Annotated in this window: 40 protein-coding genes and 6 pseudogenes; 19 read left to right on the forward strand and 27 right to left on the reverse strand. The window is 71.2% G+C overall.

What is annotated here, in order from left to right; all coding sequences use genetic code 11:
• On the reverse strand, window positions 1-402 hold a 402-nt coding region (locus ASC99_RS27615; protein ID WP_057237047.1), incomplete at its 3' end, for an alpha/beta hydrolase.
• 80 nt (window positions 403-482) lie between these two features.
• Between ASC99_RS27615 and ASC99_RS27620 the strand changes: the two genes are divergently transcribed.
• Window positions 483-1,088 carry a bifunctional 2-polyprenyl-6-hydroxyphenol methylase/3-demethylubiquinol 3-O-methyltransferase UbiG gene (locus ASC99_RS27620; protein ID WP_235502557.1) on the forward strand — a complete coding sequence of 202 codons (606 nt, stop codon included), beginning with the start codon at window positions 483-485 and terminating at the stop codon, window positions 1,086-1,088.
• A gap of 24 nt (window positions 1,089-1,112) precedes the next feature.
• Here the strand turns inward: ASC99_RS27620 and ASC99_RS27625 are convergent, their stop codons facing one another.
• The 4 genes from ASC99_RS27625 to ASC99_RS27640 all read right to left on the reverse strand — a co-directional run bounded on the left by ASC99_RS27625 (window position 1,113) and on the right by ASC99_RS27640 (window position 7,888).
• The gene (locus ASC99_RS27625) at window positions 1,113-2,525 is read right to left on the reverse strand and encodes a leucyl aminopeptidase (protein WP_063857217.1); all 1,413 of its coding nucleotides are present in this window, start codon (window positions 2,523-2,525) and stop codon (window positions 1,113-1,115) included.
• Entirely contained in the window at window positions 2,522-5,053 is a 2,532-nt protein-coding gene (locus tag ASC99_RS27630; protein ID WP_057237053.1) for a hypothetical protein, read from the reverse strand. Before ASC99_RS27630 ends, ASC99_RS27625 begins: the two co-directional genes overlap by 4 nt.
• A gap of 470 nt (window positions 5,054-5,523) precedes the next feature.
• Window positions 5,524-6,639 carry an aminotransferase class V-fold PLP-dependent enzyme gene (locus ASC99_RS27635; RefSeq protein WP_057237056.1) on the reverse strand — a complete coding sequence of 372 codons (1,116 nt, stop codon included), beginning with the start codon at window positions 6,637-6,639 and terminating at the stop codon, window positions 5,524-5,526.
• Between the two features lie 10 nt (window positions 6,640-6,649).
• Window positions 6,650-7,888 (reverse strand): MFS transporter, encoded by a 1,239-nt coding sequence (locus tag ASC99_RS27640; protein ID WP_057237058.1) that lies wholly within the window; start codon window positions 7,886-7,888, stop codon window positions 6,650-6,652.
• A 232-nt stretch (window positions 7,889-8,120) separates the two neighbouring features.
• Between ASC99_RS27640 and ASC99_RS27645 the strand changes: the two genes are divergently transcribed.
• Window positions 8,121-9,323 (forward strand): PQQ-binding-like beta-propeller repeat protein, encoded by a 1,203-nt coding sequence (locus ASC99_RS27645; protein ID WP_057237060.1) that lies wholly within the window; start codon window positions 8,121-8,123, stop codon window positions 9,321-9,323.
• A gap of 7 nt (window positions 9,324-9,330) precedes the next feature.
• On the opposite strand, the gene ASC99_RS27650 is transcribed toward ASC99_RS27645, so the two are convergent.
• The 3 genes from ASC99_RS27650 to ASC99_RS27660 form a co-directional block, all read right to left on the reverse strand.
• Complete coding sequence (locus tag ASC99_RS27650) at window positions 9,331-9,789, reverse strand: (2Fe-2S)-binding protein (RefSeq protein WP_057237062.1); 459 nt, start codon at window positions 9,787-9,789, stop codon at window positions 9,331-9,333.
• Window positions 9,790-9,830: 41 nt separating this feature from the next.
• Window positions 9,831-12,038, reverse strand: coding sequence for a xanthine dehydrogenase family protein molybdopterin-binding subunit (locus tag ASC99_RS27655; protein WP_057237064.1), 2,208 nt, complete (start codon window positions 12,036-12,038; stop codon window positions 9,831-9,833).
• Between the two features lie 110 nt (window positions 12,039-12,148).
• On the reverse strand, window positions 12,149-13,084 hold the full coding sequence (locus ASC99_RS27660) for a polysaccharide deacetylase family protein (protein WP_082598687.1): 936 nt from the start codon (window positions 13,082-13,084) through the stop codon (window positions 12,149-12,151).
• A gap of 789 nt (window positions 13,085-13,873) precedes the next feature.
• Here ASC99_RS27660 and ASC99_RS41250 point away from each other — a divergent pair.
• From ASC99_RS41250 to ASC99_RS27685, 5 genes and pseudogenes are all read left to right on the forward strand, one after another.
• A pseudogene (locus ASC99_RS41250) lies at window positions 13,874-13,984 on the forward strand (hypothetical protein); the annotation flags it as partial.
• 493 nt (window positions 13,985-14,477) lie between these two features.
• Complete coding sequence (locus ASC99_RS38995; RefSeq protein WP_057237068.1) at window positions 14,478-14,801, forward strand: hypothetical protein; 324 nt, start codon at window positions 14,478-14,480, stop codon at window positions 14,799-14,801.
• A 42-nt stretch (window positions 14,802-14,843) separates the two neighbouring features.
• Window positions 14,844-15,494, forward strand: a complete 651-nt coding sequence (locus tag ASC99_RS27675) for a response regulator transcription factor (protein WP_057237070.1) — start codon at window positions 14,844-14,846, stop codon at window positions 15,492-15,494.
• 81 nt (window positions 15,495-15,575) lie between these two features.
• Window positions 15,576-16,172: a GrpB family protein gene (locus tag ASC99_RS27680; RefSeq protein WP_057237072.1), complete on the forward strand. Its 597-nt coding sequence runs from the start codon at window positions 15,576-15,578 to the stop codon at window positions 16,170-16,172.
• Window positions 16,173-16,214: 42 nt separating this feature from the next.
• Window positions 16,215-17,732: a hypothetical protein gene (locus ASC99_RS27685; protein ID WP_082598688.1), complete on the forward strand. Its 1,518-nt coding sequence runs from the start codon at window positions 16,215-16,217 to the stop codon at window positions 17,730-17,732.
• 11 nt (window positions 17,733-17,743) lie between these two features.
• Here the strand turns inward: ASC99_RS27685 and ASC99_RS27690 are convergent, their stop codons facing one another.
• From ASC99_RS27690 to ASC99_RS27700, 3 genes are all read right to left on the reverse strand, one after another.
• Window positions 17,744-18,100, reverse strand: a complete 357-nt coding sequence (locus ASC99_RS27690) for a hypothetical protein (RefSeq protein ID WP_235583153.1) — start codon at window positions 18,098-18,100, stop codon at window positions 17,744-17,746.
• Between the two features lie 122 nt (window positions 18,101-18,222).
• Complete coding sequence (locus tag ASC99_RS27695; protein ID WP_082598697.1) at window positions 18,223-18,660, reverse strand: hypothetical protein; 438 nt, start codon at window positions 18,658-18,660, stop codon at window positions 18,223-18,225.
• A gap of 66 nt (window positions 18,661-18,726) precedes the next feature.
• A complete protein-coding gene (locus tag ASC99_RS27700) occupies window positions 18,727-18,960 on the reverse strand; it encodes a hypothetical protein (RefSeq protein WP_057237074.1) in 234 nt (77 codons plus the stop codon).
• A gap of 564 nt (window positions 18,961-19,524) precedes the next feature.
• On the opposite strand from ASC99_RS27700, the pseudogene ASC99_RS27710 reads away from it, so the two are divergent.
• A pseudogene (locus ASC99_RS27710) lies at window positions 19,525-20,565 on the forward strand (transposase); the annotation flags it as partial.
• 525 nt (window positions 20,566-21,090) lie between these two features.
• Here the strand turns inward: ASC99_RS27710 and ASC99_RS27715 are convergent.
• Window positions 21,091-21,531, reverse strand: coding sequence for a MarR family winged helix-turn-helix transcriptional regulator (locus ASC99_RS27715; protein WP_057237077.1), 441 nt, complete (start codon window positions 21,529-21,531; stop codon window positions 21,091-21,093).
• Window positions 21,532-21,620: 89 nt separating this feature from the next.
• On the opposite strand from ASC99_RS27715, the gene ASC99_RS27720 reads away from it, so the two are divergent.
• Window positions 21,621-22,547 (forward strand): zinc-binding dehydrogenase, encoded by a 927-nt coding sequence (locus tag ASC99_RS27720; protein WP_057237079.1) that lies wholly within the window; start codon window positions 21,621-21,623, stop codon window positions 22,545-22,547.
• 21 nt (window positions 22,548-22,568) lie between these two features.
• Here the strand turns inward: ASC99_RS27720 and ASC99_RS27725 are convergent.
• The 7 genes and pseudogenes from ASC99_RS27725 to ASC99_RS27750 all read right to left on the reverse strand — a co-directional run.
• Window positions 22,569-22,901, reverse strand: a pseudogene (locus ASC99_RS27725) (transposase); the annotation flags it as partial.
• Between the two features lie 129 nt (window positions 22,902-23,030).
• A pseudogene (locus ASC99_RS27730) lies at window positions 23,031-23,721 on the reverse strand (SDR family NAD(P)-dependent oxidoreductase).
• Between the two features lie 239 nt (window positions 23,722-23,960).
• Window positions 23,961-24,216: pseudogene (locus tag ASC99_RS41255) on the reverse strand (transposase); the annotation flags it as partial.
• A gap of 26 nt (window positions 24,217-24,242) precedes the next feature.
• On the reverse strand, window positions 24,243-24,680 hold the full coding sequence (locus ASC99_RS27735; RefSeq protein WP_235502558.1) for a hypothetical protein: 438 nt from the start codon (window positions 24,678-24,680) through the stop codon (window positions 24,243-24,245).
• A gap of 125 nt (window positions 24,681-24,805) precedes the next feature.
• Window positions 24,806-26,062: an IS256 family transposase gene (locus ASC99_RS27740; RefSeq protein ID WP_157531789.1), complete on the reverse strand. Its 1,257-nt coding sequence runs from the start codon at window positions 26,060-26,062 to the stop codon at window positions 24,806-24,808.
• 649 nt (window positions 26,063-26,711) lie between these two features.
• Window positions 26,712-27,287: an HD family hydrolase gene (locus ASC99_RS27745; RefSeq protein ID WP_157531790.1), complete on the reverse strand. Its 576-nt coding sequence runs from the start codon at window positions 27,285-27,287 to the stop codon at window positions 26,712-26,714.
• A 21-nt stretch (window positions 27,288-27,308) separates the two neighbouring features.
• Entirely contained in the window at window positions 27,309-28,445 is a 1,137-nt protein-coding gene (locus ASC99_RS27750) for a DNA-binding transcriptional regulator (protein ID WP_057237084.1), read from the reverse strand.
• A 205-nt stretch (window positions 28,446-28,650) separates the two neighbouring features.
• On the opposite strand from ASC99_RS27750, the gene ASC99_RS27755 reads away from it, so the two are divergent.
• The 9 genes and pseudogenes from ASC99_RS27755 (at window position 28,651) to ASC99_RS27790 (ending at window position 37,991) form a co-directional block, all read left to right on the forward strand.
• Window positions 28,651-29,061 carry an ATP-binding protein gene (locus ASC99_RS27755; RefSeq protein ID WP_057237086.1) on the forward strand — a complete coding sequence of 137 codons (411 nt, stop codon included), beginning with the start codon at window positions 28,651-28,653 and terminating at the stop codon, window positions 29,059-29,061.
• Entirely contained in the window at window positions 29,058-29,537 is a 480-nt protein-coding gene (locus ASC99_RS39000; RefSeq protein WP_157531791.1) for a hypothetical protein, read from the forward strand. Before ASC99_RS27755 ends, ASC99_RS39000 begins: the two co-directional genes overlap by 4 nt.
• A gap of 595 nt (window positions 29,538-30,132) precedes the next feature.
• A complete protein-coding gene (fxlM, locus tag ASC99_RS27765; protein WP_057237090.1) occupies window positions 30,133-31,377 on the forward strand; it encodes a methyltransferase, FxLD system in 1,245 nt (414 codons plus the stop codon).
• A gap of 43 nt (window positions 31,378-31,420) precedes the next feature.
• Window positions 31,421-31,627, forward strand: a complete 207-nt coding sequence (locus ASC99_RS27770; protein WP_082598689.1) for an FxLD family lanthipeptide — start codon at window positions 31,421-31,423, stop codon at window positions 31,625-31,627.
• A 119-nt stretch (window positions 31,628-31,746) separates the two neighbouring features.
• Window positions 31,747-33,342 (forward strand): annotated as a pseudogene (locus ASC99_RS27775) (lantibiotic dehydratase family protein); the annotation flags it as partial.
• Window positions 33,343-33,394: 52 nt separating this feature from the next.
• The gene (locus ASC99_RS41260) at window positions 33,395-34,834 is read left to right on the forward strand and encodes a thiopeptide-type bacteriocin biosynthesis protein (RefSeq protein ID WP_255359280.1); all 1,440 of its coding nucleotides are present in this window, start codon (window positions 33,395-33,397) and stop codon (window positions 34,832-34,834) included.
• Window positions 34,835-35,122: 288 nt separating this feature from the next.
• Complete coding sequence (locus ASC99_RS27780; RefSeq protein ID WP_369825187.1) at window positions 35,123-36,058, forward strand: lanthionine synthetase C family protein; 936 nt, start codon at window positions 35,123-35,125, stop codon at window positions 36,056-36,058.
• Window positions 36,040-36,939 carry a thiopeptide-type bacteriocin biosynthesis protein gene (locus ASC99_RS27785; RefSeq protein WP_082598690.1) on the forward strand — a complete coding sequence of 300 codons (900 nt, stop codon included), beginning with the start codon at window positions 36,040-36,042 and terminating at the stop codon, window positions 36,937-36,939. The genes ASC99_RS27780 and ASC99_RS27785 overlap by 19 nt, the downstream gene beginning before the upstream one ends.
• A 44-nt stretch (window positions 36,940-36,983) precedes the next feature.
• The gene (locus ASC99_RS27790; protein WP_057237092.1) at window positions 36,984-37,991 is read left to right on the forward strand and encodes a hypothetical protein; all 1,008 of its coding nucleotides are present in this window, start codon (window positions 36,984-36,986) and stop codon (window positions 37,989-37,991) included.
• Window positions 37,992-38,055: 64 nt separating this feature from the next.
• Here ASC99_RS27790 and ASC99_RS39870 read toward each other — a convergent pair whose 3' ends face one another.
• A complete protein-coding gene (locus ASC99_RS39870; RefSeq protein ID WP_057237094.1) occupies window positions 38,056-38,277 on the reverse strand; it encodes a hypothetical protein in 222 nt (73 codons plus the stop codon).
• 242 nt (window positions 38,278-38,519) lie between these two features.
• On the opposite strand from ASC99_RS39870, the gene ASC99_RS27800 reads away from it, so the two are divergent.
• Window positions 38,520-39,236 (forward strand): DUF6333 family protein, encoded by a 717-nt coding sequence (locus ASC99_RS27800; protein ID WP_082598691.1) that lies wholly within the window; start codon window positions 38,520-38,522, stop codon window positions 39,234-39,236.
• Window positions 39,237-39,277: 41 nt separating this feature from the next.
• Here ASC99_RS27800 and ASC99_RS27805 read toward each other — a convergent pair whose 3' ends face one another.
• The 7 genes from ASC99_RS27805 to ASC99_RS27825 all read right to left on the reverse strand — a co-directional run bounded on the left by ASC99_RS27805 (window position 39,278) and on the right by ASC99_RS27825 (window position 44,413).
• Window positions 39,278-39,589: a hypothetical protein gene (locus ASC99_RS27805; protein WP_057237096.1), complete on the reverse strand. Its 312-nt coding sequence runs from the start codon at window positions 39,587-39,589 to the stop codon at window positions 39,278-39,280.
• Between the two features lie 50 nt (window positions 39,590-39,639).
• Window positions 39,640-40,629, reverse strand: a complete 990-nt coding sequence (locus tag ASC99_RS27810; protein WP_057237098.1) for a hypothetical protein — start codon at window positions 40,627-40,629, stop codon at window positions 39,640-39,642.
• Complete coding sequence (locus ASC99_RS27815) at window positions 40,626-41,891, reverse strand: MFS transporter (RefSeq protein ID WP_057237100.1); 1,266 nt, start codon at window positions 41,889-41,891, stop codon at window positions 40,626-40,628. The genes ASC99_RS27810 and ASC99_RS27815 overlap by 4 nt, the downstream gene beginning before the upstream one ends.
• Entirely contained in the window at window positions 41,891-42,661 is a 771-nt protein-coding gene (locus ASC99_RS41265) for a metallophosphoesterase (protein ID WP_162257932.1), read from the reverse strand. The genes ASC99_RS27815 and ASC99_RS41265 overlap by 1 nt, the downstream gene beginning before the upstream one ends.
• Window position 42,662: 1 nt before the next feature.
• Complete coding sequence (locus tag ASC99_RS41270; RefSeq protein ID WP_162257931.1) at window positions 42,663-43,235, reverse strand: discoidin domain-containing protein; 573 nt, start codon at window positions 43,233-43,235, stop codon at window positions 42,663-42,665.
• 238 nt (window positions 43,236-43,473) lie between these two features.
• Window positions 43,474-43,605 carry a hypothetical protein gene (locus ASC99_RS41770; protein ID WP_255359281.1) on the reverse strand — a complete coding sequence of 44 codons (132 nt, stop codon included), beginning with the start codon at window positions 43,603-43,605 and terminating at the stop codon, window positions 43,474-43,476.
• 58 nt (window positions 43,606-43,663) lie between these two features.
• On the reverse strand, window positions 43,664-44,413 hold the full coding sequence (locus ASC99_RS27825) for a hypothetical protein (RefSeq protein ID WP_057237102.1): 750 nt from the start codon (window positions 44,411-44,413) through the stop codon (window positions 43,664-43,666).
• Window positions 44,414-44,488 lie beyond the last annotated feature (75 nt).

The raw sequence follows: 44,488 nt of genomic DNA on the forward strand, positions 1-44,488 counted from the left end.
GGTCGTCGTCCGGTCGTCGTCCGAGGCGACCACGGTGGTGCGGAACGGCAGCGGGGCGAGCGGCACCGGGCGGAAGTTGACCAGCTCGGGCACCTCCGCCGTGTCGATGTCGGCGGGGGCGACCAGCAGCGCGCCCAGCACCTTCGCCGCAAGCTCGGGCCGGGCCGAGGCGGCCCAGTGCGCGACGGTGATGCAGCCCAGGCTGTGCGCGACCAGCACCACAGGAGCGTCGGCGTCCGCCACGGCGCGGTCGAGGGTGCCCACCCAGTCCGGCAGTTGCGGCTTGTCCCAGTCGGCATGCTCGACCCGCCAGAACCGGGCCGGGTCGGACCGCTCCCAGTAGCTCTGCCAGTGCTCGGCCTCGGAGTTCTGGTACCCGGGCAGGATCAGGTGGGTGCTCATCGGGGTCGGCCCTCTCTACGGCAGGGGTGTGGACGGGCACCGTCGGCCGTCCTGTCTGTCCGTGACCTTAGTCTGTGCGAGTGATCATTCCGGAGCCCCTTTCCAGTACCGCCGGCTACGGCGAAGCCGCAGAGATGCTCGTCGAGCAGTACGAGAGCGTCTCCTTCGCCGAGGTCCACCGCGACGTACTGCACCTGTTCCCCGCTCAGCCCAGTGCGATCCTCGACATCGGAGCCGGCAGTGGCCGTGATGCCGCCGCGCTGGCCGGCCAGGGGCACGTGGTGGTCGCTGCCGAGCCGACTGCGGAGCTCCGTGCTCTGGGCCAACAGATCCATGACGACCGGGACATCGAGTGGGTCGACGACTCGCTGCCCGAGATGAGGATACTGCGCAGTCGCGGTCAACGTTTCGACCTGATCCTGCTGACGGCCGTGTGGATGCACCTGGACGAACTGGAGCGGTCGTCGGCGATGAGGAGCATCGCCGACCTGCTCGCCGGCGAGGGGCGAGTAGTCCTCTCCCTGCGGCACGGCCCGGTCCCGGCCGGGCGGCGGATGTTCGACGTTTCGGCGCACGAGACGATCGAGCTCGCCCGTGGCCATGGTCTGAGCGTCGTGCACCACAGCGAGCGTGAGGACCCGCATGCTCGGCAAGGTGTGCGCTGGAGCTACTTGGGACTGCAGTAGGAGACTGCCGTCGGCTGACGAGGGTCAGCTGCCGTCGGCGAGCAGGTACTCGATCAGGGTGCGGACGCCGACGCCGGTGCCGCCGGGTGTCCACTCGGCGTCGTCGGTGTCGGAGAGGGCGGTGCCCTGGATGTCGAGGTGGGCCCAGGGGATGTCCGGGGGGACGAACTCGCGGAGGAAGAGGCCCGCGAGGAGGGCGGTTCCGTGGCGGACGCCGAGGGTGTAGTTGGCCAGGTCGGCGACGCGGGAGGCGAGTTGGGTGCGGTAGGAGTCGGGGAGTGGCAGTGGCCAGAGCTCCTCGCCCGCCCGGCGTCCGGCGCTGCGGAGGCCGTCGGTGAGGGCGTCGTCGGTGCCCAGTACGGCGGTGATGCGCCGGCCGAGGGCGACGGCGGCCGCGTCGGTGAGGGTGGCGAGGTCGATGATCGCGTCCGGGGTGGTCTCCCCGGCCAGGGTGAGGGCGTCGGCCAGGATCAGGCGGCCCTCGGCGTCGGCGTGCCGGACCTCGACGGTGGTGCCGCTGCGCATCCGGAGGACGTCACCGACCCGGATCGGGTTCCCGTTCGGCATGTTCTCGGTCAGCGGCAGCCAACCGTCCACCGCCACCGGGCAGTTCAGGGCGGTGAGGGTGGACATGGCGGCGAGTACGGCGGCCGCTCCCGCCATGTCGGCCTTCATGGCGGCGAGTTCGGCGTTCGGCTTGAGCGAGAGGCCGCCCGCGTCGTAGGTGACGCCCTTGCCGACCAGGGCGATCCGGCGGGCGGCCGGGTCGGCGGTGGGCCGGTAACTCAGGCGGACCAGCCGGGGCGGCAGCAGGGAGCCCCGGCTGACCCCGAGCAGGCCGCCGAGCCGCTCGTGGGCGATCCGGTCGCCATCCCAGACCTCGCACTCCAGGCCGGAGGAGGCGGCGATTTTGAGCGCCCGGTCGGCGAACTCCGGTGGGGTGAGCGCCTCGCCGGGCTCGTTGACCAGGTCGCGGGCCAGCAGGACGGCCTCGCCGATCCGCAGCCCGGCGGCGAGCGCCGTGCGGGCCTCGGGGATGTCCTCGGTGACCAGGTCGATCCGCTGGTCCGTCGCGGGCACAGGGGAGAAGTACCCGGCGAAGCGGTACCCGCCGAGCAGGTAGCCCTCGACCAGCGCCCGCAGTTCGGCGTCGGGGGCGCGGAGGGCCAGCCGCCGGTAGCCGGAGACGGCGCGGGCCAGCCGGGCGCCGGTGGTCCGGGCGGTGTCGCGTCCGTAGGCGGCCCGGGGGCCGCAGCCCAGCAGGACGGTGACCGGGGCGCCGGGCAGGTGCAGGGTCTGGCCCGGTGCGCCGGAGAAGCCGCTGCCCGCGCGGAAGGCGGGGGTCAGCTCGGCCGGCAGGTCATCGGACCAGACCGGGGTCACCACGGCCTCGACGTCGGTCGGCTGACGGTGCGTCAGTCGCCACTCGGCGCTCATGCGGTCCTGGCGGCGCGGCGGGCCGCGCCCCACGCCTCGAGATCCGCCAGGTACTGCGCGGCCAGCTCGCCCATGCCGTTGGCCGGGCCGACGGTGGCCCAGCCCCGGGCGGCGGAGATGGCGTACGGGTCGATCCGGAGCGCCTGGAGGTAGCAGTCCTCGGCGAGCAGCGGCTGCCCGGCCCGGGCGAAGCAGTCGCCCGCCGCCGCGTAGCCGAAGGCGGTGGAGACCGGCCCCAGCCGCGCCGTCCGCAGGTAACTGTGCGCCGCCGCCTCGGGGTTGTCGTCCTTCAGCAGTCCCTCCGCGACCTCGATGTGGGTCTTGGGCTCGTACGGGTCGAGGGCCAGTGCCTCGGCGACCAGCAGGTGCGCCCGCTCGTTCTCGCCGAAGGCGTAGAACTCCTTGGAGCGGCTCTCCACGCAGGCCCGCAGATTCTCTCGCCGCAGGAACTCCTGGTACTCGCCGACGGCCGGCACCGCCCGGGCCAGCTCCTCGGCCCGGTCCATGTCGGCGGCCAGCCGTGCGGCGTCCTGCTGCAGGAACGGTACGTAGCTGACGCTGCGGTAGAACCGGCTCTCCATCATCATCTTCTCGAACGGCGAGTACTGCGGATCGGCCAGCAACTCGGCCATCGCCTGCTCGCCGATCTCCCGCCAGCCGAGCGCGGTCTCGAGCGAACGGGTCTCCCGGGCCTCGTAGATGACCGAGAACACGGCGATCACGAACCGGAGGTGGGTCGGGCAGGCCAGGTGCTCGACGATCGCCCGCGAGTTGGCCGGGGCGACCACGGCGGCCCGGCCGACCGAGCCGACCCAGCGGACCACGTCCAGCCAGTGGTGCAGCCGCAGCTCGGCGGCAGTCTGCAGCTCGGCCGCCGGGGTGAAGGGAATCAACTCCTGTACCAGCTTGATGAATCCGAGCCGGTAGAGCACCACAGCGACCTGGTGCTGCCGCTCCGCGTCGTAGGTGGCGAACTTCTCGACCCAGCCGCAGAGGGTGTCCCAGGCGGGGGTGCGCAGGTGAGCGGGGAGTTCGGCGGGGTGCGCGACGGCGAACTCGGTCAGGCCCGACTCGCGGATCAGGTTGGTGCGGAAGGCGGGCGGCATCAGCCGCTGCCAGTTCACCTTCGGCGGGGTGCCCTGCTCGGCGAACTCGAAGGCCAGGGTGGGCAGTTTGGCGTAGAGACCGGGGGACTGCGACTCGCCGAGATTGAAGTACGCCGCGTGCATCCGGTAGTGCCAGTTATTGGCGTACGGGCGCTCCGGGTCGCGGTCGGCGGCCAACCGGACCACCTCGGCCAGTGGCTCGTCTCCCGCCGCCAGGCAGCTCGCCACCAGCCGGTCACGGGTCGCGGAGGCTCGCGGCGCGGCCCGGAATGCCCGCTCGGTGAGCACCCGGGCGAACTCGCCCTGCCCGGTCTGCTCGGCGCAGTCCGCCGCGTGCAGCAGCGCGAACCCGGTCCCGTACGGGCCGAGCCGGGCGGCGTGCAGGTAGCCCGTCAACGCCTGCTCGGGGCGGCCGGCGCGCTGGTGTGCCTGCGCGGTCTGCATCCGGAGCTTCACGCAGCTCGGGTCGATCGCCAACCCCTCGGCGAGGGCCCGCTGTTCGGCCTCGGTGTCACCGGTCCTGACGGCCATCTCGACCCGGCGGTCGATCAGCCGGCGCCTGGTCTCCAGCAGCACCAGGGCGTCGTCCTGGTCCGGCGCGGTCAGCTCGTCGACGGCCTGCTGAGCCGCCGTCAGCCGGGCCGTGGCGCCGGCGAAGTCCCGCTGGCGCTCGGCGTACATCACCTCCCGCAGGGCGAGGCGGGCCTCCGTGACGGTGCGTTGGAAGCCGGTCAACTCGCCTGCCAGGTCGGCGAGGAGAGCCCGGGCGCGATCGAGGTGGTGCGGCACGGCCGAGTCGTCGCCGCCGTGCCTGGCCAGCAGATAGCCCCAGCCCGCCACCGACTGCACGTGGGTGAGGGTGGGGGCCGGTTGGTCGACCAGCGGCAGGTAGGCGGCCGTGGTCCGTTCGGTCAGACCTTCGAGGCCGAACAGCGCGACGGCGCGGGCGGCCTGCAGCCCCGCCGTCACCGTGTCCTGGCAGGCCGCCGGGTCGAGATTCGCCGGTACCAGGTCCAGCACGGCGGGCAGCAGGCAGGCGGCGACCAGCCAGTGGGCCAGCCCGGCCCGGTCGACGGCGTCCAGGTCGGCGTGGTTGCGGTAGGCCTCCGCCATTCGCCGCCACGCGGGCGAGGCCAGCTCCTCGGGCAGCTCCGCCGGGTTCGAGGCCCGGTAGCGGTGCAGCCGGGACTCCTCGACCAGCAGCCGCCGGTAGCTCGCGGGCATCGTCATGCCGAAGCGCAGTGCGCCGGGCGTGCGGGTCTCGAACCGACGGGCCGCCAGGACCGCCGCCCTGGCCTGAATGACCGTCAGCGGGCTGTCGGCCCCGTCGAAGTACGGCCGGTGCACCTCGAAGGTCAGCCAGCTCGGGGCGTTCACCCCGACTGTGCCGTGACTGAACTGCCAGCGGTCCACGGTGCCCATCCCCATCGTTCTCGACGTGTTCTTCGGCGTGCCCTCGGAGAACTGAGATGCGCCCTGCGACCGGAGGCCACAGGGCGCAACACCAGTGGGACGGCTCAGGTGGCGTCGTCCATCAGACAGGTCCAGCAGTCAGCTGCACCCGTGGTGATCTCGACCTCGTCCGCAAGGGACTCCCAGGACTCGTACGACATTTCGTACTCCCTTCACCGAATGACCGGACACGTATATTCGTGCCGGTGCTGGTGAGGGGAAACTATGGCAGTCCGACGGGTGCGGTCAAGGGTGGTCGGGAGTATTTCGGCCGTAATTCGAAGGGCCTTGTCAGGTAATGAATTCGGCTGGCAGAAAATGCGCTCCAGCCCTGTGGCCATGGGGCCGCAGGGTTCGGCTGTGCCGGGTTGGACCGGGTGGCGAAGGCCGCCCGCCAAGGGTTGCCGGTCCGTGAAAGACGTTTCACGGACCGGCTGTTGTCATGGCTTCAGTTCGGAGATCCTGACCAGGAAGAGATCGACTTCTTCGTCCGTCGTCCAATAGTGCGGGGAGACCCGCACCAGGCCGGCCGGTACGGATACCTGGACCGCGGACCCGATCAGGGTGTCCACGAGTTCGGCGCTGTCCAGCTGCGGAGTGGAGAAACTGACGATTCCGGAGTTCGAGGACGGGCCGGGCGGGGTGGCGGGAGTAAAGCCGATATCGGAAATACCCGTCCTGATCCGATCGGCGAGGGTGAGCACCCGGTCGGCCACGGCGGTGAGGCCGACGGCTTCCAGTTCGGCGAGTGCGGCGGCCAGCCCGGCCATGCCGACCAGGTCGTACATGCCGCCCTCGACCCGGGCGGTGGCGGCCCGTTCGGGGAGGTGGTAGCTCAGCGGGCCCGGGCCCTTCATCAGCTCCGCCGCGCCGTCGAAGCCGAACCAGCCGGTCGGGGGCGACCGGAGCAGCTCGAGGCGCCCGGCCCGGCAGAAGAAGACGCCCGTCCCGGGCGGTCCGCCGAGCCACTTGTGCGCGCCCGCCGCCAGGAAGTCGACGGGTGAGTCCGCGAGCGAGAGCGGCAGCGCGCCGAGACTCTGCACGGCGTCCACGCTGACCAGGGCGCCGACCCGGGCGGCGAGGGCGCAGACCGCGTCCAGGTCGATCCGGAAGCCGGTGGCGAAGTTGACGTGGCTGACGGCGACCAGTCTGGTCCGCGGGCCGATCGCGGCGGCGACGTCGGCCATCCGGTATCCGCCGTCGTGCATCGGCACCCAGACCGGCTCGACACCGTGCCGCGAAAGCCTGGTCCACGGGCGGACGTTGGCGGGGAAGTCACGCTCGAAGAGCACCACCTGGTCGCCCGGCCGCCAGTCGAGACCGTCCGCGACGAGATGCACCCCCGTCGAGGTGTTGGGCACGAAGGCCAGTTCCTCCGGCGCGCAGCAGAGCAGCCGGGCCATCGACCGGCGGGCGGCCGCCCGGGTGGCGAAGATCCCGCCGAGCCGGGTGCTGCCGTGCGGCAGCACCTCCGTCAGGACGCTCTGCATCGCGCTCACCGCGGCGGGCCGCAGGCGGCCGAAACCGGCATGGTCCAGGTATGCGCTCTCCGTCACCGACGTCTCCTCAACTGGCTGCCACGGGCGTGCTCTTGGCGCCTGCGGTGACGGCCGTCCAGGCCGCGATCAGCAGCGGGACGCCGTGCAGCAGCAGGACCCACTCCGGCACCCGATCGGGCTGCAGCGCAACGCTGGTGACGAGCAGTCCGGCCATGAAGCCGCTGTTGACGACGATCTGGCCCAGGCCGAAGGCCCGGCCGCGCCGGTCGTCTGGCAGCCGCTGCATGGCCTGCTTGAAGGTGATCTCGCTCAGCGCGTCGCCGAGACCGGCGACCACGGCGCAGAGCAGCCGGGGCCACCAGCCGTCCAGCCAGAAGATCCCGATGAACCCCGCCGACATGACCATGGTGGCCAGGCAGAACACCATCATGGGGTTGTGTTCGATGACGCGCTTGGCGAGCGGGCGCAGGACGAAGCTCGCCAGCAGCAGGCCGGCCGCCCAGCAGCCCCAGACCGCGCCGGAGACGAAGGTCGGTGAGTCGGGCCGCAACTCGCTGCCCAGGATGGGCAGTCCGACGTGCTGCGAGGCGCTGCCGAAGGCGTCCAGACCGCGCAGTACCACCAGCATCGCCAGACCCGCGCCGACCAGCAGCGGCCAGGCGCCGGTCCGGTCCCGCCGGGCGCCGCCCGCCGCGCCGGGCTCGCGCATCCGCAGCCGGAGGGCGGTGAGCACCAGGGCCGAGAGCGCGTACGTCCCCGCGTCCAGCGCGAACACGCCCCGGTAGCCGATCAGCGGGACCAGTACGGTGGCCAGGCCCATGCCGACCATGAAGGCGACGCCCTTGAGCCCGGCCAGCAGGCTGTTCACCGCCTGGGTGCGCTCCCCGGCGAGGACCGGCGTCGCGGCGGACAGGGTGGCCTCGAAGACCGAACGGCCGGTGCCGATCAGCGCGACGGCCGCGTAGAGCCACCAGTTCTGCGCCGCGTCCGGCAGCAGCGCGAGCAGGGCGAGCATCAGCATCCGCACCAGGTCGGCGCCGATCATCACCCGCCGCCGGTCCCACCGGTCGCCGTACCGGTGGCCGAGCCGGCCGCCCGCGATCGCGCCCGCGTACAGCGCGGCGCTCAAGAGCCCGGTGGCGAAGGCGGAGTGGCTGCGCTCCCAGACGAAGACCGACAGGCAGATGAAGTCGAGCGCGTACCCGATGTCCGACATCGTCTTGGCGGCGAGGAACACCCCCAGATCACGACGGGTCGCCGAGGGGGCAGGGCCGGTGCTGGTGGCCGGTGGCTCCGTCCGGGTCACTGCTGCACCAGGAGCATCCGCCGCACTCTCCACTCGCTCCGCCGTGCGCCACCCCAGCGGGCACCCGGACCTGGACCAGCGTCCCAGCGGTTGATCGAAATGGGTAGAGGGCGTCAGGCCGGGGATCAGGCAGCATGCTGCCAGCACGATCCTGTTGACCTGGCGTCACCGGGGCTGCGGCCGGGCCCGTTATTCTCTTCTGATCATCGGATGATGGAGGGGTGGGGCCGAAATGCACACGGGGGAGCAGGTCGGGTCGACAACGCTGGACGAGCCCGAGGGCGGCGCTCCGGCGGGCGAGCAGCTCGAGGCGGCGCCGGGCGGGCCGTCACGCCGTCAGTTGCTGCTGGGGGCAGCAGCGTTGGTGGCGGGCGGGGCGGCCTGGGGGCTCGGCCGGGGTGGGGACCGGGAGCCGGAGCGCGGCCGGGTCGCGGTGTCCGGTCCTGAGCCGCTCTGGACGTACCGGGGTGAGGTGCCGCAGGCCGCCGACCGGGTGGCCGGGGCCGGGACGGTGCCGTTGCTGGCGACCACCGAGCAGGTCTACCTGCTGTCACCGGACAGCGGCGCGGTGGTCAAGCGGATCGAGCTGCCCAGCGGACCCCCGGGGCCCCGCGCCGAGGACCTGCTGGCAGCGGGAGATCGGGTCCATCAGGTCGGGGGCGGCCGGTTCACCGCCTACGGGTACGGGCCCGACCAGTCGGTGGCGATCCCGCCGGAAGCCGGCCGGTTCTGCCAACTGCTCGACGTGGACGGGGACGTGCTGTTCGGAGTGGGCGGCTTCGAGGACGGGGCGCTGTTCGCGCTGGACCTGCCGACCGGCAGGCCGTGCTGGCTGCGGACGGCCCGGGAGAACGACGGGTTCCTGACGGACCTGCAGCCCGCGCCCGGTGGGCGGCTGGTGGCGCGCAGCACCCGGGACGAGGTGGTCGCGCTGAGCGCGGCGGACGGCTCCGTGCTCTGGAGCGCCTCGGCCGACCAGGCGCTGAGCTGGCGGGAGTGCGACGCCGAACGGGTCTACACGGCCCGGCGCGCCAACGGTGTGCGGGCGTTCGGGCTGGCGGACGGCAGGCCGGGCTGGGTGCTGGAGGACGAGAGCTGGCGGCCGATCCGGCCGCTGGCCGCCGACGGCGCGCTGTACCTGCTGCGCGACAACGGCGAGGTGACCAGGAACGTACCCGCCGACGGCAGCCAGGTGTGGTCCTGCCGGCTGCCGTTCCGGCTGGACTCCCGGTGCCGTCCGGTGGCGGTGGGCGGGACACTCTTCGTGCCCGGCCCGACCGGTGGCGGCGTCTGGGCGCTGGACATCGCGACCGGCGCGGTCCGGTGGACCTTCCGGGACGCCGAACCGGGCGTCCAGGTCTGGCGGTTGAACACCGACGGCAAGCGGCTGTACGCCGGTCACGACCGGGTGCTGCACGCCCTGCCGATCGCCTGAGCGGGCGTCAGTCGAGCGCGTCGGCCGCCTGCTTGATGGCCTGCCGGATGCGGAAGTAGGTACCGCAGCGGCAGACGTTCTCGATCCGGTCGATGTCCGCGTCGGTCGGGCAGGCGGTGCGGCGCAGCAGGGCCACGGCGGTCATGATCTGGCCGGGCTGGCAGAAGCCGCACTGGGCCACGTCGCAGTCCAGCCAGGCCTGCTGGACGGGGTGCAGCACGTCGCCGTCCGCCAGGCCCTCGATGGTGGTCACCTGACGGTTCGCGCAGTCGCCGACGGGCACCACACAGGGCTGGATCTCCTCGCCGTCCAGATGGCTGGTGCAGGCGCGGCAGACGCCCACCCCGCAGCCGTACTTGGGGCCGGTGACGCCGAGCTTGTCGCGCAGCACCCAGAGCAGCGGCATGTCGGCCGGTGCCTCGACGGTGACCGGCTTGCCGTTCAGGACGAACTGATGAGTGGGCACGTGACGGTCCTTCAGAAGTTGATCGGTCAGTGTCTGATCGGTCAGTGTTTGATCGGGAAGCTGCGCGGGCTGGTGCCGGTGGCGCGGGCGTAGGCGTTGGCCACCGCGGCGGCGGCCGCCGGGACGCCGAGCTCGCCCGCGCCACCGGGCGGACCGCTCGGTGGCATCAGGTGCGCCTCGAAGGCGAGCGGGCTGTGCCGCTGCCGGGCGTAGTGGAAGTCGGCGTAGCTGCCCTCGCGGATCGCGCCGCGGTCCAGGTGGAGGCCGGCCCGCAGGGTGACCGAGATGCCGTCGGTGACGGCGCCGAGCAGCTGTGCCTCCAGGCCGCGCGGGTTGATCACCCGGCCGACGTCGGCGGCCACCACCGCCTTGGTGACCCGGGGTTCGGCCGGGTCGGTGGCGTCGATCTCCACCAGGCAGGCGACGCTGGAGCGGTGCTCGGAGTGGAAGGCGATGCCCTGGGCGTGCCCGGCCGGCATCGGGCGGCCCCAACTCCCGGCCTGGGCGGCCTTGTCGAGGACGGCGCGGGCGCCCGCGTCCCGCAGCCTGGCCCGGCGGAAGGCGACCGGGTCCCGGCCGAGGGTGCGGGCCAGCTCGTCCACCATCACCTCGTCGGCGACCCGGACCAGGCCCGAGTACACCGAGCGCCAGCTCCCGGTGGGGATGTCCAGCGGCACCTCGGTGAGCAGCTGGGTGGTGACCCCGAGCTCGTACGGGAGCTCCTGGGTGAGGTCGAAGAAGACCTGCGAGAAGGCGTCCGCACCGACCGGGAGGGAGGCTCCGGCGGCGGTCAGGGCCTCGCCGAGCCCGTGCCCGAAGTCGGTCCGCACGGTGCAGACCCGGTGTTCGTACGTGAGCACCTGGCCGAGCAGGTGGGTGGCCCGGACCCGGTGGTGGCTGGCGGGGCGCACCCGGCCGTGCCGGATGTCGTCGTTGCGGGTCCACATGAGTTTGACGGGCCGTCCGGCCGCCTGGGAGATCCGGGCCGCCTCGACGGCGGCGTCCGCGAAGAGGCGGCGGCCGAACGATCCGCCGGCCCGGACCACGTTCACCTTCACCGCGCCGACCGGCAGGCCGAGGACGGCCGCGATGGCCTGCTGGGCGGCTATCGGCGCCTGGGCCGCGAACCAGAGCTCGGCCCGGTCGGGGCGGACGTCCGCGACGGCGGTGAGCACCTCCATCGGCGCGTGGCTGACGAAGGCGAAGTCGAACTCGGCGTCCAGGCTCAGACTCAGCAGCGGCGGGACCACGAAGGGCGCGGTGGCGGCCCGGAGCTTGGCCCGGACGTCGGTGTCGGAGAGCGCGGCCAGCGGCCCCGGGTTCCAGCTGACCTGGACGGCGGCCTTGGCCTTGAGCGCCTGGTCGAAGGTCTCGGCCAGGACGGCTATACCGGTGGGCACCGCCAGCACGTCCAGCACGCCGGGCATCGCACGCGCGGCGGCGCCGTCCCAACTGCGCACGGTGCCCTTGACGGTGGGCGGCCGGAGCACCACGGTGGGCACCGCGCCGGGGACGTCCAGGTCGCCCGCGTACTTGGCCTTCCCGGTGACGATGTCCCGGGCGTCGATCCGGCCGGTGGGCTGCCCGACCAGGCGCTGCTGGGTGGCGGGCCGGGGCAGCGTGGAGACCGCCGGGACCAGCACGGCGGCGGCCGCGACGGCGAGTTCGCCGTACGAGGCCGAGCGGCCGTCCGGGGCGATCACCCGGCTGTCCTGGGTGCGCAGGCCGGTCGCGGAGAGGTCCCAGCGGCGGGCGGCGGCGGTCACCAGCCGGGCCCGGGCAGCGGCGGCCGCGGCCCGGACCGGGTCGTAGAGGGACCGCACCGAGTTGGAGGCGCCGGTGAGTTGAGCGAACAGCAGCTCAGGGCGGGCCGGGGAGAGCGGGACGTCCACGTCGGTGAGGACGGCGTCCAGCTCGTCGGCGACCAGCATCGCCATCGCGGTGGTCAGGCCCTGGCCGACCTCGACCCGGGGCAGCTGGAGCACCACCCGGCCGGCCTCGGTGACCTCCAGCACCAGCAGGTGCGCGGTCGGCAGCCCGGCCAGGATCAGCGCGTCGCCCAGGTCGGCCAGGCTCGGCAGCCCGGGCAGGGCCTGGGCCGGCTCGGCGTCCAGGGCGAGTTGGGCGCCGACCGCGAGGGCGGGGGCGGCCACCAGGTAGGTGAGGAATCGGCGGCGGCCGAGGGCCTGCGGCGTACTGGAGATTTCGGGAGCCTTTCCGGGCCACGGAGCGAAGAGCGGACCGAGCATAGGAGGGGCTGGCCCGCAGGTCAACATGCGCATGACCAAGTCCGGGAAGGCGAATGTGACGGCCGGTCAGTCCCGTCGGGCGTCCGGAGTCGGGCGGGCGGCGTCGGGCGTCAGCCGAGGTAGTCGTCGAGCCGGGCCAGTGCGAAGCCCTGCTCGGTGACGGTCCGGAGGACCTGACGGGCCATGTCGGTCATCGACCCCGACCAGTCCTCGGTACCCCGGAAGTGGGTCAGGATGATGTCGCCCGGGTGCAGCCGCCGGTCGAGCTGGCGGTACTCCATCCGGTCCGGGAAGGCCTCCTCGTTCCACATCGGGACCGCCGTGATGCCACAGGAGCGGGCGGCGCGCAGGGTGTCGGTGGTGTACTCGCCGTACGGCGGCCGGAACAGCACCGGGCGGACCCCGATCTCGCGCTCGAGCTCGTCCTGCTGGCCGCAGATCTCGGCCTGCTGCTGCGCGTAGTTCAGCTTCCGCAGGTCCTTGTGGTTGACGGTGTGGTTGTTGACCCGCACGCCCTGCGCGTTCAGGTCCCGGAAGTACCCGTAGTCGCTGCGGGCCAGGTAGCCGGAGACGAAGGCGCTGAAGGGCAGGCCCAGTTCGCGCATCATCCGGTTGAACCTGGGGTCCTTCTCCTTCCCGTCGTCCACGGTCAGGAACACCACCCGGTCGTCGGTCGGCACCCGCCGCACCAGCGCGGGCAGGTCGTCCCCGGCCAGCGTGACGTGCGGCCCCGCGCTCAGCGCCACCTTCCGGGCCGGGGCCGGCGGGGCGGCCAGCGGCAGCGAGGGCAGGCCCCAGGCCTGCGCCAGCTCGGCCTGCTGACGCTCGGTCAGCAACCGGTGGACGCCGGACCGCTGCGCGCTGTCCTCCTGTTCGGCGGCCCGGCCCGGCAGGACGGCGGGCTGCTGTGCGACCGGTGGCTGCGGGGCCCGGGAGGCCGTGGTCTCCCCGCCGCTCTCCGCCGAGCTGCCGCAGGCGGCTGCGGTGAGTGCCAGGCAGAGCCCGGTGGCCAGTCGGGCCCATGAAGCAGGTGAACCGAATTTCATACCTGCAGATCATCCGGACGCGAGTGCGAGGGCGGGGCAGGCGCGCCGGACGGTCCACCGGATGACGTAGCGGACGGGCCCAGCCAGGCGGCGGCCGGGCCCAGCCAGGCGGTCGAGACTTTGGTCGCGACCGGGTCGCGACGAACGGCGACTGCCGGTCAGGACCGGACTTCGCCTACCCTCGCACGAGTGGTGAGCGAGCGGATCGTGAGCGGGGCGAGAACGGTGGTGGCCAGAGCGCTGCCCGGACCGTGGGGACGGGCTGCCCTGCTGCGGGAGGGTCTGGCGGCGCTGCTGGTCGGCGTGGTCAGCGGAGGGCTGGGAGCGGTCGGCGCGAGCGGACCGGTGCCGTTCACGGTGATCGGCCTCGGTGCGGCGGTGCTCTTCCTGCTCCGGCGCGGGCTGCCCGGCCTGGCCCTGGTGGGCGCGGCGATCGGCGGCGGCACCCTCGGCAGCTGGCTGCCACTGCTGATGATCACCAGCTGGTCGGCCGGCCGGCGGATCACCCGGGCCCGCGACGCGGTGATCGTCTTCCTGGTCTCGTTCGTCCTGATGACGGCCGTCTCGCTGGCCTCCGACCTCGACGACATGCCGCTGCCGGCCCTGCTCGGCGTCGGTGTCGGCGGCTTCCTGCTGCTGGCCGTGCTGCCCGCCGTGTTCGCCCGCTACCGGGCGCAGCGCCGGACCCTGCTGGCCGCCCTGCACGAGCGCAACGACCAGCTGCTGCGCGAGCGCGTCATGATCGCCCGGCAGGCCCGGCTCCGGGAGCGGCACCGGATCGCCCAGGACATGCACGACAGCCTGGGCCACCAGCTCGCGCTGATCTCCGTGCACACCGGCGCGCTGGAGGTGGACCGCACCCTGACCGAGGGTCAGCGCGAGGCCGTCACGGTGCTCCGGCAGGCGGCCGTCGGCGCGATGCGCGAACTGCGCGGCGTGGTCGGCCTGCTCCGGGACGACGCCACCGGCGAACCCCAGGAGGCGGGCGGCGTCGGCGAGATCGAACGGCTGACCGGTGCCTCCCGGGCGGCGGGCACCGAGGTCACACTGACCCGGACCGGCGAGATCAGGGAGCTCACCCCGGCCACCGGCCACGCCGCGTACCGGATCGTCCAGGAGTCGCTGACCAACGCGCACAAGCACGCTCCCGGCGCCCCGATCGGTGTCGCGCTCCGGTACGAACCCGACGCCCTGCTGGTCGAGGTGGTCAACGGCGCGGGCACCCCCGCGCCGACCGCCGCCGTCAGCGGCGGCCAGGGCCTGACCGGCCTGCGCGAGCGCACCCGGCTGCTCGGCGGCATGCTGCACGCCGGGGCCCGACCTCCCCGCCGCCCCCGCCGAGCGGCTGCCCCGGCGGCGGCCGGCCCTCGGCTGCGCCCTGGTGGTGGCGGGCGTGCTGCTCAGCGTGCTCGGCCTGCTGCTCTGGGGCGGCGTCAAGTTCTTCGAGTCCCTGGACCGGGCAACCCTGCCGGACAGCCGGTACGACACCCTCCAGGTCGGCCAGTCCGAGGCGGAGGTCCGCGCCCAACTGCCCGCCGGGAGCGGCTTCATGACCAGCTCCTACCGGGACAAGGGCCCGGCGGCCCCGGCCGGGACGGACTGCGTCTGGTTCGTGTCCGACCACCAGTCGGACCAGTTCGCCAGCAGCAGAGTGTCCCGGCTCTGCTTCCGCGACGGCGTGCTGGTGGAGAAGGTGCACTACCGTGCGGACGACTGAGATCGTGGGTGGCGGGACCGAACCGGACGGAGGCCAGTGCGCGTGATCCGAGTCCTCGTCGCCGACGACGAGCCGCTGATCAGGGCGGGCATCAGGATGATCCTGACCAGCGCCGAGGACATCGACGTGGTCGCCGAGGCGGCCGACGGGCAGCAGGCGCTGGAGCTGGCCAGGGAGCACGCGGTGGACGTGGTGCTGCTGGACATCCAGATGCCGGTACTGGACGGCCTGAGCGCGTTGGCCGAACTGCCCCGCTACGCACCGGATGCCAAGGCCCTGGTGCTGACCACCTTCGGCGCGCGGGACAACGTCCTACGGGCCGTCACCTCCGGCGGCGCGGGCTTCCTGCTCAAGGACACCGCCCCCGCCGAACTGATCCTGGCCGTCCGGGCCGCCGCCGGTGGCCACGCCTTCCTCTCCCCGGCGGCCACCCGGCACATCGTGGACAGCCTGGCCGCCACCCCGGCGGCCGGAGCCCGGGGCGAGGCGGCCCGGCGCAGGCTGGCGACCCTCTCACCGCGCGAGCGCGAGGTGCTGGACCTGCTCGGCGAGGGCCTGTCCAACGCCGACGCGGGCGGCAGGCTGCACATGAGCGAGGCGACGGTGAAGACGTACGTGAGCCGGATCCTGGCCAAGCTGCAGTGCGAGAACCGGGTGCAGGCCGCGCTGTTGGCCCGGGACGCGCTGTCGTAGGCGCTGACCTGCGTCGTCATCCTCGGCGAGCTCCCCGGCTGGTCCTGCCACGGCCGGACCGCTGCTCCTATACTCCCTCGGATGGCAGACGACACGACGCCCACTCGCCCCATCGTGGCTGACCACGACCCCGGCTGGCGGGCGCGAGGAGTCGTCATCAGCACCGAACTGCGGGCCGCGCTCGCACCGCTGGCGCTGCGCGTCGATCACATCGGCAGCACCGCGATCCCCGGGATGGCGGCCAAGGCGACCTTCGACCTGCAGATCAGCGTCGGCGATCTCGCCGAGGCGGCGCACGCCTTCGAACAGCCGTTGGCCGACCGGGGATTCCAGCTGTCCCCCTACCAGCAGGACCATGTGCCCGCCGGATGCGACGACGACCAGGCCCGATGGGCGAAGCGGCTGTGGATGCGCCGCGGGCACCCCGGCGGGGACGTCAACCTGCATGTTCGGCTGCTTGGTTCCCCCAACGAGAGATTTGCCCTGCTGTTCCGCGACTGGCTTCGGGCCCACCCCGAGGCCGTCCCTTCCTACGCCCGGTTCAAGAGGGTTCTCGCGGACACGGTCGCGGATACCGGTACCTACGCCGACGTCAAGGACCCGGTCGTCGACCTCATCATCGCGGTCGCCGAGCCGTGGGCCACCGCGACCGGCTGGACACCACATCCCGGAACCTAGGGCTAGAATCGCTGCTTTGCCGATCAGGGGGAGTCGTCGGTCATGCGTCACGGTTCACATGCGGCCGAGCAGAACTGGCAGGCGGCCGATCTGCCGGCCCGGCGGCTCGCCGGGGTGGCGCTCAACCCGGTTGCCCCGACGGACGTGCTGCTCCGGTTGCTCGCGTGCGACTCCGCCGCTGTACGGATGACCCTCTGTCTGGAGCGGGACCTGCCAGTGGAGGTGGTGGACGCGGTGCTCACCCACCCCGACCCTCGTACCCGGCGGTTCCTCGCGGCCAACCCGCACGTCGACCCGGCGCAACGCGCCCGGTTGGTGGACGATCCGCACTGGCTGGTCCGGGCCTGGCTCGGCCGGGGACCGGGCTACCGGTACGGGCACAGCAAGCTTCCGGAGCAGACCGTGGTCAGGATGCTGACGACCTATGAGCAGGAGTGCCTGGATTCGCTCTTCCGGCAGGTCCCGAGGTCGGCTCGGTGGACGTTTCCGTCGCACCCGGAACCTATGGTGAGGGTCTACGCCTGCGCCTGGTGGTCGGAGCTGACCGAGCAGGAACAGTCGGCCCTGCTCGCCGATCCTGACGAAGAGGTACGCGAGACGGCCCAGCGGCAGGACAGACACCTCGACCCCGAGTACGTCGAGCGCGAGCTCCCCGACCGACCCAGCCACGCCCGGACACACCTGCTGATGCACGGAGCGCTCTCCCGCCGCGTGGTGGAACAAGTGTTGGCCACTCCGGCGGAGCGTCAGGATCTGGCTATGATCGCCGGCAACCCGAGCCTCCCGCTCGACGTCTTGGCATTGCTCGTCCGCGATCCGGACCCGCACGTGCGCGAGACGGCTGCGGGCCGACCGGAACTGACGGCGCAACAGCGGCAGGCCCTCGCCGAGGACCCCGACCCGGCGGTACGCACCCGGATATCCCTGCACCCGGCCCTCACCGAGGAGGAACGCGCCGCGATCGACTACCAGGTCAGCTCGGACCAGACCTTCGGCCCGTCCGGCTTCCCCGCCGAGTACTACGATCCGGCGCGGTCCCGCCGCCACGCCCTCAGCAGTCACCCCACGCTGCGCCGCTCGGCCGCGTGCGATCCCAGTCTGCCGCCGGACCTCGTTACGCTCCTGTCCGACGACCCGGATCTCGGGGTGCGGGTCCTGCTCGCCCAGAACCACCCTCAAGCCTCGGCGGAACTGCTGCTGCGCAGCTTCCTGGAGTACACCGGCCGCGAGCGGTGGCAGCTGACGACCCGTCCGAACTTCCCGACGGCGGAACTCAGCGGCTACGCCGAAGCCGCGGACCCGATGCTCCGACGGCTCGCCCTCCTCGACCCGCAGATCCCGCCGCCCACCCTGGCCCGGCTGTCGGCCGACCCCGACCCGGACGTACGGGCGGACGCCGCTCGGCACCCGAGCCTTCCGTTGCGACGGCTCACCGAACTCCTCGACGACGAGGAACTCGCCCACGTGGCCGCCGCCAACCCGGCCCTGCCCCTGCCGGTGATGCACCGCCTGGTGGCTGCGCCCTACTCGGGGGACCTTTTCGACGCGCACGTCCGGTGACCCAGCCGTACCTACTCACCCCAGTTCTTGGGCAGCGGCTGCTCCCACCAGGGGGTCTCCTCCCAGCACTCCATGGCGAGGGGAGCCGTGTCCGGGAAGTGCCGACGAATCTCACCGAGTACCCAGGCGTCGGCGGTCAGCAGCTCCCACGACGAACTGTCGAACTCTCGGAGCACCAGCACTCGTTCAGTGCCCCTGTACCCGACAAAGTCCGCATCGATCGCCTGTAGATCCGAAGGCAGCAAGGCCAACAGCTCCAGCGTCCCCACGCCGGCCTCGGAGAGCTGCACGATCCCGGCGAGCCGGCCCCCGTCCTCGTAGAACCGCACCCGCCAGGTCAGCCCCAACCCGAAACTCCCCAGTCGCACCAGGAGTTCATTCACCGTGACGTAGCGCCGACCCATCGGGGCCAATGGCGCCGGGCCGTCCTGCCGCCAGGCCCGGAACGTCACCGACTCCACTCGACTCCCATTCTCAGCGCCGTTTCCTGTCATTCCGTGCTGTCTCCCAGAGCGGGCTGTGAAGGGCGAAGAACAGGGTCGATCGCGCGCAGGATCTCGTGCAGTTGACGAGCTCCCAGGGCGACGTGGCCGTCAGCGTCCCGCGACATCTCCTCGCACAAGCGCATCGCGTCGTCCCGGTCGATAGCGAAGATGCCGAACACATCGACGATCGCGGTGTGGATCCAGTCGCTGCGATTCTCGTCGGCGGTTGCCAGCGCGGAGGCCACAATCCTCAGCCCGGCTCTGTCCTTTCGCCGAAGCACGGCTCTCGCGGTCACCAGGGTGACGAAGGTGTCGTCCGGGTCGAGCACGAGTTCCAGCAGCGGCCTGACGGCCTCCGGCATCTCGGCGAAGCCTGCCAAGCCGTGACCGGCATCTGCCCGGTCACGGTAGTCGGGGCTTCGCCCGAGCTCGCCGAGTGCCACGACTGCTGCACGCCGCCGGTCACCGTCCATCTGCCGGCCCACCCCTCCCACGACTCTCGTCGAAGCTCAGTGTTCTGCGGTGTTGCGGAACTTGAGGGCGAGGTCGCCCGCCTGCCGGACATCGGTGACGCCGCCGGCGATCACGGTGCCGAAGGTGCCGGCGTCCTCCCAATGGCAGATGACGCCACCGTTGACCGTGCTGGTGCCGCACCGCATCTGCCCGCCGAGCGGTCCGGCGTCGACGGCCACGGGGTTGTCGACCTTGGCACCCGCGAAGAAGTTGAGGAACAGCCAGTCCATCTTGTGCTTTATCCTCGACCGCTGTCATGCGGCGGCAGGGGGATGCTGTAGGCGGCGTCAAGCTTGTTGATGATCTTCCGGAGTGAGCGGGAGCCCCGGGGCGACATCGCATTCATCACCGTGTCGAGGAGGGCGCGAGCCTCCAAGGGGTTGCCGCAGCAGTACCAGTGCACGTTGCCCCACTCGTAGTCGTGCCACTGCTGCCGCTCGGAGCGGTGAACGTGGTCCCGCCAAAGCCGCACAGCGGCAGTGACATCCCCTGGTTGTAGGTAGTTCCGCGTGCGTTCGAGGTGGGCTACCTCGAAGAGTGCCCGCGAGGAGACACCGTTGATCGCGGGTCTTGAAGCCTGTGTCCGGTGCGGGGAGAGGCTGGTCCGGACGTCCGCCGGCCGTCTACGCGGCATGGACCTTTCGGTTCGTCATCACGCGGCCTATGGTGTCACGATCACGCACGCTTCTCGAACGAGTTCACTCGTCCGTGAGTTCGCCGGACGTGGACACGGCCTTCATCTGATCCTGTGCTCCGACCAAGGATGCACCTGAACTCGACGGAGGCCGTGAGGGATGAGTTTGCTGTACCGCGATGTCCAGCGAGAGCCGTTCGCTGAAGCGTCACACTTCCGGGAGGACTTCTACGGATGTCTGACCGCGCGGCGTGACGAACTGTTCGAGCTCACGGACGCGCTGCTGTGCGCGGACGGGCCGGTGACGTCGCCGGTGGACCTGACGTTGCTGGCCGAGCACCGTCGTGGGCACGGCGCGTTGTACGACGCTCTCAGCCATGGCGGCCTCGCCGCCGGACGGCTGCGGCGGACGCTGGCCGCGCTGTCCCAGCCGAGTGCAGCCGGTGGCCGGCTGGTGCTGGCGGTGGACGTGAGCAACTGGCTGCGACCTGACGCCGAGTGGAGCGCGGACCGGCTGTTCTGCCACACCTTCGGCCGGGGCCGGGACCAGCACCTGATGATCCCGGGCTGGCCGTACTCGTTCGTCGCCGCGCTGGAGGCGGGCCGCACCTCCTGGTGCCAGCTGCTGGACGCGGTGCGACTTGGCCCCGAGGACGATGTCGCCGAGGTCACGGCGGTCCAGGTCCGCCGCGTGGTCGAGGACCTGATCGCAGGCGGGAGCTGGCGGACCGGTGATTCGGATGTCCTGGTCGTCTTCGACGCCGGCTACGACGCACCGCGCCTGGCCCACCTCTTGAAGGACCTACCCGTCGAGGTGCTGGGGAGGATGCGCTCGGACCGGGTCATGCGACGGCCGACGCCCACTCAGCTGGAGTACGCCCAGGCTTACCCCCTGGGCGGGCGGTTCCCCAAGCACGGCAAGGAGTTCCGCTTCGCCAAGCCCGACACCTGGGGCGAGCCGAACGTGGCGACCGTGCAGGTGACCGACCGCTACGGCACCGCACGAGCGATGGCCTGGGACCGACTCCACCCCCGGCTCACCACCCGATCCGCCTGGATCGACCACGACAGTGAACTTCCCATCATCGAGGGGACGTTGATCCGACTGGAGGTCGATCGTCTGCCCGGCGGAGGAGATCCGCTACCGCTCTGGCTGTGGTCCTCCGCCACCGGCCTGGGCGGCGCCGACGTCGATCTGCGCTGCAGGTCGGTGCCGGTGGCGTCGAAGTAGAGGGTGAAGAACCAGGACCGGTCCGGCGCGTCGAGGAGGCCGGTGCGGAGCGGTACGTCGCGGTGTCGGGAGAGGATCTCGACCGACTCGTCGAGGCCGAGGGTGGTTAGGCCGATTCGTCGTGCCCAGCCCAGCCGGGTGGCGGCGATGCCGCGCACCATCCAGTCGGGCGCGGCCCGGTCGAATAGTTGCAGCTCGCCGCCGGCCAGGAGGGCCTCGCGGGCCGGGGCGCAGGCGGCGGTCTGGTCGGTGAGCATGGCGGCGAGATCGGGCCGGGTTAGGTGCTCGTTCTGGCTGGTCATGCCGAGACCGTAGTCACCGGCCGGTGGGCGGTGCCACCGGATTCGGCCGGTGGAGTCTCCTATGCTCGGAGCAACCTGCTCTGAGCTCAAGGAAGTTGGGCGAGATCAGCTGACGCTGATGGCATGTCAGGCGGCGAAGACCGATCCAGTTCGAGCCCGGTGGATAAAGAACAAGTGAGTGTCTGTCTACCTTCTATTCCGTGATGATCAGTCGGGCGAGCAGGGCGGCGAGCTGCTTTCGTTCGGCCGGGGCCAACGGGGCGAGCAGGGCGTCGTTGGCTTGGTCGCTCAGTTCCTCCAGCCTGCGCAGCAGCGCCCGGCCGCCCGTGGTGAGCGCGAGCGCGTTCTTGCGGGCATCGCGGGGATCTCGGGTGCGGCTGATCAGCTTCTTGGCTTGGAGCTCGTTGAGCACCGTGACCATGTCCTTGGGGTCGATCCGGACGGTGCGTGACAACTCGGCCTGTGCGATGGGGCCGAGTTCGGCAATGCCGCACAGTACGGCGTGGTGCGGCATCCGCACCCCCTCCTCGGCCAGCTGCTCGCTGACCAGGCGGTGTCCGAGGGTCGCGGCGCGGCCCAGCAGCCAGCTCGGCAGGGTCTGCAAGCGGCCGAGCGGCGCGGGGGTTGTGTCCACGGGGCCAGCCTAGCCGAAATCGTTGGACCCCCCAATGGATTCGGTTTATCGTTGGGTCGCCCAACGGATTGCAGGAGAGGGAGGCGCACATGCGCAAGGTCAGGTTCCAGCCGCAGGACACCGTCGAGCCCTTCGGGATCGACGAGGTGGCCGCACCGGTCCCGGGCCCCGGACAGCTGCTGGTGAACACCGAGGTCGTGGGCGTGAGCCTGGGCCTGGTCAGGATGCTGCGCGGGGGCACGGTGCCGACAGCCGGGCCCGGGGGCGAGATGGTGGGGCGGGTCGCTGCCCTGGGAGCGGGCGTGGAGGGCTTCCGGGTCGGAGACCGGGTGGGCGGGGTGGTGTTCGAGGACGTCTACGCGCAGTCGGTGCTCGCTGTCCCGGCAATGGTCACTGCTGTCCCGCCGCAGGTGACCGCAGCCGAGGCGCTGGCGCTGGTTCGCGGCGGCCTGGTCGCGCTGAGCGCGCTACGTGCCGGACGCTTCGAGCAGGGCGAGTCGGTCCTGGTCACCGCGGCGGCCAGCGGTGCCGGGCATCTGGCCGTGCAGTTGGCCAAGACTCTGGGTGCGGGCCGCGTGGTCGCGGCGGTCAGGTCGGCGGACAAGGCTGATTTCGTGCGTGGGTGCGGCGCCGACGAGGTGGTGATCTATTCACAGGACTCCTGGGGTGACCCGGTAGACCTGGTCCTCGACGGCGTCGGCGGCGATCTGGTGCAGCGGGGCGTGGACGCCCTCTCGCCCCACGGCAGGCTCGTGGCGTTCAGCGCGGGCGGCGGCACCGTGGACGCCGGCAGCCTGCTCGGCGGCCTCAAGTCGGTCATCGGGTTCTCCATCGGACTGATCAGCCGCCAGCAGCCCGAACTGATCGAGCAGCGCAGGGCCGAGCTGTGGGACCTGCACGCCGCCGGCCGCCTGCGCCCGGCGCATGAGGCCCTGCCGCTCGATCAGATCGCCAAGGCTGTCGAGCTGATCGAATCCCGCAGCAACCTCGGCAGGGTCCTGCTGCACACGAGCTGACCGCTGCGGCCCGCGGCGTGTTCATGCCGCCACCAGCGGCTCGGGGCGTTCGACGAGGTGGCCGCGTTCGAATCGGGCGCAGGCCCGGACCAGGGCGACGAGGTGGGGTGCGTTCACGGCCCGCCAGCGTTCCTGTGCGGACTCGATGAGTTTGAAGACCATGGCGAGAGCGGCGGCCCGGCCGCCGGCGCCCTCGGCGACCTTGGTGCGTAGCCGGACGGTGGCGAAGGTCGACTCGATCGGGTCCGTGGTCCGCAGGTGCATCCGGTGTTCGGCGGGGAAGTCGAAGAACGCCAGCAGTTCGTCCTCATCGTCCGTGAGTCGCTTGACGACCTTGAGGTACTTCGCCCCGTAGGTGGCTGGGCACGGGGAGGGCGTGCAGACGGGTATCAACTCGCGACCCGCCCACTGCGGTTAGCGGGAGGGTTGAACAGATGACCCCGCCGACGCGGCAGGGCGTCGGCGGGGTCACTTTCGGGCGGGTCAGGCGGTCAGGCCGCCGTCGACGGTCCAGTCGCTGCCGGTGACGTAGCGGGCGGCCGGCGAGGCGAGAAATGCGACGGTCGCGGCGATGTCGTCGGGGGTCGCGTAGTAGCCGAGCGCGGTTCGGGGGGTGACGACGTCGGCGAATTCGCCGTCGGCAGGGTTCAGGTCGGTATCGACGGGGCCGGGCAGGACGTTGTTGACGGTGATACCGCGCGGGCCGAGCTCCCGGGCCAGGGCGCGGGTGAGCCCGGACACGGCGGCCTTGGAGGCCGAGTAGACCGTTGATGACCCGGGAGCCCCTGGTGAAGTGGGGTTCGGCGGCCTTGACGGCGGCGAAGATCGCCCGGACGTTGACCGAGAACATGTCGTCGAAGTCGTCGAGGGTCAGGTCGGACAGGGGCGCGAAGCGGCCGACCCCGGCGTTGTTGACGAGGATATCGAGAGAACCGAAGGTCTCGACGGTGGCCGTCACGGCTGCTTGCAGCGCGGTGGCGTCGGAGCTGTCGGCCGGCAACGCGACAACCCGCGGGCCGAGCTCGCCAGCGAGGGCCTCCGCCTTCTCCTTCGAGGAGTTGTAGGTGAAGGCGACGGCAGCACCATCCGCCGCCAGATGACGGACGATCGCCGCTCCGATACCCCGAGAACCACCGGTGACCAGGGCCGTCTTCCCCGGGAGCTGCTGAGTCATGGTCTGCTCCTCAATCGAACCGAACTGTTCGGTTACGCATTCTGCGAGGCCACAACTCCGGCTGCGCGCAGGTCTATTCCAGGAAGCACGGCCGAATATGGATCCTTGAGGAGGAGCCATGGGCAGACCGCGCTCGTTCGACGCCGGCGAGGCTCTCGACACAGCCATGCGCCTCTTCCGGCGATCCGGCTACGACGGCCCGTCCCTGACGATCTGTCAATGGCCCCTCAGGCCTCGTAGGCAACCGGTACGTTCACGGCCGCGTGCACGCTCTGCGTGTCGAGCACCACCACGCTAGGGTCCTCCAATCGACCTTTGCGCTCCCGCAGTTGGCGCGGCAGCAGCTCGTGGACCGTCTGGTCGGCGCCGTCGTCGCGCCTCGTGGCGAAGTAGCAGTACGTCGCGCTCCTGGGCCGCAGGTCGTGCGGCAGGTAGTCCCACTGGCATCCGGTCCGGCCCCTGGTACAGGATCGCGTTCACGATCGAGTAATAGTCAAGACCTGTGGATTGGCTTATTTTGATCATGGTTCTCGGTGGCCTGGGTTGAGCTTGATGCCGTAGTCGTCGAGCCAGGTGATCAGGTCGGCTCGGTGGGCCTGGACGAGTCGCCCGCCGGTGAAGCGCGGGTCGCCGGTCACCTCGGCGACGATGTCCGCGGGCGGCTCGAATGCGTACATGTCCTCGTCCGTGGTGAACTCCGCCTCGGCCAGGACCAGGCCGTGCAGAGGCGGATCGAAAACGTCAATGCCCAGGGGCGGGATGCTCAGGCGCGTCTTGGTCAGCACCGCAGCGGGCAGCGTGGCGAACACGTCGTACTCAGCCTGGGACAGGTAAGTGTTCGTGATCGTCCCCTGCACGGGGCCCGGTCGGTCGGCGGGCACCTTCTGGGTGAGCTTGAACTCGGGCTGGAGCGGGGCGGGCCGGTCCACCCGGCGCAGACGCAGACGAGTGCCCGTCAAGTATCGGTCAGTGATCCGTCGCACTTCCTGTGCGTGTGAGGCCTGCGGGGCAACTGCCAGCAGGAATCGCCGTTCCCGCTCCACCCGGGCGTACTTCCCCGCGCGGTCGGCGGCAGTGGACCCTGTCACGCCGCCACCGCCTGGTCCTGATGCTCGACCAGGAGTCCGCGTTCGAAGCGGGCTCCTGCTCGAACGAGAGGGACGAGGTGGGCGCCGTTGACGGCGCGCCAGCGGGCCTGGGTGGACTCGACGAGCTTGAAGACCATCGCGAGCCCGGCGGCGCGGGAGCCGGCGCCCTTGGTGACCTTGGTCCGCAGCCGCACGGTGGCGAAGGTCGACTCGACGGGGTTGGTCGTGCGCAGGTGGATCCAGTGCTCGGCCGGGTAGCCGTAGAAGGCCAGCAGTTCATCCTGGTCGTTGGTGACCTTCGCGACGGCTTTCGGGAACTTTGCCTGGTAGAGCTTGGTGAACACCCCGATGGCCTGCTCGGCGTGTTCGCGGTCCTCGGCGTTGTAGGCGTCCTGTCGGGCCTTCTTCGCGGCGGGTTGCGCGGACTTGGGCATGGAGTCGATCACATTGGCGGTTTTGTGGACCCAGCACTTCTGTTCGCGGGTGCTGGGGAAGACCTCGTGCAGGGCCTTCCAGAAGCCGAGCGCGCCGTCGCCCACGGCAAGGACCGGGGCGCGCATGCCCCGACGCGAGCAGTCGCGCAGCAGACCGGCCCACGCCTCGGACGATTCGCGGTAGCCGTCGGCGATGGCCACCAGCTCCTTGGTGCCGTCCACGCGCACGCCGAGCACGACCAGGGCGGCGGCCTTGGCCTGGTCCAGGCGTATGCGCAGGTGGATGCCGTCGAGCCAGATGTAGACGTAGTCAGTCTTGGACAGGTCGCGGTCCTGGAACGCAGCGTGGTCGTCCTGCCACTGGGCCGTCAGCCGGGTGACTGTGGCCGGGGACAACCCGGCCGAGGAGTCGAGGAACTGCTCCATCGCGGGCACGAAGTCCCCCGATGAGAGGCCGTGCAGGTAGCGAAGGGGCAGCACCTCGGCGATCTTCGGGGACTTGCGGCACCACGGCGGCAGGATCGCGGAGGAGAACCGCCGCCGCTCGCCCGTGCTCTCGTCTACCCGCCTGTCGTTCACCCGCGGTGCCCGGACCTTGACGGATCCGGCCGAGGTGGTGACCCTCCGGGGCTGGTGGTGCCCGTTGCGGACGACCAGGCGTCGGCCCCGGGCGTCGCGCTCATCAGCCAACTCGGCGATGTAGGCATCGACTTCCGCCTCCAGCGCAGCGGCCAGCATCCGTCGCGCGCCCTCGCGGACGATCTCGTCGATCAGGGAGCCGTCTCGCGTGGAGTCGTCGTCATTCACTACGGTGAGCACGGGGCGTACCTTCCCGACCGGCGCTCGCAACGCCGGCCCACTCGGTGACCATCAAAGGATCAATCGGGAAGGTACGCCCTCCGCGCGCCTCCCGGGGCTGATCCACAGGTCTTGAGCATTGCTCGGCCGCCGCCCCCTCCGCGTGGACACTGATCCACCGCGACGCTCTCCAGGCCCTCTCCGCCGACAGCTACGACGACTTCCTCCGCCGCAGCCAGCAGGCCGGCCGCATGGCCGATGCCTTCTACCGGGCCGCCCGCGCCGCTGCCCGCCGCGAGGTTCCGCCGCTCGCCGCAGGGAACACAACAGCGTGGCAGGCCGCCCGCGCTCTTGCCGACCGACTGGCGGCAGCCAGCCCCTCGAGTACGTGGTCTACCGCAACGGCGCCCGGGTGCCCGTGAGGGCGTGGGCCGAAGCCGCGACGCTCGCCAAGTCAGCGGTCGCGTACAACGCGGGCACGCTCGCCAAGGCGCGCGAGGCCGGGGTGCAGATGGTCGAAGTATTCGACGGAGCCGACTGCGGCTGGACGTCACACGCTGACCTCGACAAGGCAACTCGAACTCTGCGCACCGTAGATGAGGCAGCCGAGTGGCCGATCTCCCACCCACGGTGCCGACGGGCGTTCGGCCTCCGACCTGATGCAGGCTGACTAGCGGAGGTAAGTACGCTGCCAGTCGGCCAGATTCATGGTCTGAGCGGCATCGGCGAGTTGGATCGCCGACGGGAGCTTGAGCTTCGCGCGGGTACTGTCCACCCACTCCTGTGCGGCGGGGTATCCCTGCTGGATGTACTCAAGCCCCTGGATCATGCACTCAAGCTTGTCCGCGTCGTGGGCAACCTGGACCTCCAGGGACTCGCCGTTCTCGTAGTCGTTAACGATGGCGCTGATCCCCTCGGCCACAGCCGGGTGAGCGTCGGCTACTTGATCGGCGGTCACTGCCTCGTTCGATGCGGTCTGGATGTACCGTCGCCCGATCCAGGGGATGTCGCCGATGCGAGTCTCCTGGGTGTCGTGGAAGGTGCAGAGCAGAGCGACCCGCGCGGGGTCGGCGCCTTCCATCATGGCGAGGACCGCCCCGATGAGGGCCGTCCTCCACGAGTGCTCGGCGATCGTCTCGGGGTCCTTGATGCCGGCGATCCACCAACCACTGCGCTTGGCGCGCTTCAGGGCTCCTGCCTCCATCAGGTAGCTGACGGTGCCTTCGGATTCCTGACGGTCGTTCACTTTGGTCGTCCTTCCTGAAGATCAGGTGGTCAGTCTCAGACCGTAGTGCACGGACACGAGCTCTTCTCGTCCTTGCGCGGAGATTCCGTCGGCTTCGAGCAGTGTCGTGACTTGATCCTGGAGACTCCGGGCGAGGCCCGGGTCAGGGGTGAGGAGCCCACGGCGAAATGCAAGCAACGCCCAGACCGAGTGGATGTTGAGGTCGATCGCAGCGATTCCGGGCTTGAGTCGGTCGGTGAGTCCCCGCAGGAGGGCAAGGGCGTCCCACGACTGCGCTGGCGTGGCGATCATGAAGTGGTCATCAGTCTTGGGTAGGGAGTCGATCCCGAGCCAGTAGGCCCAGTAGTTCAGGTTGGCGGCTTCCCCGACTTCGTCATCCATCCCGGTGGCCATGAAGGCCGCCAGGGCTACTTGGTCCCCGTGTCGGCTGAGGGATGTTGCGACGGATCGGTCATCGGCCCAGTCCGGTGACCAGCCCCGTGTCCGCGCTCGTGCTGGCCTTCGGCGTATGTCGGCGATCCAACCGGCGGTGTCGGGTGACGTGTCGTAGGAGCAGAGGTAGAGGGCTTGCCGGCGCAGGAGTGCTGCCTCTTCGCCGGACGAGTGCGCGAGTTCGGCGGCTCTGCGCATCTGGCTGAAGAATGCCCTCAGCTCATCGCGAGGGAGCTGTGGGAAGGTGGGAGCGGGCCCGCGACGCGGGGCCTTCTCGGCGGCAGGTAGCGAGGCGGGGCTGTTGCCAGTAAGGGCCCAGGCCAGCATGTGAGTTGTGTCCCGGGTGAGCACCCAGCTGGCGAGTGGGTGGTCATCCGCGCGCTGGATCGCCCGGTCGTTCACTACGAAGTTGATGATGCTGTCGGCGTCGAGTGCCTGGTCGAGCAGCATGAGCAGGGTGGGGTCCCCACCTAAGCGGAGCAGGTTCCGCCTGATGACGCGAAGCGATCCAGCGCGTGACGAGTTCAGCGATCGGCGTCCGGACTCCCAGCCCTGAATCGTGCTCTTGTCGACCTGGAGGGCTTCGGCCAGCTGGTCTTGGGAGGTGCCGATTCGCTCCCGGATCTCCTTGAACAGGTGCCCTGAGACCGCCCCGAGGCGTTGGCCGGGCCGGGGGCTGCTGGCAGTCAGTGTTTCGAGGCCCCGCGCCTCGCGGTGAGCTGTCACGTCGCTACCAACCTCGCGTGAAACAGGCGGAGTTACCCGTACTGGCGGTCAGTCCTCTTGATCTGGCGAGAAGCGTAGCGTCTCTAACACGAGACGCACAGTGATCACGGATCGGTGATCGACGGCGATCCAGTGCGCGGTTCAGCACTTCCAGCGGTTCCGACGTTCGGCCCGATCGGAGTGATTGTCGGTGGTGACCACGCGAATGGCTCAGCAGCTGAACCAGTGGCAGCGGGCGTTTGACGCCAGCCCGGAGTCAGTGTCCGTGGCCCGGCATGAGCTTCGACGTGTGCTGGCCGGTTGGGGTTGGGAGGGCGGGCCGTTGGACGACGCCGTGCTCATCTGCTCGGAGCTCGTCGCCAACGCGATCGTCCACACGGCCCCCGGGCTTGGAGACGAGATCAGGGTGCGGGTGCAGGAGTCGGAAGGCGACTGCCGGATTGAGGTTCTGGATTCGCGTCCGGACCTGATGCCGGTCACGCCGACTGCCGCGCCGAGCGGGGAAGGTGGGCGGGGGCTGCTGCTGGTGCGCGCTTGCGCCGCCGACATGGACGTGGTGACGACGCGAGGACGGAAGAAGGTGTGGGCGCGAGTGCTCCGGGAGGCGGCAGCATGAGGCAGTTCGTTCGGCGGCTGATTGGTGGCTGGCCCCGTCGCCGCGAAGCAGCGGTGATCTGTTCGCCGGCCAGTACGCACCGGGTGCCTGTCTCCATTCCCCGGCTTCCGAACGCCTTCGCCCGGCAGCGGCCCTTGGTGCCGCAGCCCTACTGGTGCACCGTCACCGCGTACTTCAGCTCCGGGCAGCCGATGCTGCTGTGGAGCGGCGGAGCATCGGACGTCCGGCTTGCCGCTCGTGAACTGGTCGACCAAGTAGGCCAGGTAGCTACACGCCTTGAACTCGATGTGAAGAGCGTGCCGGCGGCTTGGCTGTCCAGCAGGGCCGGGTACGACCGGGCGGTGGACGACCTCGCCGCAGGCCGCAGCCACGCCGTCACCTTCACCCACGACGAGGTGGTCTGGGTGGTGACGTGCACGGCCAACGACACCGCCCGCACGGCGGTGCCTGCCGCCTCCGCCGGAGCGAGGCAGTGACGGCACCGTGGATTCCGGACGGGAGCCGATGCAACTGCCTGTCGGCACAGGGCCCGCGGGTCCGCGTCCACCCGAGCGGGTCGCACGTCCTCGCGCCGCCTCCCCTCGCGCCCTACCTGCCACGCCTCCCGGCCCCGAGGCCGGACCTCACAGGGTGTCTTCGCCGACTGACCGACCGGAGGGATACCAAGGATGAGTAACGACGGCCTTCCCCGCTTCGCGGAGCCCCGCGAGCCTGCCCGGGGCGGACGCTGGCTGTCCGTGGCGGAGGCGATCGACAGCCCCTCGGGGGTCCAGGCGACGACTCACCGGCCGCGGTCCGGGTCGGCCAGGCGCAGCAGGCCCGAGCCTTCGGGTAGTGGCGCCCCGCTGCCGCCCGAGGCCGCCTGACCTCTTGGCTGATCCGAGACTTCCCCGCTGCGATGCGTACCTCTGCCGTTCGGCGAGGCCGGGGTGGGGAGAAGCGGGACTGCTCCATGACCCAATGGAGCGGCCCCGCGACGGCGGGGAAGTAGCATGCGAGACCCGCAGGCGGAGGCTCCAATTCCCTTTGTCCTGCTGCAAGTTGGTTGATCATCGTAGGAATGAGGATCGAATGGCCGAGCAGGACCAGGCGCACGCCGACAGTACGAAGCGGGCCGCCCGGCTGGCGGACAGCATGATCGCGACGCTGCGCGCCAGCGGCGACATCACCAGCCGGGAGGTCGAGCGGGCCATGCGCACTGTGCGCCGGGACCTGTTCGCTCCGGAGGCGAGCGCGGAGGACGCGTACGACCCCTACAACGCCGTCATCACCAAGCGCGACGAGCACGGCATCGCCATCAGCTCAGTGAGCGCGGCGCAGATCCAGGCGTTCCAGCTGGAACAGGCGCAGGTGCGGCCGGGGATGAAGGTGGCGGAGGTCGGGGGCGGTGGCCTGAACGCCGCCTACCTGGCCGAACTGGTCGGGCCCGAGGGGTCGGTGACCAGCGTCGACATCGACCCGGACGTGACGGACCGCGCCGAGCGGCTGCTCGGGGCCGCCGGGTACTCGCGGGTGCGGGTCCTGCTCGGCGACGCCGAGAAGGGGTTCGGGGATGGGCCCTTCGACGTCATCCTGGTCACCGTCGGCGCGTGGGACGTCCCGCCGGCCTGGATCGCCCAGCTGGCCCCGGGCGGGCAGCTGGTGGTGCCACTGCGGATGCGCGGCCTGACCCGCTCGGTCGCCTTCGTCCGCGAGGGCGACCACCTGGTCAGCGAGTCCTCGCGGGTGTGCGGATTCGTGGCGATGCAGGGCGATGGCGCTCACCAGGAGCTGCTGCTGCTGGTGAGCGGTACCGACGAGATCGGTCTGCGGTTCGATGACGGGCTGCCCGCCGACCCCAGCCGTCTCGACAACGCGGTGCGCACCTCTCGCGCGGAGACCGCCACCGGCGTGCTGGTGGGCCGTCAGGAGCCCTTCGACACGCTCCAGCTGTTCCTGGCCACCGTCCTGGACGGCTTCTGCGTCATGGCGGTGGACTCGGACCTGGACACCGGGCTCGTTGCGCCGGCGAACAAGTGGTTCTCGCTGGCCACCGTGGACGGGGACTCCTTCGCCTACGTCACCCACCGGCTGACCGAGGACTCGCGCAACGTGGAGTTCTTCGTGCACGCGCTTGGCCCGCACCGCGAGGAGCTGGCGGCCTCGGTGGCCGAGCAGGTCCGTGTCTGGGACCGCGAGCAGCGTGGTGGGCCCGGTCCGCAGTTCAGCATCCACCCGGCCGGAACCGCCGACGACCTGCTGCCCGATGGCCGGGTCATCGACAAGGTCCACAGCCGGGTCATCATCTCCTGGCCCGCGCCGGCATCCGCCGCGTAGCGCCAGGCATCCCGCACCACCCCTTCGAGAACAGGAGACCGACATGTTCGTCAACGCGTCCCGAGGCGGCACTGCCCTGGCCGAACGGCCCGACAACGGCGGGGAGTTCGATGAGTTCGCGCTCGACATCGCCGTGGTGGTGGCCGCTCACCCGAACGGCAAGCTGATGTGCAGCACCAGCGACGGCTGCGGCGGCACCTGCCAGGGCGGCTCCAGCGCGTGCAGCTCGTACATCGAGGACCCGGCCTGACCCACCGCTGCCGGGGTGCCGGGCGGCTCACCCCGCCCGGCACCACAGCAGCACCTTCACCATTCCAGCGACGAGGGAGGCGTTTCGTGGCACCACCATCGACCCGGTCCGGTCACCGGATGTCCGGGGGCGCGCTGCTGCGCGCCACCACCGACCCGGGCGGCCTGGACCTGCCCCGCGACGTCGACCTGACGGGCGATCAGACCACCGCGCTGCACTGGCTGGAATCGGTGTGGCAGCGGGCGGAGGTCCGCGACGCGCTGAGCGTTGCCAGCCCCGGGCTGTGCCGCCGCCTGGCGGAGATCCTTGCCGATGAGCGAACCGAGCCGCGCCAGCTCCAGCGCGCGGTCCTGTCGCTGGCCTCGTACGCGCTGCGGTGGCAGGGCCGCGCAACACCGTTCGGCTTGTTCGCCGGCATCGCCCCTGTTCGGATCGGCACCACCAGCCGGGTGGAGTGGGGCGGCAAGCACGAGGTGCGGCTTCGTGCCGACGCCGACTGGACCGCTGAGGTGATCACCCGTCTGGAGCGCGACCCCCAGGTCCAAGGGGGCCTGAAGGTCGTCATCAACAACACCGGTCACCTGCGTGGAGACCGCTGGGTTGTGCCGGGTCGCCCGGCCGACGGGACCAGTGTGCAGATGAGCCCGGTGGAGGTCGCGGTGCGCCACAGTGGCCCGGTCGCCGCCGCACTCGAAGCCGCCACCACCCCCATCCGCTTCGACGACCTGCGGGACCATCTCGCGGCGAAGTATCCCGCCGCCATCCGGGAGCAACTAAGCACCCTGCTAGCCGGGCTGTTGGAGCAGGGCGTGCTGGTGAGCAGCCTGTGGGCTCCGATGACCGAACCTGACGCGCTCGCACACCTGTGCACGGAACTCACCGGTCTGCCCGGCGTCCGGGCTCTCCTGGATGAGCTGGGCGAGATCCGCGATCAGCTCGCCCAGCGGGCCACCACTGCGGGTGTGCCTGTTCCGGCCGCCCTGCTGGAGCGGATGCGGGCGGTCAGCGGCGCAGCGCCGGTGCCGGTGGTCGTGGACACCGTGCTGGACTGTGATGTCCAGATCCCCGAGCACGTGGTCACGGAAGCTGAGGACGCTGTCGCCGTCCTCTACCGGCTGAGTGCACACCCGTACGGGTATCCGCAGTGGCGCGACTACCACCGGAAGTTCCGCGCCCGGTACGGCGTCGGGGCGCTCGTGCCCGTGATCGAACTGGTCGCCGACAGCGGCCTGGGCCTGCCCGCCGACTACCTGGGCTCCGCGACCGGCCGCGCCGCACGCCCGCTCACCGGGCGCGACGAGAAGCTGCTCGCCCTGGTCCAACGGGCGATGCTGGACGGCAGCGGCGAGATCGTCCTGACCCCCGCTGTGATCGAGGACCTGACCGGCGGCACCCCCGAGGGCTCGGACGCGCTGATCCCATCGCCCCGGGCGGAAGTCTCCTTCGAGATCCACGCCCAGTCCACCGCCGACCTCGACCGCGGGGCCTTCCGGCTGGTGGTGACCGGGGCGCCACGGCCCGGCAGCAGCATGGCCGGACGCTTCGCCCACCTGCTCACCCCTGAGGACCGAGCCGCTCTCGACGCCAGCTACGGGCCGGGTGATCCGCAGGCCGTCGCCGCGCAGCTGAGCTTCGCCCCCCGGCGCCGCCGCAACGACAACGTCACCCGCACGGCAGCGGTCACCGAGCACGTGATCCCGCTGGCCGAGCACCGTGAGGCCCAGGAGAGCGTCATCGAGTTGGCGGACCTGGCGGTCACCGCCTCTCGTGGACGTCCGCGAGCCCGGCGAGTACGAGATCGTCAACATCCCGGGTGCCGTGCTGATCCCGAAGACCACCGGGCGACGGGTGGAGCCGCGCGTAGCCCACGCGTTGGAGGCCGGCGTGCACACCCCGGCTCTCGCCCGCTTCCTCGCCGAGATCACCACCGCCCGCTGCCCCGTCTACCAGGCCCTCGACTTCGGCGCCGCCGCCCACATGCCCTACCTGCCCCGGGTCCGCTACCGCCGCACCGTCCTGTCCCCAGCCCGCTGGCTTCTCACCGCCCACGACCTCCAAGGCGACTCGTGGGAGCAGGCGTTCGACACGTGGCGGCACGCGATGCGCGTACCCGACCACGTCACCGTGATGCGGCACGACCAGCGCTTGCCACTGGACCTCACCCACCCCGTGCACCGGCAGCTGCTGCGCACCACCCTGAGCGGCACCCGCCACCTCGAACTCCGCGAAGCCCCGTCGCCGACGGACCTGGCCTGGATCGGCCGCTCCCACGAACTCCTGCTGCCCCTGGCGCAGTTCACCGCTCCACCGGCCCGGCCCGCGCGGCCGGCCGTCCCGGCGGCTGGGCCGGCGTTGGTGCGGAGTGCGGCCGCGGTCCATCTGCCGGGGCAGTCGACCGTCCTCCACGCGCAGCTGCTCGGCCACCCCGCACGCCACAACGAGGTGCTCACCCAGCACCTGCCCGCCCTGCTCGGCGTCTTCGAGAGCGAGAAGGAAGGCGTGCCGGTGTGGTGGTTCCGCCGCCACCGCGAGCTGGCCCGCCCCGACGCGGACCAGCACCTGGCGCTCTACCTGGCGCTGCCGGACCCCGGGGCGTACGGGCAGGCCGCCGCTCACCTCGCGGCCTGGGCGGACCGGCTGCGGCGGAGTCGGCTGCTGGCCGGGATGAGCCTGGCCACCTACGAGCCACAGGTCGGCCGCTACGGCCACGGCCCGGCGCTGGACGCCGCCCATGCGGTGTTCGCCGCCGACTCCGCCGCCGCCCTCGCCCAGATCCACATCGCCGAGAAGGCCGGGCTCGCTCCGCAGGCGATGGCCGCCGGCTCGATGACCGACCTGGCAGCCGCCTTCGCACCCGCCGCCGGGCAGGGCCTGGAGTGGCTGGTGCGGGAGATTCCCCGTGAGGGTGGGCCGCTGGACCGCTCCCTAGGTGACCAGGCCCTCGACTTCGCCGACCTGCGACGCGCCCTGTGGGCCCTGCCCGGCGGAGAAACGGTCTCCGCCGCCTGGCAGGCCCGCACCGACGCCCTCGCCAACTACTGCAAGCACCTGAGTTCCGACCGCGACCCGCTCACCGTCCTGCGCTCCCTCCTACACCTGCACCACGTCCGCGCCGTCGGCGTCGATCCGGACCAGGAGAAGATCACCAACCGCCTGGTGCGAGCCTGCGCGCAGCGGCACCTCGCACTCGGACGGAGGGCCACATGAGCTCACCCGAGCGAGCCGCCGCCTCCCTGGCCGCCCAGCGCCTCGCCGACCACATGGCCGCACCGAGCCCGCCAGCCGAAGGGGAACCGTGGCTGGGCCAGTCCCTGGCCAAGGGAGCAGCCGGAAGCGCCCTGCTGCACATCGAGCGCGCCCACACCGGACACGGGACCTGGAGCCACGCCCACGCCTGGGTGAAGGCCGCCGCGACGGGCGAGATCAGCGCCGCCGCGGCCCACCACCGGCCTCTACCTCGGCGCCCCTGCCTTCGCGTTCACCCTGCACGCCGCCATCGCCGAGTCCTCCAGCCGCTACCGCAGCACCCTGGCCGTCCTGGACCGGCACGTCGCCGACCTCGCCCACCGCCGGGTGGACACCGCCACGGCCCGCATCAACCGGGGCGCCCTACCGGAGTTCCGCGAGTTCGACCTGCTGTTCGGACTGACCGGCATCGGCGCGCTCCTCCTGCACCGCAACCCCGGCGGGAGCGCACTGGAGCAGGTGCTCACCTACCTGGTCACCCTGACCCGCCCACTGGCACACGAAGAGCAGCAGCTGCCCGGCTGGTGGGTCGGGCACGATCCCGCAGGCCCCGAGCACCCGATGCCCGGCGGGCACGGCAACCTCGGTACCGCCCACGGCATCACTGGCCCCCTCCTGCTGCTCAGCCAGGCAGCCAGGCGCGACATCACCGTCCCAGGCCAGCACGAGGCGATCACCACCGTCCTCGACTGGCTCGACACCTGGCGCCAGGACAGCCCCGCCGGACCCTGGTGGCCCGAACACCTCACCCGCGCCGACCTGCACACCGGCCGCCCCACCCAGAGCGGCCCCTACCGGCCCAGCTGGTGCTACGGCACCCCCGGCATCACCCGCGCCGGACAACTCGCCGCCATCGCCACCACCGACCCGGCCCGCCAACGCCAATTCGAGGACGCGCTCAGCGCCTGCCTCGCCGACCCCGAACAGCTCGACAAGATCACCGACGCCGGCCTGTGCCACGGCTGGGCCGGGCTCTACCAGACCACCTGGCGCGCGGCATCCGATGCGACAACCCCCGCCCTCCACACGGCACTTCCCCGCCTGGCCGCCGAGCTGGTACGCCACTCCGGGCCAGGCGCCGGGCCCGGATTCCTCGAAGGCGACGCCGGGACAGCCCTGGCCCTGACCACCGCCGCCACCGGCGCACCGACCTCTGGATGGGACGCATGTCTGCTGATCGACTGAAGCGCGGTAGTGATCTGGACGCCCTCCAGTTACGGGCCTCCACGCCGCAGCAGATTCAGCAGTGGATTCAGCTGTACATCGAGTTCCCCCACTGGGCGGACGCCGAGAAGACCGCCGCCGAACACCTCGCCCCGGTCCTACGGCAGGCGGAGGCCGAACACGGCCTGGCCTCATGGTGGTTCATCCGCAAGGCCCCCTGCTGGAGGCTGCGCCTGCTGGCCCAGCCCGGAAGTGAGACCCACGACCTCGTCACGGCCGCCCTGGACGACCTCACCGACGCTGGTCTGGTACTTCGCTACTGGCACGGGATCTACGAACCCGAGACCGCCGCGTTCGGCGGACCCGCCGCCATGACGCTCGCGCACGATCTGTTCCACGCCGACAGCCGCGCCGTCCTGGACCCACACAGCCGAGCGCGCGCCCTGCTCGGCCAACGCGAACTCTCCATCCTCCTGAGCACAACCATGCTGCACGCAGGCCGACTTGAGTGGTTTGAGCAGGGGGACGTCTGGCACCTGGTCGCCGCCGAGCGTCCGCTGCCCGCCGATGCTGCCCCCGTCCAACTCCAGCAACTTGCCGATGATCTGGGCCAGTTGCTGCGCGCAGACACCGCGGCGGCCGGGTCGCTGTTCGGCCCGGGCCGCCCGCTGGCTCCCGCAGGACGGCGGGCGGACGCCTTCCGCCAGGCCGGCCGCGCCCTCGGAACCGCCGCCCGAACCGGCGCCCTGGACCGCGGCCTCCGCCAGGTCCTCGCGTACCACCTGATCTTCCACTTCAACCGGTGCGGGCTCCCCACCCGCACCCAGAGCATCCTCGCCGCCGCAGCGCGCACCGCCATCCTCGGCCCGCGCCCGGACGTGCCCCGCCTGGCCACCGCCTGACGCCCTGGTCAACGCCGATCACCTTCACCAGCAGGAGAGTTCATATGACCATGCCCCGAAACAGCACGCTCCCGACAGACGTTGTCACCGTGGGGAGCTGGAACATCGAGCACAACGGCGGGGAGAGCGACGGCAAGGGCGGTGGCAGCGTCGAGCGCCGCTACGCCGCGTACGAGTGGCTGGCCGGGCTCGGGCCGTTCGACGTCTTCGCGCAGGAGATGACGCACGCCGACCGCTTCCGGGGCAGGCTGCGGTGGGAGGGAGCGCGACGGCTCGGCGGACTGCCGCCATTCGTGAACCCCGGGCCCACGCCCGCCTCGCCGAACCCGCCCGGCCTCATGCTGAACAGCGACTCGTTCTGGCCCACCGGGGTGTGGCCGGAGAGCAAGGGGTGGTGGCACGGGCCGTGCGCGGTGGACACCCGGATGGTCGCCGAGGTGGAGGCGGCGGCGAGCCTGACGATCGCCTCCGTCCACCTGTGCTCGCGCTCGCCCCGCTTCCGGGAGGTGGAGGCCAACCTGATCACCGGGTGGATGGCCGCGAACCGGGCCGTGCTGGTGATGGGCGACATGAACTCCTACTCCGGCCAGGACGCCGGGATCACCGACTTCGGGCACGTCGAGGACCTGCCGTTCCGAGAACACCGGACGATGGACGGCACCACCCCGCACACCGAGCCCGACCGCATTGGCGAGCCGGAGACCGGCGGGGAGGGTTACATCCCGCTGGCGCCTTCGAAGAGAACCAGGTCAAAGGCCATCCTCGGCGAGATCGCCGGGCGCTTCGGCGGGACGGTCGTCTACGGCAACCCTGGACGGCTGCACCTCGCCGACGGCGGGATCATCACCCACCGGCCAGCCGCCGCCCGCCCGGTAAAGCTCATCCCGGCCCGCTCTCCGGCAGCCACCGTGATCGTGCGCGACACAGGGGCGGGGCCGCTCGTCGGCTCGATGCCGATCACCGTGAACGGCGCTTCAGCGTCCACCGGCGAAGCGGTGGCAGACGAGGTGATGCAGCGTCTGCGTCACCTCCAGAGGGGAGGAGGGGCCTGACGGCCGATCAGCAGCTCTCGAATTGGCGGCTAGATGTCGCAGGGGTCGTCATCGGCCACGGCACTCAGGTCCTCATCGGAGACATCCGGGGGATCGGAACGGCCGAGAAGCGCATCGCCGACACACCGCATTCGTTCTTCGCAGCCTGGAAGCACGCTTCGATCGCCCAGCGCGTCCCGGCGATCCGCACCAGTTCCTGAACCGTGGTCTCCAAGGGGGCGTAAGCGAGGCAGTAGGCGATCTCGTCGGGCTTGCGGATGCTGCGGCGGGCCAGTGCCCAACGCATCCTGTGGGGGACTTCGCCCTGGTAGTCGAACTCTGCGACGGCTGGCAGCCGGCCGCTGCCCAGTCGTAGAGGAACGGTCCCTTGCCCCCGTCGGGGCCGCCTTCCAGGCTGGCAGGGGCAGATTGCCAGAAGGGGTCACACGCCCGGGGCGCGGGCATGGTTCCACCGGCGTACGGGGCGAACACCTGCCGAGGGGCCGGGCGGCGGCGCTTCTGTCATCGTCGGCCGTTACGGTTGCCCGCATGAACGAGGACACCTACTGGACCTCTGCGCCGGACCGGATCGTGCGCGGCTCGATGAGTCTGTGTCACCTGACAGTGTTCGAGGCGCCATTCAACGTCGACGCCCGCAACCTGCCCCCCAACGACCCTGAGCGCGCACGCGCGTTCGTCGAGTCGTTCGAGGGCATCGAGGCCGTTCTGGAGGACCTCGGGCCGCGCTCCGCGCAGACCCCGCTCCCATCGGCAGCACGGTCTGATCTGGACATCGTGCACGCTGCCGCGTGGGGCGGCATGTTGAGCATCGTGACTCCCGCGTTCGCGACCGACGGCAACGACGAGCCGCTACGGTCGGCGGCGAAGGAGTTGCGGGAGCGGTTCCCGGATGCGCGGATCGTGGGACGGGTCTCCTACCACGGGGGGATGGAGCACACCGAGAACATCGTTTGGTTGCCGGACGGAGCGATGTTCCACGCATCGGGATGGCCGGGTGACGAGCCGTTCGTCATCTCGGGCGATCCGCGTGCGGTGATCGCGTCCCTGGATCTCAGGGGCTGGATGGTGGACAACGCCGGCGTCGACCTGGACGAGCCCGCGAACGAGGTCTACTGGGCGGGCCTGGGCGGCTTGGCGCTCGGGCATTCGGATCCGTGGGGGTGGGAGGAGATGGAGACGACGGCGTTCCGTGTGCGGCACTCCGAGGACGCGGTCAGGGACATGGAGAGCTTGTACTTCGTCTAGTACTCCAGCAAAACGTCGAAGCCCTGCTGGAGTACTTGGTGTCAGCCGGAATCGCCGGTGGGTCGTCGGTGGCCGCAGTCGATCTCGTGGCCGCCAACATCCGTGACATAGCCTCGACTCCCGTTCGCGTGGACCGTTACCGAGCTCGGCCGGTAGTCCACCTCGAACGGCTCGTTGCCGCAGTTCGTCCCGGACCAGGGCCTGTCGCTCGCGGATCCGAACGTCCAGACCACGAAAGTCTCACCGGGCGCCAGCCAGTGGTCGCTTCCGTACGGCTCCAGAACCAGTTCCAGCAGTTCCTCGCCGTCGTTGTGAACCCGCAGTCGCGCCACCGGCGCCTCGTCGACAGCCATCGGCCCTCCTTGATCAACGGTCGCTTCGCGAGGAACAGTAGCCGTCCCGTTCAGCCAGTCGCCACGGGGGAGGAGGCGCCGGGGACGGTGAGGCGGGGGGAGCCGGTGCCGTCGGCGGGGACGGACCAGAGGTCGGTGCCGTGGCCGTCCGGGGCGGGGAGGGCGTAGGCGATGGTGTGGTCGTCCAGCCAGGTGGCCTGGTCGTCGACGCTGTGTGGTTCGGCGAGGGGGTGTTCGGTCATGGTGCGCAGGTCGAGGACGTACAGGCGCCAGGGGGAGTCGGGGCCGTCGGCGACTCGCTTCTTGAAGGCGATCCGGGAGTTGTCGGGGGAGAGGGACGGGCACTCGACGTTCTCCCGCAGGGCGGTCGCGGACCAGGCCGCCATGTCGCCCTGGACCAGGTAGGTGCGGCCCTTGGTGGCGACGGTCGCATAGAAGCGGTTGTCGTCCTGGGCGAAGGTCACGCCCCAGTAGTTGACGTCGGGGGCGTGGTAGCGGGCGCCGTCGATGGTCAGTGGGATCTGCTCCATGGACTTGACCAGGTATCCCGTGTCCAGGTCGAGGATCGAGGTCCGGGTGGAGAACGCGGAGGTGGCGTAGGAGTCACCGGTGGCGAACATGGTCCAGGCGAGCATCCGTCCGGAGGCCGACACCCGGGCCCGGTTGGGGATGCCGGGGAGGGTGATCCGGCGGGTCTCGTGCAACTGCCGGTCCAGGACGACGACGTCGGCCCTGGCGGGCAGGCCTGGCAGCCGCTGGAGGCAGAGGGCGGTGTCCCCGGCGGCGTGGAAGCGCTCGCAGGAGGGGCCGCCGGTGACCGGGGCGGACTCCGGGGTCGGTGGCCGGTACGCGACCCGGCCGGTGTCGCCGTCCCGGTAGTAGAGCCGGGGTCCGGCCAGGGTGAACGAGGCGTCGGCGGTGGTCTGTTGGGGTGTGGCGTGCTCGCGGGCCCGGAGGACGTAGCCGAGCGATCCGCCGCCGAGCAGCAGGACGGCCAGCAGGACGACGGCCAGGCGGGCACGGGGGGAGAGGGTGTTCACGAAGCAGTCCCTTCCAGGGGCGAGGATTCCCTGAGCAGCACCCAGCCGCAGGTCAGGCCTACTGCCAACAGGGTCAACGCCGCGTACAGGGCCGGGCGTTGGCCCCAGAGCGTCCAGGCCGCGCCGAACCCGGCGGTGCCGACCAGGCGGGTCAGCGCCTGCCCGGTCTGCAGCAGGGCCAGCCCGCCGGCCCGGCCGGTGGTGGGCAGGACCGGTCCGGCGAGGGCCATCAGCACGCCGTCGGTGGCGGCGTAGAAGACTCCGAGCAGGACGAGGACGAGGACGATCGCCATCGGCCGCAGCGGCGTCAGCAGCACCGCGTACACGCCGAGCAGGGCGAAGTGCCCGCAGAGGAACGGCAGTCGGCGCCCGAACCGGTCGGCGATCCGGCCCGCCGGAACGGCCAGCAGCAGGTAGCTCGCGGCCACCCCGAGCGGCAGCAGCGGGAACCAGCCCGGCGACAGGTCGAGTTCGCGTTGCAGCAGGAGATAGACGAAGGAGTCGCCGATGGTGGCGGCGCCGAGGAGGGCGGCGGCGGCCAGGATGCGGCGGAAGGCGGGGTCGCGGAGTGGGGCAAGTGCCTTGGCAGGAACGGGAGCCGGTCGGGTGGGAGAGGGCAGGTACGGACCGCCGGGGACGTACAGGACCAGTACCAGTACGCCCAGCAGCCCGATGCAGAAGCTGACCACGAAGACGGCGTCGTACGCGTCGGCGGTGGCCCAGAGCACGGCGAACGCCGCCAGCGGGCCGAGCAGGGCGCCGGTGGTGTCCATGGCGCGGTGCACGCCGAAGGAGCGGCCGAGGGTCTCGGGTGGGCCGCTGAGTGAGATCAGGGCGTCGCGCGGGGCGGTCCTGATGCCCTTGCCGACCCGGTCGGCGGCCAGTGCGGTGGCCAGGCCGGCCGTCGCGCCGCCGGCGAGCAGCAGCCCGAGCCGGGAGCAGGCGGAGAGCAGGTAGCCGATCCCGGCGATCCGCTTGTGTCGTCCGCTCCGGTCGGCGGCGTGTCCGCCGATCAGCCGGACGACGGCCGAGGCGGCGTTGAACAGGCCGTCCAGGAAGCCGAACTGGAGCGGTGAGAGTCCCAGGCCGAGGACCAGGTAGAGCGGCAGGACGGCGGTCACCATCTCAGAGGAGACATCGGTGACCAGACTGACCGTGCCGAGCGCGAGGACGGTCGCGGGGACCCGACGCCCCGCCCCGCCGCCGGTGGGCGGTGAGGCGGAGGCGTCGTCCCGGCGGCCGGTGGTCGCCAGGTAGGTCATCAGTGGCAGCTGTACTTCGGGCTGGTGTCCTTGACCTGGCCGTCCGTGCCGACGTAGGTCCAGCCGTAGCCGGAGTCGGTGAAGTCCAGCTTCAGCACGCCGTACTGACCGCTGATCCGCTTCTGGCTGTTCGGCTGGACCGTCTCGATCGCGTACGGCTCGGCGCCGCCCATCCCGCCGACGATCTCGACGATGCCCGAGGAGGTGGCGTTGCCGTCCGGGTCCTGCGGGGCGAACCGCTCGTAGTGGTGGTCGTGCCCGTTCAGGATCAGGTCGGCCTTGGCGGCGTAGAGGATCTTCCAGACCGGCTTGGAGACCGGGTCGTTGCCGTGCCCGCCCGAGGAGTACAGCGGGTGGTGCCAGTAGGCCGCGACGCAGGACTTGGTGTTGCTCGCCAGGTCGGCCTTGAGCCAGTCGATCTGGGCGGTCTGGTCGAAGGAGTTGGAGTCGAGGGCGATGAAGTGCCAGTTGCCCTCGTTGAAGCTGTAGTAGCTCTTGCCCTGCGGGTAGGCGATCGCGCCGAAGTACTCCTTGTACCCCGCGAGCGAGCCGGCCGGGTCGTAGGTCTCGTGGTTGCCCGGGATGGGGTGGGTCTTCGCCTTGAAGGCGCCCCAGCTCTTGTCGTAGTAGGCCCGGTAGTCCGAGATCCGGGCGTCGTCGTACTGGTTGTCACCCATCGTCRGATAGAACTTCGGGTTGATCTGCTGGGCGAGCGCGGCCGTCTTCGGGTGGGCGCAGGAGCTGTCCGAGGCGGTGCACTGGGCGGCGATGTCACCGGCCGCGACGACGGTGAAGGCACCGGTCGGCGAGGTCGGGGAACACGTCGACGCCGAACAGCGAGTAGCCGTACGAGGTGCCCCGGGCGGTGCCGTAGACGCGCAGGTAGCGTCCCCGGCCGGTCAGGCCGGACCAGTCGTCGGTACCGCCGTTCCCGGCGGTCTCGTTGGCGATCCGGGTCCAGGTCGTACCGTCGTCGGAGACCTCGACCCGGTACACCTTGGCGTACGCGGCCTCCCAGGTGAGCTTGACCCGGCTGACGGTCGCGGTGGCGCCGAGGTCGACCCGGAGCCACTGCGGGTCCACGCCCTCGGCGCTGGCCCAGCGGGTGGCCGAGTTGGCGTCGAAGGCGTACTTGGCGGGGTAGGAGGAGCTCTCGACCGAGGAGGCGGTGGCGGGCTTGCCGGTCGAGATGACGGTGTCGGCGGCGGCCCCGGCCCGTTCGGGGGCGACCAGCAACAGGCCGCCGACCAGCAGGAGGACGGCGGCGAGGATGATGCCGAGGGTGCCGGGGCGGGTTGCTCGCGGTGATCGGGGGGAAGGTTGAGCGGGAGGGTGCAGGCGCATGTGTGAACTCCCTGGCCTGGGAAGGGGCGAGAGCTGGGAACCAAAGCGAACCGCCGCGCCCCGGGTCGGGGGCAGCGCTCCGGCGGCCGGGTCAGAGCTCTCGCTGAGCGCGTCACGCCCTGAGGTCAGGGCACCGCGCCGAGCCGCCGCCGTGAATGCTAGCGGTTAGGAAAGTTTCCTACCAGTGCTCAACCGGCTTTGGTTCCGGGCCTGTTCGTCGCCCATGAGTCGCCCATGATCAATGCCACTGGGAGGACGTGCCGCTGCTGCCAAGGGCCCAGACCAGCAGCAGGATCAGCCCCACCACCAGCAGCACCATCAGCACGCAGCCGGATATCCCGGTCAGCCGGGATGCTCTCTTCTCGCTCACCCGCCCATCTCAGCCGGGTGGTCAACGAACAGTCAAGTACGGTGTCCGGCACGAACATTCAGCCCTCGGTGGCCACCCGGGCGAGCGCCGACTCGGCCCGGTCGAGCTCGTCGGTCAGCGTGGCCCGCAGGGTCGGCAGCAGGGCCAGCGCGGCCCGGGCGGCCTCCGGCGGGGCGTCCGGGTCGGCCCGGACGGCGGCGACCGCCGCCTCCAGCGGCATCGGGGTGAGGGCGGTCTCCCAGGCGGACCGGTGTTCGGCGGTGGCGTAACGGGCGGTCAGGAACTCGATCGGGGCGAGCGCCAGGCCGTCCGTCCGGCCGGGATCGGCGAGTTGCTGCTCCGGGAGCAGCCAGGCGATGCCGTCCCGGGCGATCAGCTCGAAGGCCCGGTTCTCGTCCGGGGCGGTCGAGCGCCCGAGGGTGGCGGCCGTCAGCAGCCGGGTGAGCATCTGCTCCTCCCGGTGGTCGATGGTGCGTTCCGGGTACGGCCGGTCGCCGATCATCTGCTCCAGGTGGTACCGCTGGCCCCAGTTGCCCACCCAGCGGTGCATCGCTCCCGCCCTGGTCTCTCGGATCGCCGCCAGTGCCAGCGCCCGGGTGGTCAGGTCGCGCCGGGCCAGTACCGTCGCGTTCTCCGGCCCGTCCTGCTCCAGTGCCGACCGGACGGCGGCCACCGCCGGGCCGTCGTACCAGCGGAGGGTCCAGCTCTGCCGGCCCGGGTCGTACAACGGCTCGACGCTGGTGCGGTGCTGGGTGCCGAGCCGCTCGGCGAGCCGTCGCAGGCGCGCCTCACGTGAGGTAGGGGGCATGACCGCACCCTAGCCAGCGGACCCCGGCGCGCCGCGCGACCCGCCCGGCGACTCACCCGTCCTGCCGCATGTCCT

The organism is Kitasatospora sp. Root107 (assembly GCF_001424875.1).
Taxonomy (GTDB): Bacteria; Actinomycetota; Actinomycetes; order Streptomycetales; family Streptomycetaceae; genus Kitasatospora.

Excerpts from the sequence above, each read along its gene's own strand:
- ASC99_RS27680 (WP_057237072.1), top strand. The coding sequence starts at position 15,576 with ATGGCAGACGACACGACGCCCACTCGCCCCATCGTGGCTGACCACGAC.
- ASC99_RS27805 (WP_057237096.1), bottom strand. The coding sequence starts at position 39,589 with ATGGCTGTCGACGAGGCGCCGGTGGCGCGACTGCGGGTTCACAACGAC.
- ASC99_RS39870 (WP_057237094.1), bottom strand. The coding sequence starts at position 38,277 with ATGCGTTGGGCACTGGCCCGCCGCAGCATCCGCAAGCCCGACGAGATC.
- ASC99_RS27770 (WP_082598689.1), top strand. The coding sequence starts at position 31,421 with ATGTTCGTCAACGCGTCCCGAGGCGGCACTGCCCTGGCCGAACGGCCC.
- ASC99_RS27790 (WP_057237092.1), top strand. The coding sequence starts at position 36,984 with ATGACCATGCCCCGAAACAGCACGCTCCCGACAGACGTTGTCACCGTG.
- ASC99_RS27685 (WP_082598688.1), top strand. The coding sequence starts at position 16,215 with ATGCGTCACGGTTCACATGCGGCCGAGCAGAACTGGCAGGCGGCCGAT.
- ASC99_RS27700 (WP_057237074.1), bottom strand. The coding sequence starts at position 18,960 with ATGGACTGGCTGTTCCTCAACTTCTTCGCGGGTGCCAAGGTCGACAAC.
- ASC99_RS27660 (WP_082598687.1), bottom strand. The coding sequence starts at position 13,084 with ATGAAATTCGGTTCACCTGCTTCATGGGCCCGACTGGCCACCGGGCTC.
- ASC99_RS27625 (WP_063857217.1), bottom strand. The coding sequence starts at position 2,525 with ATGAGCGCCGAGTGGCGACTGACGCACCGTCAGCCGACCGACGTCGAG.
- ASC99_RS27645 (WP_057237060.1), top strand. The coding sequence starts at position 8,121 with ATGCACACGGGGGAGCAGGTCGGGTCGACAACGCTGGACGAGCCCGAG.
- ASC99_RS27630 (WP_057237053.1), bottom strand. The coding sequence starts at position 5,053 with ATGGGCACCGTGGACCGCTGGCAGTTCAGTCACGGCACAGTCGGGGTG.
- ASC99_RS27815 (WP_057237100.1), bottom strand. The coding sequence starts at position 41,891 with ATGACCTACCTGGCGACCACCGGCCGCCGGGACGACGCCTCCGCCTCA.
- ASC99_RS27800 (WP_082598691.1), top strand. The coding sequence starts at position 38,520 with ATGAACGAGGACACCTACTGGACCTCTGCGCCGGACCGGATCGTGCGC.
- ASC99_RS27785 (WP_082598690.1), top strand. The coding sequence starts at position 36,040 with ATGTCTGCTGATCGACTGAAGCGCGGTAGTGATCTGGACGCCCTCCAG.
- ASC99_RS39000 (WP_157531791.1), top strand. The coding sequence starts at position 29,058 with ATGAGGCAGTTCGTTCGGCGGCTGATTGGTGGCTGGCCCCGTCGCCGC.
- ASC99_RS27720 (WP_057237079.1), top strand. The coding sequence starts at position 21,621 with ATGCGCAAGGTCAGGTTCCAGCCGCAGGACACCGTCGAGCCCTTCGGG.
- ASC99_RS27755 (WP_057237086.1), top strand. The coding sequence starts at position 28,651 with ATGGCTCAGCAGCTGAACCAGTGGCAGCGGGCGTTTGACGCCAGCCCG.
- ASC99_RS27655 (WP_057237064.1), bottom strand. The coding sequence starts at position 12,038 with ATGCTCGGTCCGCTCTTCGCTCCGTGGCCCGGAAAGGCTCCCGAAATC.
- ASC99_RS41270 (WP_162257931.1), bottom strand. The coding sequence starts at position 43,235 with ATGCGCCTGCACCCTCCCGCTCAACCTTCCCCCCGATCACCGCGAGCA.
- fxlM (WP_057237090.1), top strand. The coding sequence starts at position 30,133 with ATGGCCGAGCAGGACCAGGCGCACGCCGACAGTACGAAGCGGGCCGCC.
- ASC99_RS27825 (WP_057237102.1), bottom strand. The coding sequence starts at position 44,413 with ATGCCCCCTACCTCACGTGAGGCGCGCCTGCGACGGCTCGCCGAGCGG.